Genomic DNA, 47,953 nt, shown 5'->3' on the forward strand with positions numbered 1-47,953 from the left:
GTCCGGGGCTTCCGGGCGTCCGGGCCCACCGCCCGCCCGGGGTCGCGGCCGGCCCGGCCACCGGCCCCGGTGGCCCGGGCGGCCGGGCGGTCGCCGGCGGCGGTTTCGCTTATCCTCGAAAGAGTGGCCATTTCGGCCATACGTCGTAGAACCGGCATAAGCCGCAGATGCGAGGACGGGACCAGATGGCCGATCACCGGAAGGGCCGCAGCCGTCGCAGCCGCGCCCTGAGGATCGCCACGTGCACCCTCGTCGCCCTCGTGGTGCTCGGCGGTGCCGCGGCCGGGTACGCGTACTGGAAGTTCAACGGGAACATCAAGAGCGTCGACATCGACGCCACCCTCGGCACCTCCCGGCCCCCGGCGGCCACCGACGGCTCCTTCAACCTGCTCGTGCTCGGCTCCGACTCGCGGGCCGGCAGCAACGGCACGCTGGCCGGCGGTGACACCGCCGACACCGCCCGTTCGGACACCGCCATGGTCGTGCACGTCAACCAGGACCACTCCCGCGCCGAGGTCGTCTCCATCCCGCGCGACACCCTGGTCAGCCGCCCGGCCTGCACCGACGCCGCGGGCCGGGCGACGCCCGCCGTGCAGCGGGCGATGTTCAACAGCGCGTACGAGACCGGTGGCGCGGCGTGCGCGGTGAAGACCACCGAGCTGCTCACCGGCCTGCGGATGAACCACTACGTCGAGATCGACTTCTCCGGCTTCGCGCACGTCATCGACTCCATAGGCGGGGCCACCGTGACGACCACGGTGGCCATCCACGACAAGGACAGCGGGCTGGACCTCGCGGCCGGCACCCACCACCTCAACGGCACCCAGGCGCTCGCCTTCGTCCGCACCCGGCACGGCATCGGCAACGGCAGCGACCTGGGCCGGATCGAGCTCCAGAAGCAGATGCTGAAGTCCGTCATGCAGCAGGTCGGCGACATCGGACTGCTCTCCAATCCGGTCAAGCTCTGGTCCGTCGGCGACACCCTCACCCGCAGCATCACCACCGACTCCGACCTGGCCTCGGTCAACTCCCTGGTCGGCCTCGCGCAGTCGCTGAAGAACATCGGCCCCGAGCAGCTGTCGATGGTCACCCTGCCCGTCGTGACGGCCCCCAGCGACCCGAACCGGGTGGTCGCCCAGCAGCCCGGGGCAGGGCAGCTGTGGGCGGCCCTGAAGGCCGACCAGCCCGTCCCGCCGTCCGTCGTGGCCGCCCAGGCCGGCAACCCCGCCACGACGCCGTCCGGGCAGGCCTCGGCCAAGCCCTCGGCGCGCGCCACGGCGAGCCCGTCGGCGACCCCGGCCGACGGGTAGGGCCGCAGGCCGGACGTGCCCGGAATATCCCTGCCCGGTCCCCGGTTTGGGAAGAAGCGGACAGTCCTGGCAGACTGGTCCGTCGGTCCCGGTTCACGTGCCGCTGTCAGAGCTGCCGACCCGGTGCCCTCCCGAACCTAGGAGAACCCCTTGAAGCCCAACGTTCACCCCGAGTACGTGGTCACCAACGTGACCTGCACCTGTGGCAACGAGTTCACCACCCGTTCCACCGAGCAGGGCGGCGTCATTCGCGCCGAGGTCTGCTCGCAGTGCCACCCGTTCTACACCGGCAAGCAGAAGATCATGGACACCGGTGGCCGCGTCGCCCGCTTCGAGGCGCGCTTCGGCAAGACCCACAGCACGAAGCAGGCCGAGCAGGCCTAGCGCTCTTTCGGCGCCGGTCTCCTGCGCCCCCGCATTGCGACGGGGGCCCGGGGGCCGGCGCCGTTCGCGTCCCGCCACCGCGCCGCTCGCGCCGCCCCGCCGTCCCCGCCGATCAATCCGGAAGTAGGCCATCCCATGTTCGAGGCAGTCGAAGAGCTCCTCGTCGAGCACGCCGCCCTCGAAGAGAGGCTGGCCGACCCGTCCGTCCACGCCGACCAGGCGAACGCCCGCAAGCTGTCCAAGCGCTACGCGGAGCTGACGCCGATCACGGTCGCGTACCGCGCCTGGCGGCAGGCCGGCGAGGACATCGAGGCGGCCCGCGAGTTCGCGGCCGAGGACCCGGACTTCTACGCCGAGGTGAAGTCCTCCGAGGCCCGCCAGGCCGAGCTGACCGAGGAACTGCGGCTGCTGCTCGTCCCCCGCGACCCGAACGACGAGAAGGACGTCATCCTGGAGATCAAGGCGGGCGAGGGCGGCGAGGAGTCCGCCCTGTTCGCCGGCGACCTGCTCCGGATGTACCTGCGCTACGCGGAGCGGGTGGGCTGGAAGACCGAGTTCATCGACTCCAACGAGTCCGACCTCGGCGGCTACAAGGACGTCTCGGTCGCCGTGAAGACCCGCGGCACCATCGAGCCCGGCCAGGGCGTCTGGGCCCGGCTCAAGTACGAGGGCGGCGTGCACCGCGTGCAGCGGGTGCCCGCGACCGAGTCGCAGGGCCGGATCCACACCTCGGCGGCGGGCGTGCTGGTCACCCCCGAGGCCGAGGAGGTCGAGGTGGAGGTCCACGCGAACGATCTGCGGATCGACGTGTACCGCTCCTCGGGCCCCGGCGGCCAGTCCGTCAACACCACCGACTCGGCCGTCCGGATCACCCACCTGCCGACCGGTATCGTGGCTTCCTGCCAGAACGAGAAGAGCCAGCTCCAGAACAAGGAGTCGGCGATGCGTATCCTGCGCTCACGGCTGCTGGCCGCCGCGCAGGAGGCCGCCGATCTGGAGGCCTCGGACGCGCGCCGCAGCCAGGTCCGCACGGTGGACCGCTCGGAGCGCATCCGGACGTACAACTACCCGGAGAACCGCATCTCGGACCACCGCACGGGCTACAAGTCGTACAACCTGGACCAGGTCCTGGACGGCGACCTCAGCCCCGTGATCCAGTCCTGTGTGGACGCCGACGCGGCGGCCAAGCTCGCCGCGACACAACAGAACTGAGCAAACCCGGCCCGCGAACAACGACCGGGCTGCGCCGGAAGGGGTACGTACGGATGAACCTGCTGCTCGCCGAGGTGGCCCAGGCCACCCAGCGGTTGGCCGCGGCCGGCGTGCCGTCGCCGCGCTTCGACGCGGAGGAACTCGCCGCACACATCCACAACGTCAAGCGCAGCCAGCTGCACACCGTCGCGGACGCCGACTTCGACGCCCGCTACTGGGAGGCGATCTCGCGCCGCGAGGCCCGCGAGCCGCTCCAGCACATCACCGGCCGGGCCTTCTTCCGGTACCTGGAGCTGGAGGTCGGCCCCGGGGTGTTCGTGCCCCGCCCGGAGACCGAGACGGTCGTCGAGTGGGCCATAGACGCCGTCCGGGACATGGACGTCGCCGAGCCGCTGGTGGTCGACCTGTGCACCGGCTCCGGCGCCATCGCGCTCGCGCTCGCGCAGGAGCTCCCGCGCTCCCAGGTGCACGCCTTCGAGCTGGACGAGGGCGCCATGCGCTACACCCGGCGCAACATCGCCGCCAGCTCCGACCGGGCCCGGGTCACCCTGCACGCCGGTGACGCCACCCGCGCGTTCGAGGACGACCGCTCCTGGGACGGCCGCTTCGACCTGGTGATCAGCAACCCGCCGTACATCCCGCTCACCGAGTGGGAGTACGTCGCGCCCGAGGCCCGCGACCACGACCCGCAGATGTCCCTGTTCTCCGGCGAGGACGGCCTGGACACCATCCGCGGCATCGAGCGGGTCGCCGCCCGCCTGCTGCGGCCCGGCGGAGCCGTCGTGATCGAGCACGCGGACACCCAGGGCGGCCAGGTGCCGTGGATCTTCAACGAGGAGGGCGGCTGGACGGACGCCGCCGACCACCGCGACCTGAACAACCGGCCGCGCTTCACGACGGCCCGCAAGGCGTCGTTGTGAACACCAGACACAGCACCACCGCGCGCAAGGCCTCGCTGTGACCGTGACCGTGACCGTGCATGCCATGAGCCATCCCGGAAGGGGACCGCACCGATGAGCCGCCGCTACGACTGTGCCGACGCAGGGGACCGCGCCACCGGACTTCGCGAGGCCGCCGCGGCGATCCGCCGCGGCGAGATCGTCGTGCTCCCGACCGACACCCTCTACGGCGTCGGCGCCGACGCCTTCTCCCCGGAGGCCGTGGCCGCGCTGCTGGCCGCCAAGGGCCGCGGGCGCAACATGCCGTCCCCCGTGCTGGTCGGTTCGCCGACCACCCTGCACGGCCTGGTCACCGACTTCTCCGAGCAGGCCTGGGAGCTGGTCGACGCCTTCTGGCCCGGCGGCCTCACCCTGGTCGCCAAGCACCAGCCCTCGCTGCGCTGGGACCTCGGCGAGACCCGGGGCACCGTCGCCGTCCGGATGCCGCTGCACCCGGTCGCGATCGAGCTGCTGAACACCACCGGCCCGCTCGCCGTCTCCAGTGCCAACCGCACCGGCGGCCCGTCGCCGGCCACCTGCGACGAGGCGGACGAGCAGCTCGGCGACTCCGTCTCGGTGTACCTCGACGGCGGCCGGGCCGACCACGCGACCGCCTCCACCATCGTCGACGTGACGGGCAAGGTCCCGGTCCTGCTGCGGGCCGGCGCGATCAGCGCCGAGCAGCTGAGGGAGGTCGTCCCCGACCTGGAGGCCGGCAGTTGACGGCCACCTCCCTCCATGCGGGGCCCGGTATATCGCCGTACCTGAGCGTTTCGCCCCGCCCGCTGGACCACTTCCGGATCCTCTTCGTCTGCACCGGGAACATCTGCCGCTCGCCGATCGCCGAGCGGCTCACCCGGCGTGAACTCGACAGCCGGCTGAACCCCCGGGTGGCCGGCCGGATCCTGGTGGAGAGCGCCGGCACCTGGGGCCACGAGGGCGCCCCGATGGAGGCGCACGCCGCCACCGTCCTCGACGAGTACGGCGCGGACAGCGGCGGCTTCGCCGGCCGCGAGCTGCTCGACGAGCACGTGGTCGAGGCCGACCTGGTGCTCACCGCGACCCTGGACCACCGTGCCCAGGTGATCTCGATGGGCCACGCGGCCGGGCTGCGCACCTTCACCCTGAAGGAGTTCACCCGCCTGGTGCGCACGATCGACCCGGGCACGCTGCCCGACCCGCGCCGGGGCGCCGACGTCACCGAGCGGGCCCGCGCGCTCGTCCGGGCGGCGGCCGCGCTGCGCGGCTGGCTGCTCGCGGCGACCCCGGAGTCGGACGAGGTGGACGACCCGTACGGCGCCCCGATCGGGATGTTCCGCAACTGCGGCGAGGAGATATTCCACGCCCTGGACCCGGTGGTCACCGCGCTGACCGGTGTCCAGCCGCCGCGCCGGGAACCGCTGCACTGACACCCCGTCCGGGGCAGCGGCGGCCCTGACGGGTGCAGGCGCGCCCGCGTCGGCGGGCCGGGCCGACGACCCGGTCCTACGCTGGAGGAACCACCCCGCCGCTGCCCGGGAGTTCCGTCATGACCGTCACCGATGCCCCGACCGGCCACTCCGCCACCGGCCACGCCGGGAGGGCCCGGTGGCAGCCCGTGCAGGCCCTGCGGGAGGCCGATCCGCAACTGGCCGACCTGCTGGCCGCGGAGGGCGAGCGCCGGGCCGAGAGCCTGCAGCTGCTGGCCGGCGAGAACCTCACCAGTCCGGCGGTGCTGGCCGCCCTCGGCGGCCCGCTGATCGACAAGTACGCCGAGGGCTACCCGGGCCGGCGCCACCACAGCGGGTGCACCCTGGCGGACGCCGCCGAGCTGCTGGCCGTCGACCGGGCCCGCGGGCTGTTCTCCGCCGCACACGCCAACGTGCAGCCCCGGTCGGCCACTTCGGCGATGCTGGCGGCCTACGCGGCGCTGCTGAAGCCGGGCGACGTGGTGCTGTCGATGTCGCTGGAGCACGGCGGGCACCTCAGCTGCGGCTCGCGCGCCAACTTCTCCGGCCGCTGGTTCGAGTTCGTCGGCTACGGGGTCCGTGAGGAGGACGGGCTGGTCGACCTCGACCAGGTCCGCGAGCTGGCCCGCCGGCACCGCCCCAAGGCGATCATCGCGGGCGGCATCTCCTACCCCCGCCACCTCGACTGGGCGGCCTTCCGGCGGATCGCCGAAGAGGTGGACGCCTACCTGATCGCCTCCGCCGCGCAGACCATCGGCCTGGTCGCCGGGGGAGCGGCGCCCTCGCCCGTCCCGTACGCGGACGTCACGGTCGCCGCCACCCACAAACTGCTGCGCGGCCCGCGCGGCGGCCTGCTGCTCTGCACGGCGGAGCTGGCGGACCGGATCGACCGGGCGGTCTTCCCGTTCACCCAGGGCGGCGCCGCGATGAACGAGGTGGCCGGCAAGGCGGTGGCCTTCGCCGAGGCGGCGACCCCGCGGTACGGCGAGTACGTGCGCCGGGCGGTGGCCGGCGCACAGGCGCTCGCCGCCGGGCTGGCCGACGCGGGGCTGCGTCCGACGACCGGCGGGACGGACACCCACCTGGTGACGGCCGACGTCTCGCCGCTCGGCATCAGCGGGGCCGAGGCCGAGCGCCGGTGTTCGGCGGTCGGCCTGATGCTCGGCAAGTGCGCCCTGCCCTACGACCCGGCGCCCGCCACCGAGACCTCCGGCATCCGGCTGGGCACCGGGGCGGTCGCGGCGCAGGGCCTGGGCGAACGCGAGCTCACCGAGATCGCCGGGCTGATCGGACAGGTGCTCCGGGACGGCCCGCACCCCCGGATCGGGGAGCGGGTGCGGGAGCTCGCGGGGGGTCTCGCCGGCCGCTGACGGCCCCGGCCCCGGGGGCCGGATCCGGATCCGTACCCGCAGGGGCGAACCACGATGCGTGCCGTCGGCGTCCGACTCAATAAGGTGTGTGCCGTGGCGACGCACCTCGAACCCCGGAAGAGCGCGGGAGTACCTTCGGTATTCACCCGTCGGACTGTGATGCTGGAGGCCCGTGATGCGTGAGTATCTGCTGGTCCTGTTCTGCACCGCAGCTGTCACCTACCTGCTGACCGGCCCGGTCCGGAAGTTCGCCATCGTGGCCGGCGCGATGCCGCCGGTGCGCGCCCGCGACGTGCACCGCGAGCCGACTCCCCGGCTCGGCGGCATCGCGATGTTCGGCGGACTCTGCGCGGGCATCCTGGTCGCCTCCCAACTCGACAACCTGAGCAAGGCGTTCGTCGAGGGCTCGGACATCCGGGCCCTGCTCTCCGGCGCCGGGATCATGTGGATCCTCGGCGTGCTGGACGACAAGTGGGGCGTCGACGCCCTGGTGAAGCTCGGCGGCCAGATGATCGCCGCGGGTGTCATGGTCTGGCAGGGCATCACGGTGATCTCGCTGCCGCTGCCCGGCTTCAAGACGATGACCGTCGGCCCGACCCAGGGCATGGTCATCTCGGTCGCCCTGGTCGTCATCATGGTCAACGCGGTGAACTTCATCGACGGCCTGGACGGCCTGGCGGCCGGCATGGTCTGCATCGCCGCGATCGCCTTCTTCCTGTACTCGTACCGGCTCTGGTACGGCTACACGATCAGTGCCGCCGCCCCCGCGGTGCTGTTCAGCGCGCTGCTGATCGGGATGTGCCTGGGCTTCCTGCCGCACAACCTGCACCCGGCCCGGATCTTCATGGGCGACTCGGGCTCGATGATGCTCGGCCTGATGCTCGCGGTGTCGGCGATCTCCATCACCGGCCGGGTCGACCCCGACCTGCTGACCGACCGCACCGAGTCGCAGACCGTCACCGTGCACACGCTGGTGCCCGTCTACATCCCGCTGCTGCTGCCGCTGACCGTCATCGCCCTGCCGCTGGCCGACCTGCTGCTCGCGGTGGTGCGCCGGACCTGGGCCGGCAAGTCGCCGTTCGCGGCCGACAAGCAGCACCTGCACCACCGGCTGCTGCAGGTCGGGCACTCGCACAGCCGGGCCGTGCTGATCATGTACTTCTGGGCCGCGCTGATCGCCTTCGGCACGGTGGCCTTCTCGGTCACCAACACCGGCCGCACGGTGGTGCTGACCATCGCCGGGCTGTCCCTGCTGGGCATCGTGGTGCTGCTGATCCCGCGGTTCCGCCCGCACGCCCCGCAGGCGGTGCAGGCCTTCGTCCCGCCGCGCTACCGCAAGCCGGAGCAGGAGCAGGAGGCCGGCGACCCCGCCGGTGGCGCCGCGGGCGCCGGCCCCGCGATGGCCGAGCTGTCGGCCGAGGACAAGCAGATCCTCGGGCGGATGGGCACCGGTGCCTCGGCGGTCGGCGGCGCGCACGGCCGGGGCCGGGGCTCGCGGCAGGGCTCGCACGAGGGCTCGCGGCAGGGCTGACCGGCGCGTACGTGGGTTGACGGGCGCATCTGATGATCCGTCAATCCGGTTCACCCGTACGGCGGCACGATTGGGCCGTCGGTGTGACAGGTACCACACGTTCATGGTAAAGCTCTCATCAAATAGTTTGTGATACCGTTCACGAGTACTGAGAACACGCCGAAAGACCTGACAGGTGGAGGACTTCCGTCCCTGGTCGGGTCTCCCTCGACGGGCTCGCCGCCAAGCGGCCGGCCTGCGGCGACCCTCTCGGTAGGTGCCACCCACCGCACTGTGCGCCCGTCCCCCCGTCTCCCCGACATGCCGCCGGAGTTGCCGACATGCCGTCCCCCGACGCCCGGATCATCCGCGGCGCCGCAATCCCCACTGCGGTCGCCGGTGTCATCGCCATGGCGATCTCGGCCGCCGTCGTCGGTGGCAAGGGACTGCTCGGCGCGTTCTTCGCGACCCTGCTCGTGATGGTCTTCTTCGCCTCCGGTCAGGTCGCGCTCGACCGGCTGACCAGGAACAACCCGCAGATGATGATGGCTGCGGGCCTGCTGGTCTACACCACGCAGATCCTGCTGGTGGGCGTCGTTCTCGCAGTGTTCAAGCGCACGACGCTCTTCGACACCAAGGTCTTCGGGTTCACGCTGCTCGGCTGTGTTCTGATCTGGACGGGCTTCCAGGTGCGCGGCGCGATGAAGGCGAAGATCTACTACGTCCAGCCCGACGCCTCCGAAAACAAGGCCGACAAGCCTTCGGACTCGGGGCGTCAACAGTGACGAGGCCCAACTGTCCCCCCAACGAGGGGGGCGGTGTTTATGCCGTCCTGACGGGCTGCTATCGTCCGTCGCAACAACGGAGTACGGGAAGAGGCCTGGTCCATCCGCTCGACGGACGGATCGCCCCCCGGCCCCGCGCAGTCTTCGATGATCCCGCGTCGGTGCACCGCACCGCCGCGCCGGGTCGGCGAGAAACCCATCAAGTTCCAGTGCCGCACCGTGGCCGCAGGCCACGCCGACACACCGAGGTTGCCGTAACCATGCGTCACGACGAAGGAGTCCGTGGTGAGTGCTGACCAGCTCACGCCGCTCGCCTCAGAGGCTGGCTGCCACCTGTTCTCCGGCTGCGGCTTTCCTGCCCCCGGCCTGAACGAGTTCCAGTTCGAGCCGATTTTCACGATCGGCAGCGTCGAGTTCAACAAGCCGATGCTGCTGTCGGTCATCGCAGCTCTTCTGGTCATCGGCTTCTTCTGGGCGGCGTTCGCCAGGCCGAAGCTCCTCCCCGGCAAGCTGCAGCTGGTCGGTGAGATCGGCTACGACTTCGTCAAGCGCAGCATCGTGCTGGAGACCATCGGCAAAAAGGGCGAGAAGTACGTCCCGATGCTGGTCTCGATGTTCTTCTTCGTCTGGATCATGAACATCATGTCCGTGATCCCGTTCGCCCAGTTCCCGGTGACGGCGGCGATCGGATTCCCGGCCGGCCTCGCGGCCGTGGTCTGGGTGACGTACATGGGCCTGACGTTCAAGAAGCACGGTTTCGTCGGCGGTCTGAAGAACCTCTGCTGGCCGTCCGGGATTCCCGGCTGGGTCATGTTCATCCTGGTGCCGATCGAGTTCTTCTCGAACATCTTCGTGCGCCCCTTCACGCTCGCGGTCCGAGCCTTCGCGAACATGTTCGCCGGCCACCTGCTGATCGTGATGTTCTCCATTGCCTCCTGGTACCTGCTCAGCCCGAGCCTCGGTGCGCTCTACGGCTCCGCCTCGTTCATCGTGGCGGTCGGCCTCACCGGCTTCGAGCTGCTGGTCCAGTTCCTGCAGGCCTACATCTTCGTGATGCTGGCCAGCAGCTACATCGCCGGTGCCCTCGAAGAGGCGCACTGAGCACTGCGGCCCCGGCCGCAAACCCCCGCACTCCCGGTGGCCAACCACCACCGGTTCTCCACCCCGCAAAGGATTAGCAGAGATGTCCGCTCTCGCTGAGGTCACCGGTTCCGTCGCGTCCATCGGCTACGGCCTTGCTGCGATCGGCCCCGGCATCGGTGTCGGTCTGATCTTCGGCAACGGTGTGCAGGCCATGGCCCGCCAGCCCGAGGCTGCCGGCCTGATCCGCTCCAACATGTTCATCGGCTTCGCGCTGACCGAGGCGCTCGCCCTCATCGGCATCGTCATGCCGTTCGTGTTCGGTGTCTGATTCCGACACACCGGTAGCCCTTTTCGACGAAAGGTTCTGATATGAACCCCGCGGTCTTCCTCGCGGAAGAGGGGGAGAAGATGAACCCTCTCCTCCCCGCATGGCCCGAGGTCATCATCGGCCTGCTCTGCTTCTTCATCGTCTTCGGCCTCCTCGGCAAGAAGCTCCTGCCCAGCATCGAGAAGGTGCTGGCGGACCGCCGGGACGCCATTGAGGGCGGCATGGAGCGGGCCGCGACCGCTCAGGCCGAGGCTCAGGCCTTGCTTGAGCAGTACCGTGCCGAGCTCGCCGAGGCGCGCCACGAGGCCGCTCGGATCACCGAGCAGGCGCGTGAGCAGGGCGCTGCCCTGGTCGTGGAGATGCGCGAGGAGGGCCAGCGTCAGCGCGAGGCCATCGTCGCCGCGGGCCACGCCCAGATCGAGGCCGACAAGAAGGCGGCGACCGCCGTCCTGCGTCACGACGTGGGTTCGCTGGCCTCGCAGCTGGCCTCCCGCATCGTGGGCGAGTCCCTGGAGGACTCCGCCCGCCAGAGTGGCGTCATCGACCGCTTCCTGGAGGACCTGGAGGCCAAGGCCGCCGGTTCCAAGGCGGCTGCCAAGTGATCGGCGCGAGCCGTGAGGCCCTCGCCGCAGGGCGGCAGAACCTCGACAGCCTGACCGACTCCACCACGGTGGACGCGGCCAAGGTCGCCGAGGAGCTCACCGCCGTCACGGTCCTGCTGGACCGCGAGGTGTCGCTTCGCCGGGTGCTGACCGACCCTTCGCGGTCCGGTCAGGACAAGGCCCGGCTGGTCGGCTCGCTGCTGGCCGGCCAGGTCTCCGGCGAGACGGTGGACCTGGTCTCCGGCCTGGTCCGCTCCCGCTGGTCGGGCGCGCGTGACCTGGTGGACGCCACCGAGGAGCTCGCCGCGTACGCCGAGGTCATCGCCGCCGACAAGGCCGGTGTCCTGGACGACGTCGAGGACGAGGTCTTCCGGTTCGGCCGGATCGTCAGCGGCTCGAACGAGCTGCGCAGCGGCCTCACCGAGCCCAAGGCCGGCCGCGTCGCCAAGAGCGAGCTGGTCGTCAAGCTGCTCGGCGGCCGGGCCAACCCGGGCACCGTGCGGCTCGTGACCAACCTGGTCGCCAACCCGCGTGGCCGTAGCCTGGAACAGGGCCTGGAGTCCTACTCCAAGCTCGCTGCCGCCCGGCGCGGTCGCGTGGTGGCCCTGGTCACCAGCGCGGTCCCGTTGTCGGACAGCCAGAAGGAGCGCCTGTCGGGCGCCCTGGGCCGGCTGTACGGCCGCCAGGTCCACCTGAACATCGACGTGGACCCCTCGGTCCGCGGCGGCGTCCGGGTGCAGATCGGCGACGAGATCATCGACGGCACCGTGTCGAGCCGCCTCGAAGGCGCTCGCCAGGCCCTCGAAGGCTGACACCGAGCACCGAGCTACATCCGACCCTCGGTCGGGAGCCGGTCCCGCACGGCGGGAACCGGTAAAACGTACGGCCGGATCGCAACGACCCGGCCGAGAGTCGAATACTTGCGGCCCTCAATGGCGGGCCGAGGATCGCAAACTAGGAGAGCAGGGAAGCCTGATGGCGGAGCTTACGATCCGTCCGGAGGAAATCCGGGACGCGCTGGCCGACTTTGTCCAGTCGTACCAGCCGGACGCCGCCTCGCGTGAAGAGGTCGGTACGGTCACTGACACGGCGGACGGTATTGCCCATGTCGAGGGTCTTCCCTCGGTCATGGCGAACGAGCTGCTGAAGTTCGAGGACGGTACCCTCGGCCTCGCGCTGAACCTCGACACCCGCGAGATCGGTGTCGTCGTCCTCGGCGAGTTCAGCGGTATCGAAGAGGGCCAGACGGTGCACCGCACCGGCGAGGTCCTCTCCGTCCCGGTCGGCGAGGGCTACCTCGGCCGCGTCGTGGACCCGCTGGGCAACCCGATCGACGGTCTGGGTGACATCGTCTCCACCGGCCGCCGTGCCCTGGAGCTGCAGGCCCCCGGCGTCATGGTCCGCAAGTCGGTCCACGAGCCGATGCAGACCGGCATCAAGGCCATCGACGCGATGACCCCGATCGGCCGCGGCCAGCGCCAGCTGATCATCGGCGACCGCCAGACCGGCAAGACCGCGGTGGCGATCGACACGATCATCAACCAGCGCGACAACTGGCGCTCGCAGGACCCGAACAAGCAGGTCCGCTGCATCTACGTCGCCATCGGCCAGAAGGGCTCCACCATCGCCTCGGTGCGTGGCGCCCTGGAGGAGGCCGGCGCGCTGGAGTACACCACCATCGTGGCCGCTCCCGCCTCCGACCCCGCGGGCTTCAAGTACCTCGCCCCGTACACCGGCTCGGCCATCGGCCAGGAGTGGATGTACGACGGCAAGCACGTCCTCATCATCTTCGACGACCTGTCGAAGCAGGCCGAGGCGTACCGCTCCGTGTCGCTGCTGCTCCGCCGTCCGCCGGGCCGCGAGGCCTACCCGGGCGACGTCTTCTACCTGCACTCCCGCCTGCTGGAGCGCTGCGCGAAGCTCTCCGACGAGCTGGGCGCCGGCTCGATGACCGGTCTGCCGATCATCGAGACGAAGGCCAACGACGTCTCGGCGTACATCCCGACCAACGTCATCTCGATCACCGACGGCCAGTGCTTCCTGGAGTCCGACCTGTTCAACGCCGGCATCCGCCCGGCCGTGAACGTCGGTATCTCGGTCTCCCGCGTCGGTGGCTCCGCCCAGATCAAGGCCATGAAGTCGGTCGCCGGCCGCCTGCGCCTGGACCTGGCCCAGTACCGTGAGCTGGAGGCGTTCGCCGCCTTCGGTTCCGACCTGGACCCGGCCTCCAAGGCCCAGCTGGAGCGCGGTGCGCGCATGGTCGAGCTGCTCAAGCAGGGCCAGTACCAGCCGTTCCCGGTCGAGGAGCAGGTCGTCTCCATCTGGGCCGGCACCACCGGCAAGCTGGACGACGTACCGGTGGCGGACATCCGCCGCTTCGAGCGCGAGTTCCTGGACCACCTGCGCCTGCAGCACAAGGACCTGCTCGTCGGCATCGTGGAGACCAGCAAGCTGGAGGACGGCACGATCGACGCGCTGACCGCCGCGATCTCCGCCTTCAAGCAGGGCTTCACCACCGCCGACGGCAAGCTCCTCGGCGAGCAGGCCTGAGTCCGGTAGCGAGGGAAAGGACGTAACGACCCATGGGAGCACAGCTTCGGGTCTACAAGCGCCGGATCCGCTCTGTCACCGCGACGAAGAAGATCACCAAGGCGATGGAGATGATCTCCGCGTCGCGCATCGTCAAGGCGCAGCGCGCGGTGGCCGCCTCCACTCCGTACGCCGACGAGCTCACCCGGGCGGTGACGGCGGTGGCCACCCGGTCCAACGCCAAGCACCCGCTCACCACCGAGAACCCGCAGGCCAAGACGGCCGCAGTCCTGCTGATCACGGCGGACCGCGGCCTGGCCGGCGGCTACTCGACCAACGCCATCAAGCAGGCGACCGCTCTCAGTGAGCGGCTGCGGGCCGAGGGCAAGGACGTGGTGACGTACATCGTCGGCCGTAAGGGCGTCTCGTACTACAACTTCCGCCACCGTGAGGTCGCGGCAGCGTGGACGGGATTCTCGGACAAGCCGACGTACGGCGACGCCAAGACGGTCGCGAGCGAGCTCATCGAGGCGTTCACGGCGGAGACCGGCGGGGTGGACGAGCTCCACCTGGTCTCCACCGAGTTCGAGTCGATGCTGACGCAGAACGCCGTCGAGGCCCGGCTGCTGCCGCTGAAGCTGGACGAGGTCCAGCTCAGCGACAACAAGCCGGCCAAGTCGGAGATCTTCCCGCTGTACGACTTCGAGCCGTCGGCCGAGGGCGTCCTCGACGCACTGCTGCCGCGGTACGTCGAGAGCCGGATCTACAACGCGCTGCTGCAGTCTGCCGCTTCGGAGCACGCCGCCCGGCGTCGTGCGATGAAGTCCGCGACCGACAACGCGGAAGACCTCATCAAGGCGCTCACGCGACTTGCCAACTCGGCCCGACAGGCCGAGATCACCCAGGAAATCAGCGAGATCATCGGCGGCGCCAACGCCCTCGCCGACGCTAACGCGGGGAGTGAATAAGACATGACCACCACTGTTGAGCCGACCACGGCGACGGGCCGCGTCGCGCGGGTCATCGGCCCGGTCGTCGACGTGGAGTTCCCCGTCGACGCGATTCCGCACATGTTCAACGCCCTCAAGCTCGACGTTGAGGCGCCGGACGGCAGCGGCAAGAAGACCCTGACGCTGGAGGTCGCGCAGCACCTCGGCGACGGTCTCGTCCGCGGCATCTCGATGCAGCAGACCGACGGTGTCGTCCGCGGCACCGAGGTCCGGGACACCGGCAAGGCCATCGAGGTCCCGGTCGGCCAGATCACCAAGGGCAAGGTCTTCAACGCCCTCGGTGAGGTCCTGAACGTCGACAAGGACGAGTTCGAGTCCCAGGTCGAGGTCCGCTGGCCGATCCACCGCAAGGCCCCGAACTTCTCCGACCTCGAGTCGAAGACCGAGATGTTCGAGACCGGCATCAAGGTCATCGACCTGCTCACCCCGTACGTCCAGGGTGGCAAGATCGGTCTGTTCGGTGGTGCCGGTGTCGGCAAGACCGTTCTGATCCAGGAAATGATCTACCGCGTCGCCGAGAACTTCGGTGGTGTGTCCGTGTTCGCCGGTGTCGGCGAGCGCACCCGTGAGGGCAACGACCTCATCCACGAGATGGTCGACTCGGGCGTTCTGGACAAGACCGCGCTGGTCTTCGGCCAGATGGACGAGCCGCCGGGCACCCGCCTGCGCGTCGCCCTGTCCGCTCTGACGATGGCGGAGTACTTCCGTGACGTCGAGCAGCAGGACGTCCTGCTCTTCATCGACAACATCTTCCGGTTCACCCAGGCCGGTTCCGAGGTGTCGACCCTGCTCGGCCGCATGCCCTCCGCGGTGGGCTACCAGCCGAACCTGGCCGACGAGATGGGCCTCCTCCAGGAGCGCATCACCTCGACCCGCGGTCACTCGATCACCTCGATGCAGGCGATCTACGTCCCCGCGGACGACCTGACCGACCCGGCGCCGGCCACCACCTTCGCCCACCTCGACGCGACGACGGTTCTCTCCCGTCCGATCTCCGAGAAGGGCATCTACCCGGCCGTCGACCCGCTGGACTCCACGTCCCGCATCCTGGACCCCCGCTACATCGCGCTGGACCACTACGACACGGCCATCCGTATCAAGGGGATCCTGCAGAAGTACAAGGACCTCCAGGACATCATCGCCATCCTCGGCATCGACGAGCTGGGCGAGGAGGACAAGCTCACCGTCCACCGTGCCCGTCGGATCGAGCGCTTCCTCTCGCAGAACACCTACGTGGCGAAGCAGTTCACCGGTGTCGAGGGCTCGACCGTGCCGCTGTCGGAGACCATCGAGGCCTTCAACGCGATCGCGGACGGCAAGTACGACTCCGTTCCCGAGCAGGCCTTCTTCATGTGCGGTGGCATCGAGGACCTCGAGAAGAACGCCGCCGAGCTCGCCAAGAAGTAGTCGCGACCGGCGGGTAGCAGCTGAGTGACCGTGAGGGGTGGCCCCGAGCCCTGGGGACCACCCCTCACGGCGCACTCACTGTGATTCCGGTCATCTCCGTGCCGCCGGTTTCATCTCCGGGGCGCGGGCCCGTTATTCTTACCGAAACTCCCGAGCAATCGGGCGTTGCAAGAGCCTAGGAGCCCACGTTGGCTGAGCTGCACGTCGAGCTGGTCGCAGCCGACCGCAAGGTGTGGTCCGGTGCGGCCACCATCGTTGTCGCCCGTACGGCCTCCGGTGACACCGGCATCATGCCGGGTCACACCCCGGTGCTGAGCGTGCTGGAGTCCGGCCCGGTCACCATCCGGACCACGGACGGCGGCACCGTCGTCGCCGCGGTGCACGGCGGCTTCATCTCCTTCGCCGACAACAAGCTTTCTCTGCTCGCGGAGATCGCCGAGCTGGCGGACGAGATCGACGTCAACCGCGCGGAGCGCGCGCTCGAACTCGCGAAGAACGAGAGCGACGCACACGCCGAGCGCCGCGCCGAGGTCCGCCTCGTCGCAGCGGGCCGCCGCAAGGCAGCCTGAACGTAGCAGGACCGACGGTCCCGGGGACGCGCGAGCGTGACCCCGGGACTGTCGTATCAGTTGGTAGGACAGCGCGGCCGCTCGGTAGGGCCGATTCGGGGTACGCAGGCAGCGAGGAGGTCGGTGAGCATGGTCCTCGCCCTTGTGGTGTGCGCGGCGGTCGTGGCGCTCGGTGTGGCGGGCCTGGTGGCCTTCGCCGTACGCCGGCGGGTGATCCAGCGCGTCGGCGGAACGTTCGACTGCAGTTACCGGCTCAAAATGCCGGCCGACGCCTCCACGCAGCCCGACCTCGACGAGAACGGCAAACCCACCTCAGCCCCGGTTCCGCAGACCGACGGCAAGGGGTGGGTTTTTGGTATCGGCCGCTACAGCGGCGACTCCATCGAGTGGTTCCGGGTCTTCTCCTACGCCCCGCGCCCCCGCCGGGTCCTGCCGCGCCGCGAGATCGAGGTCCTCGGCCGCCGCTACCCCGAGGGCCAGGAGGAACTGGCCCTGCTCTCCGGCTCCGTCGTCCTTCGCTGCCTCCACAAGGGATCCCCCCTGGAACTCGCCATGAGCGACGACGCCCTCACCGGCTTCCTCGCCTGGCTGGAGGCGGCACCCCCCGGCCAGCGGGTCAACGTCGCGTAGGTTCGCCCACCCGTTCGAGTGGGTTGTGCGGGGATCCACACCTCCGCGCGGATCGCCGCGCCTAGCGTGTGCGGCGTTGGTTGTGCCACGGCACCGCGCCCGCCCACACTGTACGGAGGAGGTGTGTTCTCGATGACTGCTCTCAGGCCTGAAGAATTCTTCGATCTGGACGAGGCCCCGACCATCGACGAGGTTCTCTGGCAGGCCTGGCTCGCACTGGAACTCCCTGAAGGCTTTCATGCCGAGATCGTCGAGGGGTTCATCGAGGTGTCGCCGACCGGACGTCTGACGCATGCGCTTGTGGCCAACCGCCTCCGGCGTGGCATGGATGCCTTCCTGGGCGGTAGCGGATTTGCCGCGTACCAGGACATGAACGTGATCCACGGGAAGAAGGCCTGGATCCCCGACGTGCTGGTGGCGGCGGAGGACTACGAGGCCGAGCCGGCTCAGCTCGGTGTCGCCGGCGGAGACGTGAAGCTCGCCGCCGAGGTGGTGTCGCGCGGTCACGAGGACCGCAAGCGTGACCGGGTACGCAAGCGCAGGGAATACGCCCGGGCCGGCATCCCGGTTTACGTGATCATCGACGACTTCGACGGCGACGGCCATGTCACCGTGCTGACGGATCCGCACCAGGACCGGGCGACCTACGAGGCGGAGGTCCGCGTCCCGTACGGCACCGAGGTCACCGTTCCCGAGGGCCCCGCGAAGGGGTTTGTGATCGGCGTCGCAATCACCGGTGAGCCCCGGCAGGGCTGAGTAGTCTGCTGTCCATGGTCAACCTGACGCGTATCTACACCCGCACCGGCGACGACGGCACCACGGCGCTCGGTGACATGAGCCGGACCACCAAGACGGACCCGCGGCTGATCGCCTACGCGGACACCAACGAGGCGAACGCCGCGATCGGCGTGGCCATCGCCGCGGGCGGGCTCGCCGAGGACGTGTCGGCGGTGCTGACCCGGGTGCAGAACGATCTGTTCGACGTCGGCGCGGATCTCGCCACCCCGGTGGTGGAGGACCCGAAGTACCCGCCGCTGCGGGTGCTCCAGACGTACGTGGACCGGCTGGAGGCGGACTGCGACCACTTCCTGGAGTCGCTGGAGAAGCTCCGCAGCTTCATCCTCCCCGGCGGTACGGCCGGAGCCGCGTACCTGCACCTGGCCTGCACTGTGGTGCGGCGGGCGGAGCGGGCCACCTGGGCCGCGATCGAGGTGCACGGCGACAGCGTGAACCCGCTCACCGCGAAGTACCTCAACCGGCTCTCCGACCTGCTGTTCATCCTCGCCCGGGCTGCCAACAAGGAGCAGGGTGACGTGCTCTGGGTGCCGGGCGAGAACCGCTGACCGGGCGGATCCCCGGCCGGGTCCCTAGCGCGGCCGCCTGGGGAACACGGTGTAGCTGGCCGCGACGGCCAGGCTGACACCCGTCACCCAGGCCATCCGCGGGTACCAGGCGGTGAGCGGGGCGGCCTGTCCGGAGTCGTCCAGCAGCAGGACCATGGCGGTGATCAGAGCGGTGGTGAGGGCCGCCGCCGCCAGGGTGCGGCCGAAGATCCGCCACTCGTGGGCGGCCCGGTCGCGGCCGTACTTCGGTGCGCCGGGTGGTTTCGGCCCGCCGGCGAGGCGGTGGGCGACGTGGCCGTCGGCCCAGCGGACCAGTGAGTGGCCGTACGCGACGGTGAAGCCGACATAGGCGGCGGCCAGTCCGTGGGTGGCGGCGGGGGCGGCGCCGCGCCGCAGGTCGAGTACGGTCGCGCTGAGGACGAGCAGGTCGACCAGGGGCAGGCAGAGCAGCAGCGCGGTGCTGACCCGGCGCCGTGCGAGCAGGTAGCGGGCGGCGAGGCCGAGGGCGAGAAGGACCCAGAAGCCCAGCTCGCCGGCCAGGACGAGGGTGACGATCACGGCGGACTCCTCCCGGGGCGGTGTGTTCCTCCAGCCTGGCGGGGCGGGGCGGCCCGGGCGTCGTCGCGGGTGCTGACCGGCGCCTGCATCCTTCGATGTACGGCGTCTCCTCCCCCCGGTCCGCGCGTGCGGCCGCGCCGGATGGTGGGATGGACCCGTGACCGGATTCAGCCTCACCCCCCGCCAGGAGGACCGCGCGATCGCCCTGGCCGGGCTGCTCGGCGGCCTGATCCTGATCGCCACCGGCGCGTACGACAACAGCGGGCGCATCCCGGCCGGGCTGGCGGTGCTGCCGCTGTGCGCGATGGCCGGTCTGGAACTGCTGCGCCGCACGCACACGGTGTGGACGGTCTGCCTCGGCGGCCTGGTGTTCGCCGGCAACATCTTCGCCGGGTCGGTGGTCGCCACCGTGATCATGTACACCGACCTGCTGTACGCGGCCGTGCTCTACGGCTCGAAGCGGATGTCCGTGATCCTGCACCTCACCGGCGCGGGCTCCACCATCGTGCTGAGCACGCTGACGGTGCTGTACGGCTCGGTGTCCGCCGCGCTGCTGGTGGCGGTCTTCTCCGCGCTGGTCTTCATCGCGCCGGTCTGGACGGCGGACCTGCTGCGCCGGCACCGCGACGAGGCCGACGCGGAGCGGCTGCGCGCGCAGCAGACCGCGCTGCTCTCCGAGATGGACCGGCGCGGCGCCGTCGTCGCCGAGCGGGCCCGGATGGCCCGCGAACTGCACGACGTGATCGCCAACCACCTCTCCGCCATCGCGATCCACGCGACGGGTGCGCAGTCCGTGGCCCGCCGTCAGGAGCGCCCGGCGGACGATCCGCTGGTGGCCGCATTGGCGGTGATCCGCGAGAACAGCGTGCAGGGGCTGGCGGAGATGCGGCGGATGATCGGACTGCTGCGCTCCAGCGGCGGTGGTGAGGCCGACGCCTCCTACGCGGCCCCCGAACTGGACGCGGTGGACGCACTGCTCGCCAGCGCGCGGGCGGCGGGGCAGGACGCCGGGCTGGCCTTCGAGGCCCGCGAGGAGGGTGAGCGCGGGGCGCTGGCGGTGCCGGTGGAGCTGGCGGCGTACCGGATCGTCCAGGAGTCGCTGACCAACGCGTTGAAGCACGCCGCGCCGGGCACCGTCCGGCTCTGTCTGACGTACCGGCCGGAGGAGTTGGAGATCTCGGTGGAGAGCCCCTACCGGGCGGGCGAGGGCGGCAGGGTGCTGCCGGGCGCGCGGGCCGGGCTGGTCGGGATGCGGGAGCGCGCGGCCCTGCTCGGCGGGAGCTTCGAGGCGGGGGAGCGCGAGGGGCGGTGGAGGGTCCGTGCGGTGCTGCCGCGCGGGTCGGCGGTTTCGGCGGAGGAAGGGAAGGGCCGGTCATGACGATCCGGGTGCTGGTGGCCGAGGACCAGGCGGCGGTGCGGGCCGCGCTGGTGATGATCCTGGGCGCCGAGCCGGGGCTGGAGGTGGTGGGGGAGGCGGCCGACGGCGAGGAGGCCGTGCGCCTCGCGCTGGAGCTGCGGCCCGACGTGGTGCTGATGGACATCCAGATGCCGCGGCTGGACGGCGTCTCCGCGACCCGCCAGGTGGTGGACGCGGGGGCGGCGCAGGTCCTGGTGCTGACCACCTTCGACCTGGACGAGTACGTGTACGGGGCGCTGCGGGCCGGGGCGGCGGGGTTCCTGCTGAAGGACCTGGAGGCGGACACGCTGGTCGAGGGCATCATGACGGTGGCCCGCGGCGACGGCATGCTGGCGCCGTCGGTGACCAGGCGGCTGATCGGCACCTTCGCCCGCCCGGGCCGGCCGGTCGGCGCCGAGGCCCGGACGGCGGTGGACGGGCTGACGCCGCGTGAGCGGGAGGTGCTGTCCTGCATCGGCGCCGGGCTGTCGAACGGTGAGATCGCGACCCGCCTCGACATGGCGGAGGCGACCACCAAGACGCACGTCAGCCGGATCCTGGCCAAGCTGGAGCTCCGCAACCGGGTCCAGGCCGCGATCCTGGCGCAGGACCTGGGGCTGCGGATGGGCTGAGCGGCGGTCCGTCAGCCGCGCCGCAGCGCAGCCCGGGCCGCCGCCTCGTCGGCGGCCCAGACCATCAGCCGCGGCCCGTCGGCGGTGTCCACCAGGGTGTACCGCAGGCCGGCCGCGGCCAGCAGGGCGGCGAGCCGCCGGGCCTCGTCGGCGTCGGCGGGGGAGGCGACCGCCACCAGCAGTCCGTACTCGTCCGGTGCGCCGGTGCGCGGGCGCCGCGCGACCAGGGACTTCCCGCTGCCGTACGTCCAGCGCAGCAGCAGGATCAGCACCGCGAGCACGGCGAACGTCAACAGCAGGTACGTCAGCGTCCGCATGGCCGGACCTCCCGGTAGGGCGCCCCGCCGGACGCAGATCACACCGGCCAATCTCACCACGGAGCCTGCGGGAGCGTTAGAGTCCGGCGATGAGCGGCGCGGCTCCGGGGACGACCCCTGCCCTGGGCCGCCCACAGGCACCGCCCAGCACCCCGGGGGGATCACCCGCTCCCGGCAGGGGACGGGGCGGACGTACCGGACCCGGGAGAGCAGTCATGAGCACCGTACCCAGCAAGCAGATCGCCGTCATCGGCGCCGGACTGATGGGCGCCGGCATCGCACAGGTCGCCGCGCAGGCCGGGCACCCGGTCGTGCTGCGGGACGTCACCGACGCGGCACTGCAGCGCGGTCTGGACGGCATCCGCGCCTCGTACGAGAAGTTCGTCTCCAAGGGGAAGCTCGGCGCCGAGGCGGCCGAGGCCGCGCTGGGCCGGATCACCACGACCACCGACCTGGGCGCGGTCGCCGACGCCGACATCGTGATCGAGGCGGTCTTCGAGCGGCTGGACGTCAAGGAGGGCGTCTTCCGGGAGCTCGACAAGATCGCCAAGGAGGGGGCGGTGCTGGCCTCCAACACCTCGGCCATCCCGATCACCCGGATCGCCGCCGCGACCGGGCGGCCCGAGTCCGTCGTCGGCGTGCACTTCTTCTCGCCGGTACCGCTGATGAAGCTGGTCGAGCTGGTGCGCGGCTACAAGACCAGCGACGGGACGCTGGCGGTCGTCCGGGAGTTCGCCGAGGGGGTGGGCAAGGAGGTGGTCGTGGTCAACCGCGACGTGGCCGGCTTCGTCACCACCCGCCTGATCACCGCGCTGGTCGTCGAGGCCGCGAAGCTGTACGAGTCCGGTGTCGCCAGCGCCGAGGACATCGACACCGCCTGCCGGCTCGGCTTCGGCCACCCGATGGGCCCGCTGCAGACCGCCGACCTCACCGGCGTGGACATCCTGCTGCACGCGGCGCGCAACATCTACGAGGAGACCCAGGACGAGAAGTTCGCCGCGCCCGAGATCATGGCGCGGATGGTCACGGCCGGGGACCTGGGCCGCAAGAGCGGCCGCGGCTTCTACCCGTACGACGCCGGCTGACCCGTCCACGGGCCGCGCCCCGCAACGGGCGGACCGGGTGGGCCGCGCATCGTACGGCCCGCCCGGCGCAGGACGGGTGAGTTTCCTCACGCAGGTGCCGCAGACGGGTGATTTGGGCGGTAATCGAGCGTAGGTATGGGCACTTCCTGCGTATATTCCCTCGGACGAGTGAAGTTGCTTCAGATCTGCCCGGGAACAGCAACCTGCGGAGCTGGTTCACCGTCAGATGAGGGGGAGCCCCGGCACGACGGCCGGGGTCCGGACGCGGGGCAGGTGCCCGTCCGGAACGGCCCGTCCGGCGATTCGGATTCGAGACCGGCAACCGGCGGTCGGCAACCCGGAACGGGTGGCCGGCGGCAGGCCGAAGCCCGTGGGCAGGCCTACGAGCGGAGGAGGAGAGCATGCGCATCATCGGTGACCACATGGCCCTGGCCCTCGAAGGCCACCTCGACGTGCGCAGCGCCGCCGACGTCAGGGTCCGGCTGCACCAGGCCGTCGACGGCGGGCAGGGCGACCTCGTCCTGGACCTCGGCCGCCTGGAGACCTGGGACGCCACCGGCCTCGGCGTGATCATGGGCACCCACCGCAGGGCCGGCCGGATCGGCCGGCGGCTCGTCCTGCGGTCCGTCCCCGCGCAGCTCCAGCGCCTCCTGGTGGCCACCCGGCTGCACCGCATCCTGGCCGTCGAGGGCAGTGTCTCGGACGCCCGCGGCGCGACCCTGCCCGGCCTCGGCCCCGTCGCCGGCCAGCCGATGGCAGCCCCTCTGCTCTGAATCTGCGCCGAATCTGCGCCGAACCTTCCCGGCTCGGATGCGAACGGGCCCGGCCGGGCACCCCGGCGCACTCCGGCGAGGGGCCGCGCTGCACGCCGGGGCACGAATGTGCGAGAGTCTGCGGTCAGGACACGGCCGCGGGGACCCAGTCTGCCCGCGCGGGGCCGGTCGAAGACGTCAGCGCCACGGCCGGCCCGGCCGGATGGCCGAGCATGGGCGGAGCGACACGTGGGACAGCCATCCGGTGAATTCCGGCAGGAGGGCGTGCGCCCGCGTACCGGCGAACTCGTCTCCGGCGGCCTGCTGGTGACCATCGGCACCGCCGACGGCTCCGAGGCCCGGCCCTGCCCCGACGAGTGGAAGCCCCGCCCGCGCCGCGCCCAGCGCGGCGAGCAGGGCCGCGCCGCGTTCGGCGCCGGCCGCGCCGTCGGCCCGCTCGCCCTCGGCTCCGCCGCCGACCTGCGGCTGCTCGACCGCGAGGCGGACGTCGCCCAGGTACTCGGCAAGCTCGCCGAAGGCCGCTCCGTACGCCTGGTCGGCCAGGCCGGATCGGGCCGCAGCGCCCTGCTGGCCGCCGTCGCCGAGGCCGCCGGCGAGCTGGCCCCCGACGGCGTGGTCCAGCTCTGCGGCCACCGCCGCACCGCCGCGGACCTGCTCCAGGAGCTCTTCGCCGCCACCCACCACGCACCCGGCTTCCGCCCCGACCGCCAGCAGCTCGCACGCCACCTCGCCGGCGTCGGCGCGGTCGTCGTGGTCGACGAGTTCGAGTCGGACGGCGAGGACCTGGAGGCCCTGCTCGCCGCCGCCCCCGACTGCGCCTTCCTGGTCTCCGTCGCCCCCGACAGCCCCGCCCTCGCCCTGGACTCCGGGCTGGAGGACCACCTCGTCGCCGGCCTCTCCCGGGCCGCCTGCCTGGCCCTCACCGCCCGGCTGGCCGGCCGCGCGCTGGACGAGGCCGAGCGGGCCTGGGCCGTCGACCTGTGGTTCGAGTCCGAAGGCCTCCCGCTGCGCTTCGTCCAGGCGGCCGCGCTGCTGCGCCAACGGGACGTCGCCGTGGACGCCCTGGTCGCCGCCGAGGAGGACCGGCGGGGTGTCTTCGGCGCCGTCCAGCCGCCCGTCCAGCACGAGGACCCGATGGTCCGCGAGGCCGAACTGCGGCGCACCGTACCGCTGCCCACCGTCGCCGAGAGCGCCGCGCCCGCGCTGCGGCTGGCCGACGGCCTCAGCGAGCAGGCCCAGGCCGTGCTGCGGCTCTCGGTGGCGCTCGGCGGCGAGTGCCCCACCGCACCGCACCTGCCCGCCCTGATCGACGTCGGCCAGGGCGAGAGCGCCCTGCACGAACTCGCCGACTGTGGCCTCGCCGTCTCCATCGGCGGGCACCACCGGCTCACCGCAGGCGCGTTGGAGCTCCTCGAACCGCACTGGCCGGCCGCCGGCAGCACCAACGGCGCCGCCACCCACTTCGCCTGGTGGGTCGGCCACAGCTCGGTCAGCACCGAACAGATCGCGGCCGAGGCCGAGGTGGTCATCGGCGCGATGCTCGCCGACCGGGACGCCGGCCGGCCCGAGGCCGTCCTGCGGCTCGCCAGGGCCGCCGCCCCGGCCCTGGCCCTCGCCCTGCGCTGGGGGGCGTGGGAGCGGGCCCTGCAGCTCGGCCTGGAGGCCGCCCGCGCGCTCGGCTCCAGTTCCGACGAGGCCTGGTTCCACCACGAGCTGGGCGTGTACGCGTTCTGCCAGTGGGCCCCCGAGCGGGCGGCGGCGGAGCTGGAAGCGGCGGTCGCCCTGCGGATGGCACTCGGCGAACAGCGCGGCAGCGCCGCCGCCCGCCGGATGCTCGACCAGCTGCGCACCGACGTCCGGCAGCTGCCGGCGGCCGACAAGGAGCTCCCGGCGGTCGTCCGACGCCCTGTCATCAGGGCCATCGCGCACGTGCCCTGGCGGTTCGGAATCGTCCCGGGCACCGGCGCCGCCGGTCGTCGCCGCACGGTCGTGGCCGCCTCGGCGGCCGTCCTCGCGCTGGGCGTCCTCGGGACGGCGGTCGGTCTGAGCGTGGCCGGCCAGGACACCGGCAGCGGTACGCCGTCGAGCCCGGCCGCCCCGGCCGACAGCGGCAGCTCCGACGCCGGCATCTACCTGCCCAGCCCCGGCGCCTCCGCCTCGGGCAGCACCTCGGCGCCGGGGAGCGACCCGGCCGCACCGGCGCCGACGGACACCGGCGGGAGCCCGTCGGCCTCCGCATCCGCTTCGGCGTCGGGCTCGGCTTCGGCATCGCCCTCGCCGTCCGGGTCGAAGAAGCCGACGAAGTCGGCGAGCCCGAGTCCGACCCAGGGGACGTCGTCCACGGCGCCGGTGCAGCCTCCGGTGCCGCCGCCTGTGGTGCCGCAGCCGACCCCCGGGCCGACTCAGACGGTGGCTCCGCCGGTGACTCCCACGCCCACGCTCACAGCGACGCCCACGCCCACCGTGTCGCCCACATCGACGGCGACAGCCACGCCGAGCGGTACGCCGACGCCGCCCTGACGGGTCAGAACAGCTTGAGCTTGTCGTCCTCGATGCCGCGCAGCTCGTCGTAGTCCAGGACCACGCAGCCGATGCCCCGGTCGGTGGCCAGTACGCGGGCCTGGGGCTTGATCTCCTGCGCGGCGAAGACGCCCTTCACGGGGGCGAGCAGCGGGTCGCGGTTGAGGAGTTCGAGGTAGCGGGTGAGCTGCTCGACGCCGTCGATCTCGCCGCGTCGCTTGATCTCGACGGCCACGGTGGCGCCGTCGGAGTCCCGGCACAGGATGTCGACGGGGCCGATCGCGGTGGGGTACTCGCGGCGGATCAGCGCCCAGCCGTTGCCGAGCACCTCCATCCGGTCGGCGAGGAGCTCCTGCAGGTGTGCCTCGACGCCGTCCTTGATCAGTCCGGGGTCCACCCCGAGTTCGTGGGAGGAGTCGTGCAGCACCTCCTCCAGCGTGATGATCAGCTTTTCGCCGGCCTTGTTGATGACCGTCCAGATGCCGTCGCCCTGCTTGAGCGAGCACGGTGGCGACATCCAGTTGAGCGGCTTGTAGGCGCGGTCGTCGGCATGAATGCTGACGCTGCCGTCGGCCTTGACCAGGATCAACCTGGTGGCGGACGGCAGATGGGCGGAGAGCCGACCGGCATAGTCGACTGAGCAACGGGCAATTACGAGACGCACGGTCGACCACGCTAGCCCACCGGGGCCGATTGATGCGATTCCGGTACGGCAGGGTGAAGAAACCGAGGAGACCGCGAACATGGAGGTTCGGCGGTCGGACAGGTTGCGTTCCGCACCCTGGCGCACTCAGCCAGTCACGGCTACGTTGTGTGACGGCGCGCTTGCGGATGAGGCGTCGACGGGGATGGAGGCCTGCGGTGGGAAGATCCGGCGGTATCCGGCCAATCTGCTTCGCAGGAGGACGATTCCTGGGGAAATCAGTTGATTCGCCTGTTCTGTCGGCCGATGGCTGACAGGCTGTTCTGAGCGGCTGCCGCCCCATCCGGCGGAGCCGACCCCGGGGTGACCAGACCTGTTCGTCCGACGGCCGGCCGTCGGATCGGATCCGCACCATCGACACCGCACCTCGATCGCAGCACAACCCTCACCTCAGCACTGCCCCTCGCAACCCGCCGCAGCCCGACCGTCGGGTATCACGGCGATCGCGAACCCCAATGATCGCGAGCCTCAACGATCGCCAACCGCAATGACCGCGAACTGCAACGACTGCGAACCTCGACGACTGCGAACCTCGACGACCGCCAACCGGCGATGACCGTGATTCGCGGTGATTGAGCACCGCAACGATCGCCAATCACAACGATCGAGATCCACCGAGCACGTCACGGCACCACCTGCACCACCTGCACCATCCGCACCAACGCACGACCACCCGGGCGCCGCGCACGGGTGGACCGCGAGAGGAGAACCCATGTCGCTCGACGTCTCACCGGCCCTCCTGGAAAAGGCCGAGCGGGGCGAGGTCGACGAGCGGGAATTCGTCGACTGCGTCCGCGTCTCCCTGCCGTACGCCTGGGACCTGATCAGTTCGCTGGTGGCCCAGCTGAAGGTCGACGGCACCGACTTCGCCGACAACCACGTCCCGCCGCCCAGCGAGCAGGCCCGCGGCCAGCTGCTGCGCGCCCTCGCCAGTGACGCGATCCGGGGGGCCCTGCAGCGGCACTTCGGCGTCCAGCTGGCGTTTCAGAACTGCCACCGGGTCGCGGTGTTCGCGCCCACGGAGAACAACGTGGCACGTCACCAGCGCTTCACCTCGGTCCGGGAGCAGCTGCTCAACCAGTCCGAGGAACTGCGGGACTGCTGACCTGTCTGCCTGCCTCCGGCAGGGAACAGGTCAGCAGACAGCACAGGTGGTCCGGGCCACCCCGCTCCTTCTCAGGCGCCGGTACGGCGCTGCGGAGGCGGGGCGGGGCCGCCCGGGCCACCGTCCGTCCGCGCCACGGTCGGTCTGCCATCGTCCGTCCGCGTCGAAGTCCTTCTGTGCAACCGTCGGTCCGGAGCACCGCTAGTCGGCCCTGGTCCGGCTGCCCGGAACGAGTAGCGGCAGGGGCGTCGGCACCCCGGTCCCGGTCCCGGCCCGGTCCCGCTCTCAGGACAGCTGCGGCAGCACCTCGGAGCCGAGCCGGGTGATGTTGTGCAGGATCGCCTCGCGGTTCCCGCTGCCCTCGGCGAGCAGGGCGAAGCGCCGGATGCCGGTGCGTTCGGCGGTCGCGAGCAGCTGGTCCGCGCAGTGCCGGGGCGTGCCGACGGCGTGCAGGTCGCAGAGCAGGGCGGTGTACTCGTGCGGGTCGCGCATCTTGCGCTCGCGGCCGTCCACCGTGCGGTGCGCGCCGAGCCCGTGCTCGAACCAGCCGGGCATCGACCGCAGCAGGGTCGCCCGCGCCGCCGCCGTGCCGTCCTCCACCTGGGCGACCCCGGCCGCCACGTGCTCGCCCTGGACTCTGGCGAGCTGCTCCTCGCCGCGCCCGCAGGCCCGCCAGGCCCGCCGGTACAGCTCCAGCATCTGCTGTTTGTCCTCGTCGCCGGAGTGCATGCCCAGCAGCATCGGCAGTCCGCGCTCGGCAGCCAGCCGGACGCCGCCGGGGGAGGTGCAGGCGACGACGACCGGCGGGCCGGCCTGGGCGGGGCCTCTGAGTGCCGGGGCCTCCGGGAGGAGGCCGTCGACCCGCTGCCGGGGCAGCCGGCGGCCGAGCCGGGCCGCCGTGGGCGGTTCGGGCTCCAGGCCCAGCCAGGAGGACAGTTCGGGGCGCCGGAGCGGTTCGTTCGCGCGCGGCACCACGGCGACCTCGGGGAAGTCGAACTGTGGCCCGGCGCCGCCGACCCGGGCCTCGCGCAGCCAGCGCAGCAGCAGGTCGAGGCGCTCGGGGAAGCCCTGCTCGTAGGCGTCGAGGCCGCTGCCGAAGACGTCGAGGTCGATCCACGGCCCGCCGCGCCCCACGCCGAGCGTGAACCGCCCGCCGGAGGTGAGGTGCAGCAGCGCGGCCTGCTCCCCGAGGGCGACCGGGTGGGCGGTCGACAGGACGCTGACCGCCGTGCCGACACCGATCCGCCGGGTGCGGCCGAGCAGCAGCGCGGCGAGCGTCGCGGCGTTCGGGCAGACCCCGTACGGGACGAAGTGGTGCTCGGCGAGCCAGACGCTGTCCAGCCCCGCGCGCTCCGCCGCCACGGCGGCGGCGACGGTGCGGTCCAGCACCTCGCCGTGGGTCTGGCCGGGGAACTGCGCGGACAGCAGGAAGGCGCCGACCCGGATCGCCTCGGTGGCAGCCGGGTGGCCGCCGCCGGGCTGGGTCACAGTCAGCGGCCCGGAGGCCGAACCGCTCACCGCCGGCGGTCCGGCGGGCGGACCGGGTGGCATCCTGGGCACGTGCGGCAACGACGGCCGGACACCGACGCGGTCCGGATCGGCCTCGGTGCGGGCGCTGGTCTTGGTCATGGGGCAGCCTCCTCGGGTGCGCGCAGGGTCTGCGGGCCCCGCCTTGTCACCTCGTGAGTAACCCATGTCATGTGCCAATGGCACGCTGATTCACCAATTTCCCGGAAGATCGGGTGGATCTCGCCGGAATCGCCGGAGTGTCGGGCGATGCCGTGGTAAAGCCACGACGGGTCGGGTACGGCCCGTACCCTGGAGGGGTTTCGAGCTTCGTCAGCCGAGCCCCTGCAGAGAGGTAGCCCGCCGTGTCCCCCCGCCGCAACCGGATCAGCAACCCCGACCGCGAGGAGCCCGGCCCGTCGCCGTTCGGCCAGTCGCTGCGGCGGACGGAGAGCTACCAGGGTGAGGAGTGGGTGGTGCAGACGGTGGCCGGCACCGCCGGACGCTACTACCGCTGCCCCGGCTGCGACCAGGAGATCCCGCCCGGGGTCGGGCACATCGTGGCCTGGCCGGAGTTCGGGGCCGGGGTGGACGACCGGCGGCACTGGCACCGGGCCTGCTGGGGTGCGCGCGAGCGGCGTGCCTCCAACATCCAGCGCGGGCGCGGCGCCCCTCGCTACTGAGAGCGGCGCCGCACCCGGTACGGACCGTCAGGCGTCCCGCTTCTTCAGTACCAGGGCGCCGCCGAGCAGGGCGGCCACCGTCCAGGCCAGGCAGATGGCGAATCCGGCCCACGGCCCGTAGGGCTGGCCGTCCTGCTCGAACACCAGCAGCATCCGGGAGCCCGCGTAGTCGGGGAAGTAGTGCGCGAGGGTCTTGACCTTCGGCACCGCCGAGAGGATCGGCGACAGCAGGAAGAAGAACGGCACCAGCACGCCGAGTGCCAGCGTCTGGTTGTGCAGCATCGCGGTGACGCCGGCCGAGAAGAGGCAGAGCATCGTCAGGTAGAGCGCCGCGCCGAACACGGCGCGCAGCACGTGCGGCTGGGTCAGGTCGGTGGAGTGGTCGCCGAGCAGGGCCTGGCTGAGGAAGAACGTGATGAACGCGGTGGCCAGCGCCACCGCGAGGGACAGCGCCCCGAGGACGACGGCCTTGCCGGCCAGCAGGGTGCCGCGTTGCGGTACGGCGGCCAGGGTGACCCGGATCATGCCGGTGCTGTACTCGTTGCCCACGGCCAGCACGCCGAAGACGATGATGGCGAGTTCGCCGAGGATGATGCCGGAGAAGGCGGTGCCGGTGGCGTCGAAGGGGCTGCCGTCGTTGCCGCCGAACTCCTCGAAGTTGTTGTTGGTGAGGAACGACAGCAGGGCGCCGAGGCCGAGGGTGACCACGAAGGTCAGGGCGAGGGTCCAGATCGTCGAGCGGACACTGCGGATCTTCGTCCACTCGGACTGCAGGATCGCGGGGAACGACGCCATCTCAGTTCTCCTCCTTCACCGTCGCGGCGGAATCCGGTTGCGTGCCCGGAGGCGGCTGCGTGCCCGCGCCCGGCAGAGCGCCCGCGTCCGGTTGCGTGCCCGGAGGTGTCTGCGCTCCCGCGCCGGGCTTCGGGCCGGAGCCCTGCCAGGCGGCGCCCCAGACCCCGGGTGCGCCGGCCGCGTCCACAGCGGGCCGTCCGACGGTGCCCCCCGCGTGGTACTCCACCGAGTCGGCGGTCATCTGCATGAACGCCTCCTCCAGGGAGGCCTGCTGCGGGCTGAGCTCGTGCAGGGTGAGGCCGGCGGCGGCGGCCAGGTCGCCGATCCGGACGGCGTCGCCGTTCACCACCTCGTACGAGCCGCCGGGCCCGCCCTCGGCGCGCAGGCCGGCGCGGTCGAGCACGTCCAGCAACTGCTCGGGGTGCGGGGTGCGGATGCGGACGGCGGTGCGGGAGTTCTGCCTGATGAACTCGGGCATCGACAGGTTGGCCAGCAGCCTGCCCCGGCCGATGACCACCAGGTGGTCCGCCGTCAGGGCCATCTCGCTCATCAGGTGCGAGGAGACGAAGACGGTCCGGCCCTCGGAGGCGAGCCGCTTCATCAGGTTGCGGATCCACAGGATGCCCTCGGGGTCGAGCCCGTTGACGGGTTCGTCGAACATCACGATCTCGGGGTCGCCGAGCAGGGCCGAGGCGATGCCCAGGCGCTGCCCCATGCCGAGCGAGAACCCGCGCGAGCGCTTGCGGGCGACGGAGGTGAGGCCGACCAGGTCCAGCACCTCGCCGACCCGGGCGGCCGGGATGCGGTTGCTCTGGGCCAGCCAGAGCAGGTGGTCGTAGGCGGTGCGGCCGGGGTGGACGGCCTTGGCCTCCAGCAGGGCGCCGATGTACTTGAGCGGCTCGCTCAGCTGGCCGTAGCGCCTGCCGTCGATGGTGACGGTGCCGCTGGTGGGCCGGTCGAGGTCGAGGATCATCCGCATGGTGGTGGACTTGCCGGCCCCGTTGGGGCCGAGGAACCCGGTCACCACGCCCTGCGGTACCCGGAAGCTCAGCCGGTCGACGGCGAGGGTGTCGCCGTAGCGTTTCGTCAGCTCGTGCAGCTCGATCATTCGGACTCCCTTACTCTCGGTCAGATTATGACAAATCGGACATAGAGCTGCATCGGCCGCGCGCGGCCCGGGTGGCACTACGGTGGGCGTCATGAACCGGCTCCCCACCGCACTGGCCGTCCGCGAGAGCGGCACCGGCACCCCGCTCGTCCTGCTGCACGCCTTCCCGCTGGCCGCCTCGATGTGGAGCGCCCAACTGGACGGCCTACCCGGAATGACGGGTACCGACGCACGCGTGCTGGCACCCGATCAGCGCGGCTTCGGCGGTACCGAGCTGGGCGGCGACGACCCCTCGCTGGATCTCGTCGCGGACGACGTCGCGCTGCTGCTCGACGCGGCCGGCATCGAGCGGGCCGTGCTCGGCGGCCTCTCCATGGGCGGGTACGTCGCGCTGGCCTTCGCCCGCCGCCACCCCGGCCGGCTCGCCGGGCTGCTCCTCGCCGACACCAAGGCCACCGCCGACACCGACGCGGCCCGCGCCAACCGTGAGCGGATCGCCGCCGTCGTGCTGGCCCGCGACAGCGTCCGGCTGCTGGCCGAGGAGCGGTTGGAGGACTCCCTGCTCGGCCCGGCCTCCGGGCATCTCGCCGAGCAGGTCCGGGCGCTGATCGCGGAGGCCTCGCCGCAGGCCGTCGCCTGGGCGCAGCGGGCGATGGCCGCCCGCGCCGCCACCCTGGACGTGCTGCCCGGCCTGCACGTCCCGGCGGCCGTCGTGGTCGGCGCGGCGGACACCGTGACGCCGCCGGCCGAGGCCGAGCTGATGGCCGCCGCCCTGCCGGACGCCGAACTGACCGTCATCCCGGACGCCGGGCACCTCAGCGCCATCGAGGCGCCCGAGGCGTTCAACGCGGCCGTCCGCGCCCTGCTGGCCCGGGTGGAGAAGGCGGCCCGCGGATGAGCGGGAGCAGCCCCGGCGACGACGCCAGAGCCGGCGCGCAGGAGCCGGCCGGGCCCGCCGGTGACCCGGCCGCCGGCTGGGACTTCTCCGCGCTGGAGGTGTCCGGGCGGATGCCCGTCACCAACTGCGGCGAGAAGCTGACCGAGCTGACCCTGGAGCCGCTCGGCGAGGACTACTGGCTGAAACCCGGAGAGACGTTCATCGTCACCTCCTACGGCGACCACGGGCTGAGCCACCCGTTCGAGGTGCAGTACTGGCCCGACTCCATCTCGGTCTGGTGCACCTCGTGGTTCGGGACGGTCTCCGACGACGACGGCAACCAGCTGAGCGCCGGTCACCAGCGCCCGGACGGGGCCTACCCGATCTGACCGCGCCGGGCGGGCCGAAGGGGGAGCCCGGCCGGGCTCCCCCTTCGGCAGCAGGTGGCTCAGCGGCCGAACGACACCGTGCCGGCGGGCAGCGTGAACCTGTCCACCTTGGTGGCGGCGTTGTTCAGGACGACCGCGCCGTTCTTGTAGCCGTCGACACCGAAGTCGTTGTCGTTGACGATGAACAGCTCGGCGGTGCCGTGCCCGGCCGGGCGCAGCGCCAGGCCCTCCAGCTTGCCGTTGTCCAGGCCGGCCGCGACCGCGTCGAAGACCAGCCGCTTGGTGCCGGGGACGACACCGGTGGTGTCGGCCGGGGCGACCTCCAGCGACGGGGTGGTGGCCGGGTTGTCCCAGACGCCGCCCAGCAGGTTGGTGGCCTTGCGCAGGTCGACCTCGAAGAGCTTGGTGAACGCGGTCGGACGGGCGCCGTCGCGCTCCTCGACCAGCAGGCGGTCCTGGCCCAGCCAGGTGATCGCCGAGGTGGCCCAGCCGCCGTCGGTGGCCGAGTCGGCCTCGCGGATGTTGGCGAACTCGCCGGTGACGGCCGGGGTGCGGTGGCCGATGTCGATCCGGAAGATCCGCTGCACCCGGGACTTCTTCGTCGACTTGGAGTCCGGGTTGGCGAGCGAGGTCTGCTGGGCGGCGTACAGGGTGCGGCCGTCGGCCGAGACCGTCAGGCCCTCCAGGCCCTTGTTGTTCTTCTGCTTGGCCTCGACGGCCGGCAGGATCTTCAGCACCTCGACGCCGGGTGCCTCGAACGCGGAGCCGGCCGGGACGAGGACCGTCTGCAGCACGCCGCGCGCGGAGAAGTGCAGGATCGAGGAGCCGTACTCGCTGCTGACCCAGAACGAGCCGTCGTGCGCCCGGACCAGGCCCTCGCTGTCGAGGCCGTACGGGTCGTTCGGCAGTACGTTGCCGTTGACGTCCACCGGGCGCTCGGCGGTCAGTGCGGCGGGCGGCAGGCCGGTCAGGAAGCGGGTGCCGGTGACCGGGTCCTGCTGGCCCTTCGGGACCTGCAGCGGGATCTGCTTGAGGATGTCGACGGAGCCGTCGTTGCGCAGCTTGATCTTGAGGATCCGCGGCGTGTAGTCGGGCTTCAGGAAGATCTTGTCGGTGTCCGACGGGGCGTCCGCGTTCGGGCCGCGGTCGGTGAGGGTCCAGAACACCCGGCCCGAGTCGTCGGCCGGGAAGAGGTCGCTGAAGCCGCCGAGGGAGAGGCCGGAGCCGCCGCCGAGCGGAGCCGGCGTCCGGTACGTCCAGGTGCCGTCGTGCACGGGGGAGGCGGTGGCCGCACCGGCGGTGGTCGGGGCCAGCGCGACGGCCGCGGCGGCGGCCAGGGGGAGAAGGCGAGAGATTCGCATGAGCACACAGCTTCGGTGCGCCGGCGGTGCGGCAGCCGGATTCGGACTGACGCACCGATGACCGGCCGGTGAACGCCCAGCACGACGGGCCCCCACCCCGGAGGGTGGGGGCCCGTCGAGGGTGCGTCAGCGCGACTGCTGGGCGGGCACGCCCAGGGCGTCGTCGGTCGGCAGCGTGGCGGCGGCCACGGCCGCGCCGGTCAGCGTGGCGAGCATCTCGCGCACGTTGGTCAGCTGCGCGTTGATGCTGTCGCGGCGGTTGGTGAGCGCCGCCAGCTCGCGCTCGGACTCGCTGCGGATCCGGTCGGCCTTGGCGTTCGCGTCGGCCACGATGTCCTCGGACTGGCGCTGCGCGGTCTCCACCGTCTGGCGGGCCCGGCGCTCGGCGTCGGTGCGGAGCTTCTCGGCCTCCAGGCGCAGCTGCTCCGCCCGGTGCTCGATCTCGGCGAGACGCTTCTCGGCCTTGGCCTGACGGGCGGCCAGGTCGCGCTCGGACTGCTCCCGGCGCTTGGCCAGGTTGGTCTCGAACTCCAGCGCGGCCTGCGCGGCCTTGGTGCGGGTGTCCTCGAAGAGGGCGTCCGCCTCCTCACGCTTGGTCTGCGCGTCCTTGTTGGCCTCGGCACGCAGCTGGGCGCTGTCGCTCTTGGCCTTGTCGACGATCCGCAGACCCTCGTCCTCGGCCTTGGCCTTGCGGTCCTTGGCGTAGTTCTCCGCCTCGGTACGCACCTGCTGCGAGGCCGCCTCGGCGAGCTCGCGGTGCTGCTCGGCCGCGCGGTGGGCCTCGTTGCGCAGGTCGGCGGCCTCCTCCTCGGCGAGGCGGAGGATCTTCTCCACCCGGGCGCCGAGACCGGCGTACGAGGGCTCGGACTCGGTGACCGCGGCCTGGGCGCTCTGGGTCTCCAGGTGGAGCTCCTCGATGCGCTTCTCCAGCGCACCGATGCGGGTCAGGGCGCTGTCACGGTCGGCCACCAGCTTGGTGATCCGCTCGTCGACCTGGGCGCGCTCGTACCCACGGCGCACCAGGTCGAAGCCGTGAGGGGAGTGACTGTCGCTCATGGGTTCTTGGGCTTCCTGTCGTCAAACCGCTGAGGTGGTTGAGGGAATCCTGACACGTTACCGGAGTGTCATCAGTGAAATGCCGATGCTTCGCGGACAATGACCGCTCAATCGGGTGGCGCCCCACCGGAGCGATTGCCACCCGAACGGGGAGCACCCACTCCCGCGCCGGCCTTGGGCGCACCGTCACGGCCTCCGGAGCCGCTGTTCTTGCTGTTCGTTCCCCCGTTGGCCGTTCCCCCGCCGGCTCCGCCGGTGGCCGCCTGCGCGACCGGTGACGGTGCCTCGAAAGCCTCCAGGGCGGACAGCACGTCCTGGACCCTGGAGATCTCGGTGTTGATGTCCTTGCGGCGCCGGACGAGTTCGTCCAGCTCGCGGCGGCCCTCGTCGGTGACGCGCTTCGCCTCGGTCCGGGCCTCGGAGCGCATCCGCTCCGCCTCCTCGGTGGCCAGGGCGATCTGCTCGTCCGCGCTGTCGCTCGCCGCCCGCAGGCGCTTCTCGGCCTCCGCCGAAGCGGCGTCGATCCGCTCCTCGGCCTCGTCCTGGGCCTGCTGCAGCCTGGCCTCGGCCTTGGCGATCAGCGCCTCGGCGCGGTCGGTGGAGTCCGCGAGCTTCTGCTCGGCGCCCTTGAGCAGGCCCTCGGCCTTGCGGACGGCCGAGATCCGGACCTTGCTGGCCTCCGCCGACGCCTCGGACGCCAGCTCGGACGCCCGCTCCTCGGCGGCGGCGACCAGTGCCGCCGCGCGTTCCTCGGCCTCGGCGACGGCCGCGACGGCCAGCTCCTCGGCCTCGGTCAGCTGCTCCTGGGCGGCCGTCACCAGCGCGTCCACCCGCTCGCCGGCCGACTTCATGGCCTGGGCGTTCTCCTTGCGGGCGCGCTCGTGCAGCGCCTCGACCTCGGAGTCGGTGCGCTCGCGCAGCTCCTCGGCCCGCTCGCGGATCGCGGTGGCGTCCCGGCGGGCCTCGGAGAGCAGCGCGTCCGCGTCCGTGCGGGCCCGCTCCACCTCGGCCTGGCCGGCCGCCTCGCCGACCGCGACCAGCCGGTCGGACTCCTTGCGGGCCGCCGCGACCATCGCGTCGGCCTGCTCCTCGGCGGCCGCGGTGGTGGCCAGCGCGGTCGTCCGGGCGTCCTCGCCGAGCGACTCGGCGTCGGCGAAGGCCTTCTCCAGGACGGACTGCGCGTGCTCGCGGGTGGCCCGGTCGAACTGCTCGGCCTGCTCGCGGGTCTCGTTGTCGTACGCCTCGGCGCGGGTCCGGGTGGAGGAGTCGTAGTCCTCCGCCAGCGAGCGGGTCGCCAGCGCGTACTCCTCGGCCTCGGCGCGCAGCCCGGCCGCGAGCTCCTCCGCCTCGCCGATGGTGCGCGAGGCGCGCTCCTCGCCCTCCGCGACCGTCCGCCGGGCCAGTGCGTCGGCCTCGGCGAGCTGCTGCTCGGCGGCCTGCCGGGCGGCTTGCAGCTCGGCCCCGGCCTCGGCCCGCAGCCGCTCGTCGTACGCCTGCGCCTCGGCCCGCCAACGGCCCAGCTCGGCCTCGGCGGCCTCCCGCTCGGCGGTCAGCCCCGCCTCGGTGCGCTCGCGCAGTGCGGTGGTCTCGGCGGCGGTCCGCGCCCGCAGCTCGCTGCTCTCACGCTCGGCGAGGACGCGCTGCTCGGTGCTCTCGCGCTCGGCGACGGCCCGCAGTTCGGCGCTCTCGCGCTCCGCGGTGTCGCGCAGTTCGGCGACGGCCCGGTCCGTCTCGGTCCGCAGCCGGGTGCTGTCGCGCTCCGCCGTCTCGCGCAGTTCGGCGCTCTCCAGCGCGGCCAGCTCACCGACCTCGGCGGCCTCCCGCTCGGCGGTCGCCCGCAGCTCGGAGACCTGCTGGGAGGCGGCCTCGTACATCCCGGCGACCGACTGGCGGACCTCGGCGGCCTCGTCCTCGGCGGTGGAGACCAGCTCGGCGGCCCGGCGCCCGGCACCCGCCGTCAGCTCCTCGGCCTCGGCGCGGGCCTGCTCCAGCCGCTCCTCGGCCTCGGCGCGGGCCTGCTCCAGCCGCTCCTCGGCCTCGGCCCGGACGGCTTCGGCCGCGGCACGGGTCTCGGCGGTCAGCGCGGCGGCCTGCTCCTGCGCCCCGGCGAGCTCCAGGGCGGCCTCCTCGCGCAGGCCGGCCGCCTCGCTCCCGGCGCTCTCCAGGGCCTCGGCGGCCTCCGCTCGCAGCCGGGCGGCCTCGCTCGCGGCTGCCTCCCGGACGGCGGCGGCCTCGGCGGCGGTGCGCTCAGCGAGTTCGGCGGCGACGGTCTCGGCCTGCTCGTGGGCGGCCTGGGCGGCGGCGAGTTCGGCGGCGGTGCGCTCGCGCTCCCGTTGGAGACCGGCGGCGGCCTCCTCGTGGGCGCGGCGGCTCTCCTCGCGGAGCGCGTTCGCGGCGGCCTCCGCCTCGCCGAGCAGCCTGGTGGTCCCGGCGTCGGCCTCGGCCCGCAGCTGCTCGGCGTCGGCCTCGGCGGCGGCCAGCAGGGCGGCGGCGGCGGTGTCCGCCTCCGAGCGGGTGCGCTGCTCGAACTCGGCTGCCTGGCGGCGCAGTTCCGCGGTCTCACGTTCGGCGGCGGCGCGGTTCTCGGCGGCGGCTGCCTTGGCCGCGGCGAGTGCGTCCCGGTGCTGCTGCTCGGCGCCGGCGGTGAGCTTCTCGGCCTCGGTCCGGGCCCGGGTGAGCGTCTGCTCGGCCCGGCCCTGCATCTCGACGGCCCGTTCCTTGGCCTGCTCGCGCAGCCGCCCGACCTCGTCGGCCGCGCCGGTGCGCAGCTCGTCCGCGTCGGCCTTGGCGCGGGTGAGGAGCTCCTCGGCGTTCTTCGCGGACTCCTCGATCTGCAGGACGGCCTGCCGGCGGGCCTCGCCGCGGACGCGCTCCGCCTCGGCGGCGGCCTGCGCCCGCAGCTCCTCGGCCTCGGCGCGGAGCCGGGCCGCCTCGTCCTGCATCTGCTGGACCTTCTCGCGGATGCCCGCGGCGTCGTCCAGGGCGGCGTTCTGGGCCTGCTCGACGGCGGCCCGGGCCTGCTCGCGCAGCAGCTCGGCCTCGGCGGCGGCCTCGCTGCGGATCCGCTCGGCCTCGGCGGCGGCCTCCGCGCGGGTCGTCCCGGCGTCGCCGTCGGCGCGGGTGAGCACCTCCTCGGCCGTCTTGGCGGCCTTGGCGAGGTGCACGGTGGCGTCCTTGGCGCCCTCGGCGCGGCCGGCCTCCTGGGCCTCGCTGCGCAGCTGCTGGGCGGCCTGCTCGGCCTGGGCGCGAAGCTCGGCGACGTCACGTTCGGCGGCGGTGCGCAGCTCGGCGATCCCGGCCTCGGCCTCCTCGCGGAGCTGGGTCGCGACGCTCTCGGCGGCGCCGCGCAGGCGCTCGCTCTCCTCGGCGGCGGCGGCCCTGGCCGCGTCGGCCTCGGCCTTGGCGGTGGCCGCCTCGGCCTTGATCCGATCGGTCTCCCGGGTGGCGTTGGCGACCATCCGGGCGATCTCGGCGCGGGCGGTCTGCGAGCGCTGCTCGCTGGCGGCCTCGCCGCCGGCGACGAGCCGCTCGACGGCGGCCTCGGCGTCGGCCTGGAGCTGCTCGGCGGCCTGCTCGGCCCGGGCGCGCAGCTCGGCGGCCTCCTGGCGGGCCCGCTCGGCCTCGGCCAGGGCTTCGGCGCGCAGCCGCTCTATCTCGGCCTGCGCCTGGGCGAGGGCCTCGGCGGCCCGGGCCTGGTCCGCGACGACCTGCTCCTTGAGCCGGCCGATCTCGGCCTGGGCGGCGGCGAGCTGGTGCTCGGCGGCGGCCTGGGCGCCGGCGATCTGCTGTTGGGCCTCGTTGGCGGCGGTGCCGCGCAGTTCCGCGGCCTGGGCGCTGGCCTGCTGGGCCTGCTCGGAGGCGGCGCGCAGCAGGCGCTCGGCGTCGGTCTGGGCGCGGTGCAGGGCGGCTTCGGCGGCGGCCTGGGCCTCGCCGCGGGCGGCGTCGACGTCGGCGGCGGTCTGCGCGCGGGCGTGGTCGGAGAGGGCGGCGGCCTCGGCGCGGGCGGCGGCGATCAGCCGTTCGGCCTCGGCGCGGGACTCCTGGAGCAGGCGCTGGGCCTCCTGCTCGGTGCCGGCGCGGGTCTGCTCGGCCCAGGAGACGTTCTCGTTGACGTGCCGCTCGGCGCTGCGGCGCAGTTCGGCGAGTTCGTGGTCGAGCTGGCGGCGGCGGTCGGCCAGCTCGGCCTCCAGCCGGGCGGTGCGGTCGGCGGCCTCGGCCATCAGCCGCTGGGTGGCGGCCTGGGACTCGCGCAGCTGGCGTTCGGCGTCCGCGCGCAGCTGCTGGGCCTGCATCTCGGCGTTCCGCAGGAGCTGCTCGGCCTGGCCGGAGACGGAGTCGAATGCGCGTGGCTGAGCGAGCTGCCGACGGGATTCGTGCAGCTTGGCCCGGAGCACCTCCACCTGGTAGGCGAGGTCCTCGGCATGCTCGACGGCCTTGTCCCGCTCCTTGCGAGTCCGATCCATGTCGGCCTCGAACTGGGAGAGGTGATCGTCAGCCTCGTAGCGGTCGTAGCCCCGCACTCCGCGGTCCCATCCATCTCCTGGTCGCGTCCTCGACCCGGCCGCCCGGTTGCCCAACACTGTCCGGGATCCGGTCCGACTGGTCCTTGCATCCGCAGCCGGTGGACGACCCCCCGTCCTGCTGGGGCCGCCCGCCACGGTCGGAGTCCTGGCCGGTGGGACGCGGTGGTTCCGCGCTCCTCCGTCCGGGTGGACTCCTGGGCGAACTGTTGCCTTGTGGAGAATGGTGACAGATCCGGACTGCGACTGTTCAGTCGCGCCCGCGTTGTGGACTCCCCTGGCGGCGCCGCGACGCGACAGACCGGTGTTCGACCGGCCTGACCCGCTTTCGGCCGTGCCCGTCCGGCCTCGTCCTCCCCGAGGTCTTCGCGCACCTGGGCATTGTAGTGGTCGCGCAGCACGGGGGAATGGCCACGTCGGGGTTTTCGGGCCGGCCGCGAGGTTACCGGCGGGTCATCCGGGCGGCGGCACCCGCCCGGGGCGGTGGCGGCCCCGGTGGCGCCACCGGGGCCGGCCGGCCGTTCTCAGTGCCCCTTGGCGGCCGAGGTGACCAGCTCGGTCAGTACCCCGCCGCAGTCCTTCGGGTGCAGGAAGGTGATCCGGGAGTCCATCGATCCGCGTCGCGGCTCGTCGTAGAGGACGCGCACGCCCTTGCCGCGGATGTCCGCCGCCTCGGCGTCCACGTCCGCGGTGCCGAAGGCGATGTGGTGCACGCCCTCACCGTTCTTGGCCAGCCACTTGGCGACCGTGGAGTCCTCCCGGGTCGGCTCCAGCAGCTGGAGGTAGGAGGCGCCGCCGTCGCCGGTGTCGTTGATCTTCAGCATCGCCTCGCGCACCCCCTGCTCCTCGTTGACCTCACTGTGGAAAACCTCGAAGCCGTACGTGGACCGGTAGAACTCGACCGTCTTGTCGAGGTCGAAGCAGGCGATGCCGATGTGGTCGATGCGGGTCAGCACTGCGGGCCTCCAGGGGCGCGGCGGACGGGGAACTGCCTGAGGGAGTGCCCCCACAGTGCAGCGCATCAGCCGGGGGGCGCGCCAGAGCGGAGCGTGCGAGCCTGCTCACAGTGCGCGGCGGAGCTCCGCGGACGCGGCGGCGGCGCCCCTTCCGGGGGTCCCGCCACGCCCGTCCCCGGCGATTCACCCGCGGCCTGCTGACACGGTGTTGACCGCACAGTGCCAGTGCCCCTGATCACACCGTCGCCTCGGTGACGGGCGGGTTACGGGTCAGTACATTGAGCGCATCCTCACACCTGGCCACGACGTGCGAAGGGGCCCGTCCCATGACCAACACCACCTCTGTGATCGTTGCAGGCGCACGCACCCCGATGGGCCGGCTGCTCGGCTCCCTCAAGGGCTTCTCGGGTGCCGACCTCGGCGGGTTCGCCATCAAGGCCGCCGTCGAGCGCGCCGGGATCACCGGCGAGCAGGTCCAGTACGTGATCATGGGCCAGGTGCTGCAGGCCGGCGCCGGCCAGATCCCCGCCCGGCAGGCCGCCGTCAAGGCCGGCATCCCGATGAACGTCCCCGCGCTGACCATCAACAAGGTCTGTCTGTCCGGCCTGGACGCCATCGCGCTCGCCGACCAGCTGATCCGCGCCGGTGAGTTCGACATCGTGGTGGCCGGCGGCCAGGAGTCCATGACGAACGCCCCGCACGTGCTGCCGAAGTCCCGCGAGGGCTACAAGTACGGTGCGATCGAGATGCTCGACGCGATGGCGCACGACGGCCTCACCGACGCCTTCGAGAACATCCCGATGGGCGAGTCGACCGAGAAGCACAACACCCGCCTGGGCATCCCGCGCGACGTCCAGGACGTCATCGCCGCGCGCTCCCACCAGCGCGCCGCCGCCGCCCAGAAGAACGGCGTCTTCGACGCCGAGATCGTCCCCGTCGCCATTCCGCAGCGCAAGGGCGACCCCGTCCTGTTCAGCCAGGACGAGGGCATCCGCGCCGACACCACCGCCGAGTCCCTCGGCAAGCTGCGGCCCGCCTTCACGCGCGACGGCACGATCACGGCCGGCACCTCCTCGCAGATCTCCGACGGCGCCGCCGCCGTGGTCGTGATGAGCCGGGCCAAGGCCGAGGAGCTGGGCCTGAGCTGGATCGCCGAGATCGGCGCCCACGGCAACGTGGCCGGCCCGGACAACTCGCTCCAGTCGCAGCCGTCGAACGCGATCCTGCACGCCGTGGCCAAGGAGGGCATCACCGTCGGGGACCTCGACCTGATCGAGATCAACGAGGCGTTCGCCGCCGTCGCGCACCAGTCGATGAAGGACCTCGGCGTCACCGAGGAGAAGGTCAACGTGAACGGCGGCGCCATCGCGCTCGGCCACCCGATCGGGATGTCCGGCGCCCGCGTGGTGCTGCACCTCGCGCTGGAGCTCCAGCGGCGCGGCGGCGGCACCGGCGCGGCCGCGCTGTGCGGTGGCGGCGGCCAGGGCGACGCGCTGATCGTGCGCGTCCCTCGTGAGCAGAGCCCGAAGGCCTGACAGGCCCCGAACGCCTGACGTACCGTCTTGGGCTGCGAGCCGCACCACCGGCTCGCAGCCCACCCGTCTTGGACCCTCCGGAGGGCCCTGGGCGGCGAGAACCGCGGCCCGAACGAGGAGTGCCCCCTGATGGTCGATGTGCCGACACTGGTCGAGCAGGCCCGGGCGGGCCGCCCGCGCGCGGTGGCGCGGCTGATCTCGCTGGTCGAGAACGGTGCCCCGCAGCTCCGCGAGGCGATGGCCGCCCTGGCGCCGTACACCGGGCAGGCCTACACCGTCGGGCTCACCGGCTCGCCCGGCGTGGGCAAGTCGACCTCGACCTCGGCCCTGGTCTCGGCCTACCGCCGGCAGGGCCGCCGCGTCGGTGTGCTCGCCGTCGACCCGTCCTCGCCGTTCTCCGGCGGCGCCCTGCTCGGCGACCGGGTCCGGATGCAGGAGCACGCCACCGACCCCGAGGTCTTCATCCGCTCGATGGCCACCCGGGGCCACCTCGGCGGGCTCTCCTGGACGGCGCCGCAGGCGCTGCGGGTGCTGGACGCGGCGGGCTGCGAGGTGATCCTGGTGGAGACGGTCGGGGTGGGCCAGTCCGAGGTGGAGATCGCGGCCCAGGCCGACACCACCGTCGTCCTGCTGGCCCCCGGGATGGGTGACGGGATCCAGGCCGCCAAGGCCGGAATCCTGGAGATCGGCGACGTCTTCGTGGTCAACAAGGCCGACCGCGACGGCGCCGACGCGACCGCCCGCGAGCTCAACCACATGCTCGGCCTCGGCGAGGCCCGTGAGGCCGGCGCCTGGCGCCCGCCCATCGTGAAGACCGTCGCGGCCCGCGAGGAGGGGATCGACGAGGTCGTCGACGCCCTGGACAAGCACCGGGCCTGGCTCGCGGAGAGCGGCGAGCTGGCCGTCCGCCGCCGCCGCCGCGCCGCCGACGAGATCGAGGCGATCGCCCTGTCCGCCCTGCGCGCCCGGATCGGCGACCTGCACGGCGACCGCCACCTGGACGCCCTGGCGGAGCGGGTCGCCACCGGCGAGCTCGACCCCTACGGCGCCGCGGACCAGCTGGTCTCCGGCCTCACCGGAGCCTGAGCGGCGGCGCTCCGGCCGGACGGCTCAGGACCGGCCGCGCAGGCCGCGCAGGTGGTCGGCGATCGGGGCGAGGGCGGCGTACATGGCGTCGATCTGCTCGGGGGTGAAGCGGTCGATGAAGTGGGCGCGGACGCTGCGGACGTGATCGGGGGCGATCTGCTGCATGGTGTCCCAGCCCTGGTCCGTGAGGTGGGCGTAGAGGCCGCGGCGGTCGCCCGGACACTCCTGGCGCAGGACCAGGCCGGCGCTCTCCATCCGGGTGATCTGGTGGGAGAGGCGGCTCTTGGACTGGAGGGTGGCGGTGGCCAGGTCGGTCATCCGCATCCGCCGCTGGGGTGCCTCGGAGAGGACGACGAGGATCTCGTAGTCGTTGATCGCGAGGCCGTGCGGCTGGAGTTCGCGGCCGAGCTGGTAGTCCAGCAGCTTGCTGACCTCCAGGTGGGCACGCCAGAGCTGCTGCTCCCGGGTGGTGAGCCAGGGCGTCTCCTCCTCGGGCCGCTGGTGCGGCTGCGAGGAGGAGACGTCTGCGGCGGCGGTGGTGTGCGTGTCCATGGGACCAGCATAGCCCGTTTAGTTAAACGTTGTACAAAAGTTGGGCTGCCATCGGCCGCCACCGGCTGCGGGGGTCAGAGGCCGAAGCGCCGCCCGAGGTCGCCCAGGTTACCCAGGCCCGGGATGTTCACGTTCGGCAGCTGCTGCCCGCCGTGGGCGCCCTGCTGGTGCGGCACCCCGCTGCCGGGCACGCCGGCCTCCGCGTGCACCACGCCCACGGAGCGGTCCGCCATCAGCACCTCGCTCGACTGCAGCAGCACCTGGCCGGCCCCGATGAACTCGAACTGGTGCTCCTCGCCCGACGCGCCGCCCACGCCGGTCAGCCGGCGCAGACCGCCGAGCAGGCCGTGCATGTACGCCTCGTCGTAGTGGTGGCACGGCGCCGGGCAGTCCGCCCAGCCCACCAGGGCCTGCGGGTCGACCCGGATCGGCGGCTCGACGAAGTGCACCGGGCCGTTGGACGCGGCCACGAACTTGCCGGTGCCGATCAGCGTCAGGAAGCCCGGGATGATCGACTGCTTCAGCTGCAGCGTCGGCTCGAACGCCAGCAGGTTGCCGGAGCGCACCGTCAGGTTGCCGGCCTCCAGGTCGTACGAGTTCAGGTCGAACGCCCGGTCGGCGAGCAGCATCTTGCCGCGGCCCTCGGCGACCACCCAGTCCGAGGCGTGCAGCGGCGAGTTGAAGTGCCGTCCGAGCATCCGGTCGACCGCGCCCGCGCCGACGCCCTTGAAGTTGATGTCGCCGTAGTAGGCGATCATCTTGCCCTTCTGCAGGAAGTACGACCCGTTGAGCTCCACCGAGAAGGCGTACGGGTTGACGTTGTCGTTGACCGGCAGGCTGTGCACGTCGTGCACGACCGGGCCGGAGCCGTCCTGCGCCTTCGGCAGCGGGGCCTGCGCACCGCCGAACTGCTCCTGCGCGTAGTTCTGCTGCTGCTGGGGCGGCGGCGGGTACCCCTGCTGCTGCGGGTAGCCCTGCGGCGGGGGCGGCGGGTACCCCTGCTGGGGCGGCGGGGGGTAGCCCTGCGGCTGCCCGTACCCGGGCGGCGGGGCGCCGTACCCGGGCTGGGTCGGCTGGGCGTACGGCGGCGGCTGCTGCCCGTACGGGTCGGGCTGGCCGTACGGCGGCTGCTGAGGCGGGTAGGACATCAGAGCTTCTCCTCGCTCGCCTGCACGTACACCATTCCGTGCCCGGACAGCTCCAGCTGGAACGCCTCGCCCGAGCCGCGTCCGACCATGTCGCGCCAGCCCAGCGCGGTGGACAGCTTGTTGCGGACGTCGCCGCGGTGCGCGACGTACGCCTGCGGGTCGACGTGGACGGGCTGGTTGGGGGTGATCGGCAGCTCGATGACGCCGCCGTGCGCCATCACCGCGACCGCGCCGTGGCCGTCCAGCTTGGTGGTGAACAGGCCCTGGCCGGTGACCTGGCCGCGGACCATGCCCATCACGCCGCCCTGCTGGCCCATGAACATGGTGGACTGCTGGAGCGAGCCGTCGAAGGCCAGCAGGCGGTCCGCCTCGACGTAGAGGGTGTCGCCGGTCAGGTCGATCACGTGGATGTTGTGGCCGCCGTGGCCGAACATCACGGACCCGTGGCCCTCGACGGTCATCAGCGGGGTGTCCTCGTTGGCCACCCGGCGGCCGATCATCGACATCACACCGCCCTGGCCGCCGGTGAGGTTCGGGGTGAAGGTCACCTCGCCCCGGTAGGCCAGCATCGAGCCGCGCTGGCTGAACACCCGCTGGCCGGGGACGACCTGGGCCTCGATCATCTTGTTGTTGATCTTCGCGAACGGCATCAGACGTCACCCCCGACGGTCAGCTTCTCGGAGGGCTGGACGTAGACCAGGCCGTCGCCGGCGAACTCCACCTGGACGGCCTCACCGCCGCCCTCGCCCATCATGGTGGTCCAGCCCGCGCCCGACTTCAGGCTGCGGTTGAGGTTGCCCGTGTGGGCGACGTACGCGCCCGGGTCGACCCGCAGCGGCATCCCCTGGGAGACCCGCAGGATGATCGCCGGGCCCCTGGAGGTCACGGCAGCCCAGCCGTGACCCTCGACCTTGGTGGTGAACAGGCCGTTGCCGGACGAGATTCCGTTGAGGCCGGTGAAGCTGGTGCCGGTGTGCAGGGTCGCCTCGGTGCACAGCAGGTTGTCCGACTCGACGTAGAGCGTCTCGCCGTTCAACCGCACCAGGTTGATCTCGGTGGCCGCGTCGGCGAAGTAGCAGGTGCCCTGCCCCTTCGCCTCCATGACCACCATCTGCTCACCGGTGAGCCTGCGGGTGACCATGCCGCGTAGGCCGTCACCGCCACCGGACAGTTTTTTGAAGGCGATCTGGCCGGTGTACGCGACCATCGAGCCGTTCTTGGCCTTGACGGCGTCGCCCGTCATGTCGACGGCGAGCACCTTGGATCCTTGGAGTCGAAACTGTGCCACCGGCTGAATGTAGCGGGCCCGGGCGGCTTCGGGGGAGAGGGGAGGTGACTTCTGGTACCCAGCCGGGACAAACGGCGGCCCGCGCCGCCGGCCGGGGGCCGGGTCAGACGTGGGCGGGCGCGGTGTCCGGCGCGGTGCCGGCCGCCTGCTCGACCTCCAGCAGCGAGGCCGAGTGCCGCTCCGCCTCGAAGGCCACCAGGCCGCCCCGCAGTCCGAACAGCCGCTTGGAGAGCAGGATCCAGAGCACCGCGATGACGTTCAGCACCAGCGTGCCGATCTTCAGCGTGCTGACGTGCTCGGTGAGTTCGTAGACCTCCAGGGGGAGGAAGGCCGCGGTGGCCACCACCGTGAGGTACTCGGCCCAGCGCCGGCCCCGCCACAGCCCGACCGCCTCGACGATCTCGATCAGCGCGTAGAGCAGCAGCGCGAGCGCCACGATCACGAGCGTCCGGTGCTCGTAGTCGAAGGTCTTGCGGATGGTGTCCACGACCGGCGAGTGTTCGAGGTCCCAGTGGAAGTGGTCGGTGACCGGCCGGAAGACCGACAGGTTGTCGTCGAACAGCCGGCGCATCGAGTCCTGGCTGTTCGAGAACTTCCACACCGCCCACGCCGCGACGACGACGAGCAGGCCGCGCAGGAACCGCTCGACCGCGAGGAAGCGCAGGATGAACAGGTCGCGCAGGGCCTTGCCGCGCGGCACCAGCGGCGCCTCGTCGGCCGGCCCGGAGCCGTGCGGCTCGCCGAGCGCGAAGTCGCCGCAGCGCAGGCAGCGCCACACGTCGCCGAGGGCGGTCGTGGCGTGCAGGCGGCTGCGCAGCACGGGCTCGTTCGGCGCGTACGTGATGTGGCCGCGCCGTGAGCACGTCCGCCGGTTCCAGTCGGGCATGAACATCTGCTGATCCCCCGTGCTCGGTGCCGGCCCCGGTCGTGGGGCCGCGCGGCAGCAGGATAGAGGCGGCCGGGGGCGTGCGGCGCGTGCGGCGCGGCTTCTGTGGCGTGGCTGTGACGCGCCGGGGCGGGGCGGGCGGGGGTTGTGAGCTCGGGCACGGCGGGCCCCCCGGAGGCCGCCCGGGCAGCGGGCTCGGTGATAATGGACGACGGGCTTGTGATCCGATTCACAAGAGACCCTCGCGCCCCGCCCGCCCCCGCCGCAATGAGGTATCGATCGTGAAGACCAGCAGCGCCGTCCACCGCCTGCGCCTTGTCTCCGGCCCCGAGGGCCTGTCCTTCATCCTGCTGCTGGTCTGCTCGGTGCTGAAGCGGACCACCAGCTTCAACGCCGTGCCGGCGATGGGGATGATCCACGGGGCCCTGTTCGTCCTGTACGTGGTCTTCCTGATCCTGGCCTGGCAGCAGCAGAAGTGGGACGTCAAGCGCGGCGGCCTGCTGTTCCTGCTGTCCGTCCTGCCGACCGGCGGCTTCTTCGCCGAGCGGATGCTCGCCAAGGAGGAGCGCGGCGAGTACCCGGCCGCCGCCGAGCGCGAGCCCGCCGCAGCCTGACCGGCCGACGCGACGGTGCCGGGGCCCCTCCAGCGGGCCCCGGCAC

General features: G+C 72.2%; 47 protein-coding genes. 32 read left to right on the plus strand and 15 right to left on the minus strand.

Annotated elements, in window-relative coordinates:
* The first annotated feature begins 185 nt into the window (after positions 1-185).
* The 20 genes from ACFUK0_RS22240 to ACFUK0_RS22335 all read left to right on the plus strand — a co-directional run bounded on the left by ACFUK0_RS22240 (position 186) and on the right by ACFUK0_RS22335 (position 18,458).
* On the plus strand, positions 186-1,310 hold the full coding sequence (locus ACFUK0_RS22240; protein WP_380252812.1) for an LCP family protein: 1,125 nt from the start codon (positions 186-188) through the stop codon (positions 1,308-1,310).
* Positions 1,311-1,460: 150 nt separating this feature from the next.
* The gene (gene rpmE, locus ACFUK0_RS22245; RefSeq protein ID WP_380252814.1) at positions 1,461-1,694 is read left to right on the plus strand and encodes a 50S ribosomal protein L31; all 234 of its coding nucleotides are present in this window, start codon (positions 1,461-1,463) and stop codon (positions 1,692-1,694) included.
* Between the two features lie 135 nt (positions 1,695-1,829).
* Positions 1,830-2,906 (plus strand): peptide chain release factor 1, encoded by a 1,077-nt coding sequence (gene prfA, locus ACFUK0_RS22250; RefSeq protein ID WP_380252816.1) that lies wholly within the window; start codon positions 1,830-1,832, stop codon positions 2,904-2,906.
* 53 nt (positions 2,907-2,959) lie between these two features.
* Entirely contained in the window at positions 2,960-3,826 is an 867-nt protein-coding gene (gene prmC, locus ACFUK0_RS22255; RefSeq protein WP_380252818.1) for a peptide chain release factor N(5)-glutamine methyltransferase, read from the plus strand.
* A gap of 93 nt (positions 3,827-3,919) precedes the next feature.
* Positions 3,920-4,567, plus strand: a complete 648-nt coding sequence (locus tag ACFUK0_RS22260) for an L-threonylcarbamoyladenylate synthase (protein ID WP_380252820.1) — start codon at positions 3,920-3,922, stop codon at positions 4,565-4,567.
* 29 nt (positions 4,568-4,596) lie between these two features.
* On the plus strand, positions 4,597-5,253 hold the full coding sequence (locus ACFUK0_RS22265) for a protein-tyrosine-phosphatase (protein ID WP_380252896.1): 657 nt from the start codon (positions 4,597-4,599) through the stop codon (positions 5,251-5,253).
* A 119-nt stretch (positions 5,254-5,372) separates the two neighbouring features.
* Positions 5,373-6,662: a serine hydroxymethyltransferase gene (glyA, locus tag ACFUK0_RS22270; protein WP_380252822.1), complete on the plus strand. Its 1,290-nt coding sequence runs from the start codon at positions 5,373-5,375 to the stop codon at positions 6,660-6,662.
* Between the two features lie 175 nt (positions 6,663-6,837).
* Positions 6,838-8,193 (plus strand): MraY family glycosyltransferase, encoded by a 1,356-nt coding sequence (locus tag ACFUK0_RS22275; RefSeq protein ID WP_380252824.1) that lies wholly within the window; start codon positions 6,838-6,840, stop codon positions 8,191-8,193.
* 320 nt (positions 8,194-8,513) lie between these two features.
* Positions 8,514-8,957 carry a hypothetical protein gene (locus ACFUK0_RS22280; RefSeq protein WP_380252826.1) on the plus strand — a complete coding sequence of 148 codons (444 nt, stop codon included), beginning with the start codon at positions 8,514-8,516 and terminating at the stop codon, positions 8,955-8,957.
* Between the two features lie 285 nt (positions 8,958-9,242).
* Complete coding sequence (gene atpB / locus ACFUK0_RS22285; protein ID WP_380252828.1) at positions 9,243-10,058, plus strand: F0F1 ATP synthase subunit A; 816 nt, start codon at positions 9,243-9,245, stop codon at positions 10,056-10,058.
* 82 nt (positions 10,059-10,140) lie between these two features.
* Complete coding sequence (atpE, locus tag ACFUK0_RS22290) at positions 10,141-10,368, plus strand: ATP synthase F0 subunit C (RefSeq protein WP_073926122.1); 228 nt, start codon at positions 10,141-10,143, stop codon at positions 10,366-10,368.
* A gap of 41 nt (positions 10,369-10,409) precedes the next feature.
* Positions 10,410-10,970, plus strand: a complete 561-nt coding sequence (locus ACFUK0_RS22295; RefSeq protein WP_380252830.1) for a F0F1 ATP synthase subunit B — start codon at positions 10,410-10,412, stop codon at positions 10,968-10,970.
* Positions 10,967-11,782 carry a F0F1 ATP synthase subunit delta gene (locus tag ACFUK0_RS22300; protein ID WP_380252832.1) on the plus strand — a complete coding sequence of 272 codons (816 nt, stop codon included), beginning with the start codon at positions 10,967-10,969 and terminating at the stop codon, positions 11,780-11,782. The genes ACFUK0_RS22295 and ACFUK0_RS22300 overlap by 4 nt, the downstream gene beginning before the upstream one ends.
* 163 nt (positions 11,783-11,945) lie before the next feature.
* Positions 11,946-13,520 carry a F0F1 ATP synthase subunit alpha gene (atpA, locus tag ACFUK0_RS22305; RefSeq protein WP_380252834.1) on the plus strand — a complete coding sequence of 525 codons (1,575 nt, stop codon included), beginning with the start codon at positions 11,946-11,948 and terminating at the stop codon, positions 13,518-13,520.
* Positions 13,521-13,552: 32 nt separating this feature from the next.
* Positions 13,553-14,467, plus strand: a complete 915-nt coding sequence (locus ACFUK0_RS22310; RefSeq protein ID WP_380252836.1) for a F0F1 ATP synthase subunit gamma — start codon at positions 13,553-13,555, stop codon at positions 14,465-14,467.
* A 3-nt stretch (positions 14,468-14,470) separates the two neighbouring features.
* Entirely contained in the window at positions 14,471-15,916 is a 1,446-nt protein-coding gene (gene atpD / locus ACFUK0_RS22315; protein WP_380252838.1) for a F0F1 ATP synthase subunit beta, read from the plus strand.
* A 188-nt stretch (positions 15,917-16,104) separates the two neighbouring features.
* Positions 16,105-16,485 (plus strand): F0F1 ATP synthase subunit epsilon, encoded by a 381-nt coding sequence (locus tag ACFUK0_RS22320; RefSeq protein WP_380252840.1) that lies wholly within the window; start codon positions 16,105-16,107, stop codon positions 16,483-16,485.
* Positions 16,486-16,614: 129 nt separating this feature from the next.
* Entirely contained in the window at positions 16,615-17,115 is a 501-nt protein-coding gene (locus ACFUK0_RS22325) for a DUF2550 domain-containing protein (protein WP_380252842.1), read from the plus strand.
* A 132-nt stretch (positions 17,116-17,247) separates the two neighbouring features.
* Positions 17,248-17,871 (plus strand): Uma2 family endonuclease, encoded by a 624-nt coding sequence (locus ACFUK0_RS22330; RefSeq protein WP_380252898.1) that lies wholly within the window; start codon positions 17,248-17,250, stop codon positions 17,869-17,871.
* 14 nt (positions 17,872-17,885) lie between these two features.
* Positions 17,886-18,458, plus strand: a complete 573-nt coding sequence (locus tag ACFUK0_RS22335) for a cob(I)yrinic acid a,c-diamide adenosyltransferase (RefSeq protein ID WP_380252844.1) — start codon at positions 17,886-17,888, stop codon at positions 18,456-18,458.
* Between the two features lie 24 nt (positions 18,459-18,482).
* Here ACFUK0_RS22335 and ACFUK0_RS22340 read toward each other — a convergent pair whose 3' ends face one another.
* Positions 18,483-19,016, minus strand: coding sequence for a hypothetical protein (locus ACFUK0_RS22340; protein ID WP_380252846.1), 534 nt, complete (start codon positions 19,014-19,016; stop codon positions 18,483-18,485).
* Between the two features lie 157 nt (positions 19,017-19,173).
* On the opposite strand from ACFUK0_RS22340, the gene ACFUK0_RS22345 reads away from it, so the two are divergent.
* Both ACFUK0_RS22345 and ACFUK0_RS22350 read left to right on the plus strand, forming a co-directional pair.
* Positions 19,174-20,394 (plus strand): sensor histidine kinase, encoded by a 1,221-nt coding sequence (locus ACFUK0_RS22345; protein WP_380252848.1) that lies wholly within the window; start codon positions 19,174-19,176, stop codon positions 20,392-20,394.
* Positions 20,391-21,044 (plus strand): response regulator, encoded by a 654-nt coding sequence (locus tag ACFUK0_RS22350; RefSeq protein WP_380252850.1) that lies wholly within the window; start codon positions 20,391-20,393, stop codon positions 21,042-21,044. The genes ACFUK0_RS22345 and ACFUK0_RS22350 overlap by 4 nt, the downstream gene beginning before the upstream one ends.
* An 11-nt stretch (positions 21,045-21,055) precedes the next feature.
* Here the strand turns inward: ACFUK0_RS22350 and ACFUK0_RS22355 are convergent, their stop codons facing one another.
* Entirely contained in the window at positions 21,056-21,361 is a 306-nt protein-coding gene (locus tag ACFUK0_RS22355; RefSeq protein ID WP_380252852.1) for a hypothetical protein, read from the minus strand.
* Between the two features lie 215 nt (positions 21,362-21,576).
* On the opposite strand from ACFUK0_RS22355, the gene ACFUK0_RS22360 reads away from it, so the two are divergent.
* The 3 genes from ACFUK0_RS22360 to ACFUK0_RS22370 all read left to right on the plus strand — a co-directional run bounded on the left by ACFUK0_RS22360 (position 21,577) and on the right by ACFUK0_RS22370 (position 25,739).
* Positions 21,577-22,446, plus strand: a complete 870-nt coding sequence (locus ACFUK0_RS22360) for a 3-hydroxyacyl-CoA dehydrogenase family protein (protein ID WP_380252854.1) — start codon at positions 21,577-21,579, stop codon at positions 22,444-22,446.
* Positions 22,447-22,847: 401 nt separating this feature from the next.
* On the plus strand, positions 22,848-23,219 hold the full coding sequence (locus ACFUK0_RS22365; RefSeq protein ID WP_380252856.1) for an STAS domain-containing protein: 372 nt from the start codon (positions 22,848-22,850) through the stop codon (positions 23,217-23,219).
* 264 nt (positions 23,220-23,483) lie between these two features.
* Positions 23,484-25,739, plus strand: a complete 2,256-nt coding sequence (locus ACFUK0_RS22370; protein WP_380252858.1) for an ATP-binding protein — start codon at positions 23,484-23,486, stop codon at positions 25,737-25,739.
* A gap of 4 nt (positions 25,740-25,743) precedes the next feature.
* On the opposite strand, the gene nucS is transcribed toward ACFUK0_RS22370, so the two are convergent.
* A complete protein-coding gene (nucS, locus tag ACFUK0_RS22375) occupies positions 25,744-26,403 on the minus strand; it encodes an endonuclease NucS (protein WP_380252860.1) in 660 nt (219 codons plus the stop codon).
* 751 nt (positions 26,404-27,154) lie between these two features.
* On the opposite strand from nucS, the gene ACFUK0_RS22380 reads away from it, so the two are divergent.
* The gene (locus tag ACFUK0_RS22380) at positions 27,155-27,547 is read left to right on the plus strand and encodes an SCO5389 family protein (RefSeq protein ID WP_380252862.1); all 393 of its coding nucleotides are present in this window, start codon (positions 27,155-27,157) and stop codon (positions 27,545-27,547) included.
* A gap of 285 nt (positions 27,548-27,832) precedes the next feature.
* Here ACFUK0_RS22380 and ACFUK0_RS22385 read toward each other — a convergent pair whose 3' ends face one another.
* Entirely contained in the window at positions 27,833-28,993 is a 1,161-nt protein-coding gene (locus ACFUK0_RS22385) for an LLM class flavin-dependent oxidoreductase (RefSeq protein WP_380252900.1), read from the minus strand.
* Positions 28,994-29,418: 425 nt separating this feature from the next.
* Between ACFUK0_RS22385 and ACFUK0_RS22390 the strand changes: the two genes are divergently transcribed.
* A complete protein-coding gene (locus tag ACFUK0_RS22390) occupies positions 29,419-29,736 on the plus strand; it encodes an ATP/GTP-binding protein (protein WP_380252864.1) in 318 nt (105 codons plus the stop codon).
* 27 nt (positions 29,737-29,763) lie between these two features.
* Here ACFUK0_RS22390 and ACFUK0_RS22395 read toward each other — a convergent pair whose 3' ends face one another.
* Together ACFUK0_RS22395 and ACFUK0_RS22400 are read right to left on the minus strand one after the other, a co-directional pair.
* Positions 29,764-30,531, minus strand: a complete 768-nt coding sequence (locus ACFUK0_RS22395; protein ID WP_380252866.1) for an ABC transporter permease subunit — start codon at positions 30,529-30,531, stop codon at positions 29,764-29,766.
* 1 nt (position 30,532) lies between these two features.
* A complete protein-coding gene (locus ACFUK0_RS22400) occupies positions 30,533-31,639 on the minus strand; it encodes an ABC transporter ATP-binding protein (RefSeq protein WP_380252868.1) in 1,107 nt (368 codons plus the stop codon).
* A gap of 91 nt (positions 31,640-31,730) precedes the next feature.
* On the opposite strand from ACFUK0_RS22400, the gene ACFUK0_RS22405 reads away from it, so the two are divergent.
* Both ACFUK0_RS22405 and ACFUK0_RS22410 read left to right on the plus strand, forming a co-directional pair.
* Positions 31,731-32,537, plus strand: a complete 807-nt coding sequence (locus tag ACFUK0_RS22405) for an alpha/beta fold hydrolase (RefSeq protein WP_380252870.1) — start codon at positions 31,731-31,733, stop codon at positions 32,535-32,537.
* Positions 32,534-32,905 (plus strand): hypothetical protein, encoded by a 372-nt coding sequence (locus ACFUK0_RS22410; protein WP_380252872.1) that lies wholly within the window; start codon positions 32,534-32,536, stop codon positions 32,903-32,905. The genes ACFUK0_RS22405 and ACFUK0_RS22410 overlap by 4 nt, the downstream gene beginning before the upstream one ends.
* 59 nt (positions 32,906-32,964) lie before the next feature.
* Here ACFUK0_RS22410 and ACFUK0_RS22415 read toward each other — a convergent pair whose 3' ends face one another.
* The 4 genes from ACFUK0_RS22415 to mce form a co-directional block, all read right to left on the minus strand.
* Complete coding sequence (locus ACFUK0_RS22415; protein ID WP_380252874.1) at positions 32,965-34,266, minus strand: esterase-like activity of phytase family protein; 1,302 nt, start codon at positions 34,264-34,266, stop codon at positions 32,965-32,967.
* Positions 34,267-34,392: 126 nt separating this feature from the next.
* The gene (locus ACFUK0_RS22420; RefSeq protein ID WP_380252876.1) at positions 34,393-35,322 is read right to left on the minus strand and encodes a cellulose-binding protein; all 930 of its coding nucleotides are present in this window, start codon (positions 35,320-35,322) and stop codon (positions 34,393-34,395) included.
* A gap of 107 nt (positions 35,323-35,429) precedes the next feature.
* Positions 35,430-39,785, minus strand: a complete 4,356-nt coding sequence (locus ACFUK0_RS22425; RefSeq protein ID WP_380252878.1) for a hypothetical protein — start codon at positions 39,783-39,785, stop codon at positions 35,430-35,432.
* Between the two features lie 581 nt (positions 39,786-40,366).
* Positions 40,367-40,798 (minus strand): methylmalonyl-CoA epimerase, encoded by a 432-nt coding sequence (gene mce, locus ACFUK0_RS22430; protein ID WP_380252880.1) that lies wholly within the window; start codon positions 40,796-40,798, stop codon positions 40,367-40,369.
* Between the two features lie 326 nt (positions 40,799-41,124).
* Here mce and ACFUK0_RS22435 point away from each other — a divergent pair, with 326 nt between their 5' ends.
* A complete protein-coding gene (locus ACFUK0_RS22435) occupies positions 41,125-42,333 on the plus strand; it encodes an acetyl-CoA C-acetyltransferase (protein WP_380252882.1) in 1,209 nt (402 codons plus the stop codon).
* A 129-nt stretch (positions 42,334-42,462) separates the two neighbouring features.
* Positions 42,463-43,419, plus strand: coding sequence for a methylmalonyl Co-A mutase-associated GTPase MeaB (meaB, locus tag ACFUK0_RS22440; RefSeq protein ID WP_380252884.1), 957 nt, complete (start codon positions 42,463-42,465; stop codon positions 43,417-43,419).
* 24 nt (positions 43,420-43,443) lie between these two features.
* On the opposite strand, the gene ACFUK0_RS22445 is transcribed toward meaB, so the two are convergent.
* The 5 genes from ACFUK0_RS22445 to ACFUK0_RS22465 form a co-directional block, all read right to left on the minus strand.
* A complete protein-coding gene (locus ACFUK0_RS22445; protein ID WP_380252886.1) occupies positions 43,444-43,971 on the minus strand; it encodes a MarR family winged helix-turn-helix transcriptional regulator in 528 nt (175 codons plus the stop codon).
* Between the two features lie 74 nt (positions 43,972-44,045).
* A complete protein-coding gene (locus tag ACFUK0_RS22450; protein WP_380252902.1) occupies positions 44,046-44,858 on the minus strand; it encodes an AIM24 family protein in 813 nt (270 codons plus the stop codon).
* Between the two features lie 260 nt (positions 44,859-45,118).
* On the minus strand, positions 45,119-45,769 hold the full coding sequence (locus ACFUK0_RS22455; protein ID WP_380252888.1) for an AIM24 family protein: 651 nt from the start codon (positions 45,767-45,769) through the stop codon (positions 45,119-45,121).
* The gene (locus ACFUK0_RS22460; RefSeq protein WP_380252890.1) at positions 45,769-46,407 is read right to left on the minus strand and encodes an AIM24 family protein; all 639 of its coding nucleotides are present in this window, start codon (positions 46,405-46,407) and stop codon (positions 45,769-45,771) included. The genes ACFUK0_RS22455 and ACFUK0_RS22460 overlap by 1 nt, the downstream gene beginning before the upstream one ends.
* A 103-nt stretch (positions 46,408-46,510) precedes the next feature.
* On the minus strand, positions 46,511-47,299 hold the full coding sequence (locus ACFUK0_RS22465) for a DUF2127 domain-containing protein (RefSeq protein WP_380252892.1): 789 nt from the start codon (positions 47,297-47,299) through the stop codon (positions 46,511-46,513).
* Between the two features lie 275 nt (positions 47,300-47,574).
* On the opposite strand from ACFUK0_RS22465, the gene ACFUK0_RS22470 reads away from it, so the two are divergent.
* Positions 47,575-47,907, plus strand: a complete 333-nt coding sequence (locus tag ACFUK0_RS22470) for a DUF3817 domain-containing protein (RefSeq protein ID WP_380252894.1) — start codon at positions 47,575-47,577, stop codon at positions 47,905-47,907.
* Positions 47,908-47,953: the final 46 nt, after the last annotated feature.

Origin of the sequence: Kitasatospora sp. NPDC057223 (assembly GCF_042669755.1) — a bacterium.
Lineage (GTDB): Bacteria > Actinomycetota > Actinomycetes > Streptomycetales > Streptomycetaceae > Kitasatospora.

Bases quoted from the DNA above. Each gene is read 5' to 3' on its own strand.
- ACFUK0_RS22240 (WP_380252812.1), top strand. From the start codon at position 186: ATGGCCGATCACCGGAAGGGCCGCAGCCGTCGCAGCCGCGCCCTGAGG.
- prfA (WP_380252816.1), top strand. From the start codon at position 1,830: ATGTTCGAGGCAGTCGAAGAGCTCCTCGTCGAGCACGCCGCCCTCGAA.
- prmC (WP_380252818.1), top strand. From the start codon at position 2,960: ATGAACCTGCTGCTCGCCGAGGTGGCCCAGGCCACCCAGCGGTTGGCC.
- ACFUK0_RS22260 (WP_380252820.1), top strand. From the start codon at position 3,920: ATGAGCCGCCGCTACGACTGTGCCGACGCAGGGGACCGCGCCACCGGA.
- glyA (WP_380252822.1), top strand. From the start codon at position 5,373: ATGACCGTCACCGATGCCCCGACCGGCCACTCCGCCACCGGCCACGCC.
- ACFUK0_RS22275 (WP_380252824.1), top strand. From the start codon at position 6,838: ATGCGTGAGTATCTGCTGGTCCTGTTCTGCACCGCAGCTGTCACCTAC.
- ACFUK0_RS22280 (WP_380252826.1), top strand. From the start codon at position 8,514: ATGCCGTCCCCCGACGCCCGGATCATCCGCGGCGCCGCAATCCCCACT.
- atpE (WP_073926122.1), top strand. From the start codon at position 10,141: ATGTCCGCTCTCGCTGAGGTCACCGGTTCCGTCGCGTCCATCGGCTAC.
- ACFUK0_RS22295 (WP_380252830.1), top strand. From the start codon at position 10,410: ATGAACCCCGCGGTCTTCCTCGCGGAAGAGGGGGAGAAGATGAACCCT.
- atpA (WP_380252834.1), top strand. From the start codon at position 11,946: ATGGCGGAGCTTACGATCCGTCCGGAGGAAATCCGGGACGCGCTGGCC.
- ACFUK0_RS22310 (WP_380252836.1), top strand. From the start codon at position 13,553: ATGGGAGCACAGCTTCGGGTCTACAAGCGCCGGATCCGCTCTGTCACC.
- atpD (WP_380252838.1), top strand. From the start codon at position 14,471: ATGACCACCACTGTTGAGCCGACCACGGCGACGGGCCGCGTCGCGCGG.
- ACFUK0_RS22325 (WP_380252842.1), top strand. From the start codon at position 16,615: ATGGTCCTCGCCCTTGTGGTGTGCGCGGCGGTCGTGGCGCTCGGTGTG.
- ACFUK0_RS22330 (WP_380252898.1), top strand. From the start codon at position 17,248: ATGACTGCTCTCAGGCCTGAAGAATTCTTCGATCTGGACGAGGCCCCG.
- ACFUK0_RS22335 (WP_380252844.1), top strand. From the start codon at position 17,886: ATGGTCAACCTGACGCGTATCTACACCCGCACCGGCGACGACGGCACC.
- ACFUK0_RS22350 (WP_380252850.1), top strand. From the start codon at position 20,391: ATGACGATCCGGGTGCTGGTGGCCGAGGACCAGGCGGCGGTGCGGGCC.
- ACFUK0_RS22355 (WP_380252852.1), bottom strand. From the start codon at position 21,361: ATGCGGACGCTGACGTACCTGCTGTTGACGTTCGCCGTGCTCGCGGTG.
- ACFUK0_RS22360 (WP_380252854.1), top strand. From the start codon at position 21,577: ATGAGCACCGTACCCAGCAAGCAGATCGCCGTCATCGGCGCCGGACTG.
- ACFUK0_RS22365 (WP_380252856.1), top strand. From the start codon at position 22,848: ATGCGCATCATCGGTGACCACATGGCCCTGGCCCTCGAAGGCCACCTC.
- ACFUK0_RS22380 (WP_380252862.1), top strand. From the start codon at position 27,155: ATGTCGCTCGACGTCTCACCGGCCCTCCTGGAAAAGGCCGAGCGGGGC.
- ACFUK0_RS22395 (WP_380252866.1), bottom strand. From the start codon at position 30,531: ATGGCGTCGTTCCCCGCGATCCTGCAGTCCGAGTGGACGAAGATCCGC.
- ACFUK0_RS22400 (WP_380252868.1), bottom strand. From the start codon at position 31,639: ATGATCGAGCTGCACGAGCTGACGAAACGCTACGGCGACACCCTCGCC.
- ACFUK0_RS22405 (WP_380252870.1), top strand. From the start codon at position 31,731: ATGAACCGGCTCCCCACCGCACTGGCCGTCCGCGAGAGCGGCACCGGC.
- ACFUK0_RS22410 (WP_380252872.1), top strand. From the start codon at position 32,534: ATGAGCGGGAGCAGCCCCGGCGACGACGCCAGAGCCGGCGCGCAGGAG.
- ACFUK0_RS22415 (WP_380252874.1), bottom strand. From the start codon at position 34,266: ATGCGAATCTCTCGCCTTCTCCCCCTGGCCGCCGCCGCGGCCGTCGCG.
- ACFUK0_RS22420 (WP_380252876.1), bottom strand. From the start codon at position 35,322: ATGAGCGACAGTCACTCCCCTCACGGCTTCGACCTGGTGCGCCGTGGG.
- ACFUK0_RS22425 (WP_380252878.1), bottom strand. From the start codon at position 39,785: ATGGATCGGACTCGCAAGGAGCGGGACAAGGCCGTCGAGCATGCCGAG.
- ACFUK0_RS22435 (WP_380252882.1), top strand. From the start codon at position 41,125: ATGACCAACACCACCTCTGTGATCGTTGCAGGCGCACGCACCCCGATG.
- meaB (WP_380252884.1), top strand. From the start codon at position 42,463: ATGGTCGATGTGCCGACACTGGTCGAGCAGGCCCGGGCGGGCCGCCCG.
- ACFUK0_RS22445 (WP_380252886.1), bottom strand. From the start codon at position 43,971: ATGGACACGCACACCACCGCCGCCGCAGACGTCTCCTCCTCGCAGCCG.
- ACFUK0_RS22455 (WP_380252888.1), bottom strand. From the start codon at position 45,769: ATGCCGTTCGCGAAGATCAACAACAAGATGATCGAGGCCCAGGTCGTC.
- ACFUK0_RS22465 (WP_380252892.1), bottom strand. From the start codon at position 47,299: ATGTTCATGCCCGACTGGAACCGGCGGACGTGCTCACGGCGCGGCCAC.